This is a genomic window from Nocardia sp. NPDC004278 (genome assembly GCF_053602975.1).
The window spans coordinates 1-55,232 of sequence record NZ_JBSGEQ010000002.1 but is presented as its reverse complement, the minus strand read 5'-3'; the positions used below and the strand labels follow the sequence as shown (position 1 = coordinate 55,232).

At 65.4% G+C, this 55,232-nt stretch carries 58 protein-coding genes and 4 pseudogenes (1 of these 62 running past the window's edge); 27 read left to right on the top strand and 35 right to left on the bottom strand.

Going from position 1 to position 55,232, the window contains the following annotated elements; genetic code table 11:
* Positions 1–449 carry the end of an FAD-dependent monooxygenase gene (locus ACWEO2_RS02800; protein WP_452403768.1) on the top strand. The gene continues 1,075 nt to the left of window position 1, outside the view, so the window shows 449 of its 1,524 coding nt (coding positions 1,076–1,524); the start codon falls outside the window, past its left edge; its stop codon occupies positions 447–449.
* A gap of 75 nt (positions 450–524) precedes the next feature.
* Here ACWEO2_RS02800 and ACWEO2_RS02795 read toward each other — a convergent pair whose 3' ends face one another.
* Positions 525–935 (bottom strand): nitroreductase family deazaflavin-dependent oxidoreductase, encoded by a 411-nt coding sequence (locus ACWEO2_RS02795; protein ID WP_452403767.1) that lies wholly within the window; start codon positions 933–935, stop codon positions 525–527.
* 140 nt (positions 936–1,075) lie between these two features.
* Between ACWEO2_RS02795 and ACWEO2_RS02790 the strand changes: the two genes are divergently transcribed.
* Complete coding sequence (locus ACWEO2_RS02790; RefSeq protein ID WP_452403766.1) at positions 1,076–1,843, top strand: trans-aconitate 2-methyltransferase; 768 nt, start codon at positions 1,076–1,078, stop codon at positions 1,841–1,843.
* Positions 1,844–2,110: 267 nt separating this feature from the next.
* On the opposite strand, the gene ACWEO2_RS02785 is transcribed toward ACWEO2_RS02790, so the two are convergent.
* Positions 2,111–2,548, bottom strand: coding sequence for a nuclear transport factor 2 family protein (locus tag ACWEO2_RS02785; RefSeq protein ID WP_452403765.1), 438 nt, complete (start codon positions 2,546–2,548; stop codon positions 2,111–2,113).
* 72 nt (positions 2,549–2,620) lie between these two features.
* On the opposite strand from ACWEO2_RS02785, the gene ACWEO2_RS02780 reads away from it, so the two are divergent.
* Positions 2,621–3,337, top strand: coding sequence for an NADPH-dependent F420 reductase (locus ACWEO2_RS02780; protein ID WP_452403764.1), 717 nt, complete (start codon positions 2,621–2,623; stop codon positions 3,335–3,337).
* Between the two features lie 26 nt (positions 3,338–3,363).
* Here the strand turns inward: ACWEO2_RS02780 and murQ are convergent, their stop codons facing one another.
* The 5 genes from murQ to ACWEO2_RS02755 all read right to left on the bottom strand — a co-directional run bounded on the left by murQ (position 3,364) and on the right by ACWEO2_RS02755 (position 8,816).
* The gene (gene murQ / locus ACWEO2_RS02775; RefSeq protein WP_452403763.1) at positions 3,364–4,257 is read right to left on the bottom strand and encodes an N-acetylmuramic acid 6-phosphate etherase; all 894 of its coding nucleotides are present in this window, start codon (positions 4,255–4,257) and stop codon (positions 3,364–3,366) included.
* Positions 4,258–4,279: 22 nt separating this feature from the next.
* Positions 4,280–5,143 carry a MurR/RpiR family transcriptional regulator gene (locus ACWEO2_RS02770; RefSeq protein WP_452403762.1) on the bottom strand — a complete coding sequence of 288 codons (864 nt, stop codon included), beginning with the start codon at positions 5,141–5,143 and terminating at the stop codon, positions 4,280–4,282.
* A complete protein-coding gene (locus ACWEO2_RS02765) occupies positions 5,130–6,299 on the bottom strand; it encodes an anhydro-N-acetylmuramic acid kinase (RefSeq protein WP_452403761.1) in 1,170 nt (389 codons plus the stop codon). The genes ACWEO2_RS02770 and ACWEO2_RS02765 overlap by 14 nt, the downstream gene beginning before the upstream one ends.
* The gene (locus ACWEO2_RS02760; RefSeq protein WP_452403760.1) at positions 6,299–7,828 is read right to left on the bottom strand and encodes a sodium:solute symporter; all 1,530 of its coding nucleotides are present in this window, start codon (positions 7,826–7,828) and stop codon (positions 6,299–6,301) included. The genes ACWEO2_RS02765 and ACWEO2_RS02760 overlap by 1 nt, the downstream gene beginning before the upstream one ends.
* Before the next feature lie 73 nt (positions 7,829–7,901).
* Positions 7,902–8,816, bottom strand: coding sequence for an N-acetylglucosamine kinase (locus ACWEO2_RS02755; protein ID WP_452403759.1), 915 nt, complete (start codon positions 8,814–8,816; stop codon positions 7,902–7,904).
* A 124-nt stretch (positions 8,817–8,940) separates the two neighbouring features.
* On the opposite strand from ACWEO2_RS02755, the gene ACWEO2_RS02750 reads away from it, so the two are divergent.
* A complete protein-coding gene (locus tag ACWEO2_RS02750) occupies positions 8,941–9,456 on the top strand; it encodes a DnaJ family domain-containing protein (protein ID WP_452403758.1) in 516 nt (171 codons plus the stop codon).
* A gap of 52 nt (positions 9,457–9,508) precedes the next feature.
* Here ACWEO2_RS02750 and ACWEO2_RS02745 read toward each other — a convergent pair whose 3' ends face one another.
* Positions 9,509–9,802: a chorismate mutase gene (locus ACWEO2_RS02745; protein ID WP_452403757.1), complete on the bottom strand. Its 294-nt coding sequence runs from the start codon at positions 9,800–9,802 to the stop codon at positions 9,509–9,511.
* Positions 9,803–9,823: 21 nt separating this feature from the next.
* Positions 9,824–10,483, bottom strand: a complete 660-nt coding sequence (locus ACWEO2_RS02740; RefSeq protein ID WP_452403756.1) for an RraA family protein — start codon at positions 10,481–10,483, stop codon at positions 9,824–9,826.
* A gap of 339 nt (positions 10,484–10,822) precedes the next feature.
* Here ACWEO2_RS02740 and ACWEO2_RS02735 point away from each other — a divergent pair, with 339 nt between their 5' ends.
* The 7 genes from ACWEO2_RS02735 (at position 10,823) to ACWEO2_RS02705 (ending at position 17,031) form a co-directional block, all read left to right on the top strand.
* Complete coding sequence (locus tag ACWEO2_RS02735) at positions 10,823–11,428, top strand: TetR/AcrR family transcriptional regulator (protein ID WP_452403755.1); 606 nt, start codon at positions 10,823–10,825, stop codon at positions 11,426–11,428.
* Positions 11,429–11,454: 26 nt separating this feature from the next.
* Positions 11,455–11,832 carry a TIGR03668 family PPOX class F420-dependent oxidoreductase gene (locus tag ACWEO2_RS02730; protein WP_452403754.1) on the top strand — a complete coding sequence of 126 codons (378 nt, stop codon included), beginning with the start codon at positions 11,455–11,457 and terminating at the stop codon, positions 11,830–11,832.
* 88 nt (positions 11,833–11,920) lie between these two features.
* Entirely contained in the window at positions 11,921–12,751 is an 831-nt protein-coding gene (locus ACWEO2_RS02725) for a mycofactocin-coupled SDR family oxidoreductase (protein ID WP_452403753.1), read from the top strand.
* 293 nt (positions 12,752–13,044) lie between these two features.
* On the top strand, positions 13,045–13,434 hold the full coding sequence (locus ACWEO2_RS02720; RefSeq protein ID WP_452403752.1) for a hypothetical protein: 390 nt from the start codon (positions 13,045–13,047) through the stop codon (positions 13,432–13,434).
* 81 nt (positions 13,435–13,515) lie between these two features.
* On the top strand, positions 13,516–13,965 hold the full coding sequence (locus tag ACWEO2_RS02715) for a helix-turn-helix transcriptional regulator (protein WP_354961111.1): 450 nt from the start codon (positions 13,516–13,518) through the stop codon (positions 13,963–13,965).
* A 5-nt stretch (positions 13,966–13,970) separates the two neighbouring features.
* The gene (locus ACWEO2_RS02710) at positions 13,971–14,381 is read left to right on the top strand and encodes a VOC family protein (RefSeq protein ID WP_452403751.1); all 411 of its coding nucleotides are present in this window, start codon (positions 13,971–13,973) and stop codon (positions 14,379–14,381) included.
* Between the two features lie 265 nt (positions 14,382–14,646).
* Complete coding sequence (locus ACWEO2_RS02705; RefSeq protein ID WP_452404138.1) at positions 14,647–17,031, top strand: ATP-binding cassette domain-containing protein; 2,385 nt, start codon at positions 14,647–14,649, stop codon at positions 17,029–17,031.
* A gap of 16 nt (positions 17,032–17,047) precedes the next feature.
* On the opposite strand, the gene iolB is transcribed toward ACWEO2_RS02705, so the two are convergent.
* Genes iolB through iolC form a run of 3 tightly spaced genes read right to left on the bottom strand, consistent with a single transcriptional unit; the run spans position 17,048 to position 19,808 of the window.
* Positions 17,048–17,929: a 5-deoxy-glucuronate isomerase gene (iolB, locus tag ACWEO2_RS02700; RefSeq protein WP_452403750.1), complete on the bottom strand. Its 882-nt coding sequence runs from the start codon at positions 17,927–17,929 to the stop codon at positions 17,048–17,050.
* A gap of 5 nt (positions 17,930–17,934) precedes the next feature.
* The gene (locus ACWEO2_RS02695; RefSeq protein ID WP_354952293.1) at positions 17,935–18,810 is read right to left on the bottom strand and encodes a Cgl0159 family (beta/alpha)8-fold protein; all 876 of its coding nucleotides are present in this window, start codon (positions 18,808–18,810) and stop codon (positions 17,935–17,937) included.
* Entirely contained in the window at positions 18,807–19,808 is a 1,002-nt protein-coding gene (gene iolC, locus ACWEO2_RS02690) for a 5-dehydro-2-deoxygluconokinase (RefSeq protein ID WP_452403749.1), read from the bottom strand. Before iolC ends, ACWEO2_RS02695 begins: the two co-directional genes overlap by 4 nt.
* 155 nt (positions 19,809–19,963) lie before the next feature.
* Here iolC and ACWEO2_RS02685 point away from each other — a divergent pair, with 155 nt between their 5' ends.
* The gene (locus ACWEO2_RS02685) at positions 19,964–20,701 is read left to right on the top strand and encodes a GntR family transcriptional regulator (RefSeq protein ID WP_452403748.1); all 738 of its coding nucleotides are present in this window, start codon (positions 19,964–19,966) and stop codon (positions 20,699–20,701) included.
* 247 nt (positions 20,702–20,948) lie between these two features.
* On the opposite strand, the gene ACWEO2_RS02680 is transcribed toward ACWEO2_RS02685, so the two are convergent.
* Both ACWEO2_RS02680 and ACWEO2_RS02675 read right to left on the bottom strand, forming a co-directional pair.
* Entirely contained in the window at positions 20,949–21,668 is a 720-nt protein-coding gene (locus ACWEO2_RS02680; RefSeq protein WP_452403747.1) for a cation transporter, read from the bottom strand.
* Positions 21,668–21,997, bottom strand: coding sequence for an ArsR/SmtB family transcription factor (locus tag ACWEO2_RS02675; RefSeq protein WP_355184222.1), 330 nt, complete (start codon positions 21,995–21,997; stop codon positions 21,668–21,670). Before ACWEO2_RS02675 ends, ACWEO2_RS02680 begins: the two co-directional genes overlap by 1 nt.
* A 170-nt stretch (positions 21,998–22,167) precedes the next feature.
* On the opposite strand from ACWEO2_RS02675, the pseudogene ACWEO2_RS02670 reads away from it, so the two are divergent.
* Positions 22,168–22,478 (top strand): annotated as a pseudogene (locus ACWEO2_RS02670) (Tn3 family transposase); the annotation flags it as partial.
* A gap of 247 nt (positions 22,479–22,725) precedes the next feature.
* On the opposite strand, the gene ACWEO2_RS02665 reads toward ACWEO2_RS02670, so the two are convergent.
* Genes ACWEO2_RS02665 through ACWEO2_RS02655 form a run of 3 tightly spaced genes read right to left on the bottom strand, consistent with a single transcriptional unit; the run spans position 22,726 to position 24,264 of the window.
* Entirely contained in the window at positions 22,726–23,463 is a 738-nt protein-coding gene (locus tag ACWEO2_RS02665) for an alpha/beta fold hydrolase (protein WP_452403746.1), read from the bottom strand.
* A gap of 23 nt (positions 23,464–23,486) precedes the next feature.
* The gene (locus ACWEO2_RS02660) at positions 23,487–24,032 is read right to left on the bottom strand and encodes a dihydrofolate reductase family protein (RefSeq protein ID WP_452403745.1); all 546 of its coding nucleotides are present in this window, start codon (positions 24,030–24,032) and stop codon (positions 23,487–23,489) included.
* A gap of 4 nt (positions 24,033–24,036) precedes the next feature.
* The gene (locus ACWEO2_RS02655; protein WP_452403744.1) at positions 24,037–24,264 is read right to left on the bottom strand and encodes a hypothetical protein; all 228 of its coding nucleotides are present in this window, start codon (positions 24,262–24,264) and stop codon (positions 24,037–24,039) included.
* 196 nt (positions 24,265–24,460) lie between these two features.
* Between ACWEO2_RS02655 and ACWEO2_RS02650 the strand changes: the two genes are divergently transcribed.
* Positions 24,461–25,468 carry a sigma-70 family RNA polymerase sigma factor gene (locus ACWEO2_RS02650; protein WP_452403743.1) on the top strand — a complete coding sequence of 336 codons (1,008 nt, stop codon included), beginning with the start codon at positions 24,461–24,463 and terminating at the stop codon, positions 25,466–25,468.
* A gap of 1 nt (position 25,469) precedes the next feature.
* Here ACWEO2_RS02650 and ACWEO2_RS02645 read toward each other — a convergent pair whose 3' ends face one another.
* A complete protein-coding gene (locus tag ACWEO2_RS02645; protein ID WP_452403742.1) occupies positions 25,470–25,742 on the bottom strand; it encodes a hypothetical protein in 273 nt (90 codons plus the stop codon).
* A gap of 87 nt (positions 25,743–25,829) precedes the next feature.
* On the opposite strand from ACWEO2_RS02645, the pseudogene ACWEO2_RS02640 reads away from it, so the two are divergent.
* Positions 25,830–25,919 (top strand): annotated as a pseudogene (locus ACWEO2_RS02640) (acyl-CoA dehydrogenase family protein); the annotation flags it as partial.
* Positions 25,920–25,929: 10 nt separating this feature from the next.
* Here the strand turns inward: ACWEO2_RS02640 and ACWEO2_RS02635 are convergent.
* Positions 25,930–27,570 (bottom strand): GMC oxidoreductase, encoded by a 1,641-nt coding sequence (locus tag ACWEO2_RS02635; RefSeq protein WP_452403741.1) that lies wholly within the window; start codon positions 27,568–27,570, stop codon positions 25,930–25,932.
* Between the two features lie 275 nt (positions 27,571–27,845).
* Positions 27,846–28,586 carry a helix-turn-helix domain-containing protein gene (locus ACWEO2_RS02630; protein ID WP_452403740.1) on the bottom strand — a complete coding sequence of 247 codons (741 nt, stop codon included), beginning with the start codon at positions 28,584–28,586 and terminating at the stop codon, positions 27,846–27,848.
* On the opposite strand from ACWEO2_RS02630, the pseudogene ACWEO2_RS02625 reads away from it, so the two are divergent.
* Positions 28,506–29,381, top strand: a pseudogene (locus ACWEO2_RS02625) (alpha/beta hydrolase); the annotation flags it as partial. The gene ACWEO2_RS02630 and the pseudogene ACWEO2_RS02625 overlap by 81 nt on opposite strands.
* A 287-nt stretch (positions 29,382–29,668) precedes the next feature.
* On the opposite strand, the gene ACWEO2_RS02620 reads toward ACWEO2_RS02625, so the two are convergent.
* From ACWEO2_RS02620 to ACWEO2_RS02605, 4 genes are all read right to left on the bottom strand, one after another.
* The gene (locus tag ACWEO2_RS02620) at positions 29,669–30,031 is read right to left on the bottom strand and encodes an MmcQ/YjbR family DNA-binding protein (protein ID WP_452403739.1); all 363 of its coding nucleotides are present in this window, start codon (positions 30,029–30,031) and stop codon (positions 29,669–29,671) included.
* 218 nt (positions 30,032–30,249) lie between these two features.
* Entirely contained in the window at positions 30,250–31,608 is a 1,359-nt protein-coding gene (locus tag ACWEO2_RS02615; RefSeq protein ID WP_452403738.1) for a serine-threonine protein kinase, read from the bottom strand.
* A 25-nt stretch (positions 31,609–31,633) separates the two neighbouring features.
* Positions 31,634–33,466 carry a S8 family peptidase gene (locus tag ACWEO2_RS02610; RefSeq protein ID WP_452403737.1) on the bottom strand — a complete coding sequence of 611 codons (1,833 nt, stop codon included), beginning with the start codon at positions 33,464–33,466 and terminating at the stop codon, positions 31,634–31,636.
* Between the two features lie 158 nt (positions 33,467–33,624).
* On the bottom strand, positions 33,625–34,560 hold the full coding sequence (locus ACWEO2_RS02605; protein ID WP_452403736.1) for an RNA polymerase sigma-70 factor: 936 nt from the start codon (positions 34,558–34,560) through the stop codon (positions 33,625–33,627).
* Positions 34,561–34,731: 171 nt separating this feature from the next.
* Between ACWEO2_RS02605 and ACWEO2_RS02600 the strand changes: the two genes are divergently transcribed.
* Entirely contained in the window at positions 34,732–35,811 is a 1,080-nt protein-coding gene (locus ACWEO2_RS02600) for an NAD(P)/FAD-dependent oxidoreductase (protein WP_452403735.1), read from the top strand.
* A gap of 92 nt (positions 35,812–35,903) precedes the next feature.
* On the opposite strand, the gene ACWEO2_RS02595 is transcribed toward ACWEO2_RS02600, so the two are convergent.
* Both ACWEO2_RS02595 and ACWEO2_RS02590 read right to left on the bottom strand, forming a co-directional pair.
* Complete coding sequence (locus ACWEO2_RS02595; protein WP_452403734.1) at positions 35,904–37,301, bottom strand: MFS transporter; 1,398 nt, start codon at positions 37,299–37,301, stop codon at positions 35,904–35,906.
* Positions 37,302–37,433: 132 nt separating this feature from the next.
* A complete protein-coding gene (locus ACWEO2_RS02590) occupies positions 37,434–38,303 on the bottom strand; it encodes a hypothetical protein (protein ID WP_452403733.1) in 870 nt (289 codons plus the stop codon).
* Positions 38,304–38,709: 406 nt separating this feature from the next.
* Here ACWEO2_RS02590 and lpqS point away from each other — a divergent pair, with 406 nt between their 5' ends.
* The 5 genes from lpqS (at position 38,710) to ACWEO2_RS02565 (ending at position 43,210) form a co-directional block, all read left to right on the top strand.
* Entirely contained in the window at positions 38,710–39,132 is a 423-nt protein-coding gene (gene lpqS, locus ACWEO2_RS02585; RefSeq protein WP_452403732.1) for a putative copper homeostasis (lipo)protein LpqS, read from the top strand.
* Positions 39,133–39,233: 101 nt separating this feature from the next.
* Positions 39,234–40,358 (top strand): PLP-dependent cysteine synthase family protein, encoded by a 1,125-nt coding sequence (locus ACWEO2_RS02580; RefSeq protein WP_452403731.1) that lies wholly within the window; start codon positions 39,234–39,236, stop codon positions 40,356–40,358.
* Positions 40,355–41,731, top strand: coding sequence for an MFS transporter (locus ACWEO2_RS02575; RefSeq protein WP_452403730.1), 1,377 nt, complete (start codon positions 40,355–40,357; stop codon positions 41,729–41,731). Before ACWEO2_RS02580 ends, ACWEO2_RS02575 begins: the two co-directional genes overlap by 4 nt.
* 201 nt (positions 41,732–41,932) lie before the next feature.
* Complete coding sequence (locus ACWEO2_RS02570; RefSeq protein ID WP_452403729.1) at positions 41,933–42,118, top strand: hypothetical protein; 186 nt, start codon at positions 41,933–41,935, stop codon at positions 42,116–42,118.
* Between the two features lie 210 nt (positions 42,119–42,328).
* Positions 42,329–43,210 (top strand): MHYT domain-containing protein, encoded by an 882-nt coding sequence (locus ACWEO2_RS02565; protein WP_452403728.1) that lies wholly within the window; start codon positions 42,329–42,331, stop codon positions 43,208–43,210.
* Positions 43,211–43,650: 440 nt separating this feature from the next.
* On the opposite strand, the gene ACWEO2_RS02560 is transcribed toward ACWEO2_RS02565, so the two are convergent.
* Positions 43,651–44,238 (bottom strand): TetR/AcrR family transcriptional regulator, encoded by a 588-nt coding sequence (locus ACWEO2_RS02560; RefSeq protein ID WP_452403727.1) that lies wholly within the window; start codon positions 44,236–44,238, stop codon positions 43,651–43,653.
* A 115-nt stretch (positions 44,239–44,353) separates the two neighbouring features.
* Here ACWEO2_RS02560 and ACWEO2_RS02555 point away from each other — a divergent pair, with 115 nt between their 5' ends.
* From ACWEO2_RS02555 to ACWEO2_RS02545, 3 genes are all read left to right on the top strand, one after another.
* Positions 44,354–45,433, top strand: a complete 1,080-nt coding sequence (locus ACWEO2_RS02555; protein ID WP_452403726.1) for a Gfo/Idh/MocA family protein — start codon at positions 44,354–44,356, stop codon at positions 45,431–45,433.
* 326 nt (positions 45,434–45,759) lie between these two features.
* Positions 45,760–46,071, top strand: a complete 312-nt coding sequence (locus ACWEO2_RS02550) for a hypothetical protein (protein WP_452403725.1) — start codon at positions 45,760–45,762, stop codon at positions 46,069–46,071.
* 312 nt (positions 46,072–46,383) lie between these two features.
* Entirely contained in the window at positions 46,384–47,037 is a 654-nt protein-coding gene (locus tag ACWEO2_RS02545) for a cyclase family protein (protein WP_452403724.1), read from the top strand.
* Here the strand turns inward: ACWEO2_RS02545 and frdD are convergent.
* From frdD to ACWEO2_RS02520, 5 genes are read right to left on the bottom strand one after another with little or no spacing between them, the layout of a single operon-like run.
* A complete protein-coding gene (frdD, locus tag ACWEO2_RS02540; RefSeq protein WP_355184279.1) occupies positions 47,034–47,396 on the bottom strand; it encodes a fumarate reductase subunit FrdD in 363 nt (120 codons plus the stop codon). The two genes, ACWEO2_RS02545 and frdD, sit on opposite strands and share 4 nt — an antisense overlap.
* Positions 47,393–47,785, bottom strand: a complete 393-nt coding sequence (locus ACWEO2_RS02535) for a fumarate reductase subunit C (RefSeq protein WP_452403723.1) — start codon at positions 47,783–47,785, stop codon at positions 47,393–47,395. Before ACWEO2_RS02535 ends, frdD begins: the two co-directional genes overlap by 4 nt.
* A complete protein-coding gene (locus tag ACWEO2_RS02530; RefSeq protein WP_452403722.1) occupies positions 47,782–48,525 on the bottom strand; it encodes a succinate dehydrogenase/fumarate reductase iron-sulfur subunit in 744 nt (247 codons plus the stop codon). Before ACWEO2_RS02530 ends, ACWEO2_RS02535 begins: the two co-directional genes overlap by 4 nt.
* Before the next feature lie 5 nt (positions 48,526–48,530).
* The gene (gene frdA / locus ACWEO2_RS02525) at positions 48,531–50,273 is read right to left on the bottom strand and encodes a fumarate reductase (quinol) flavoprotein subunit (protein ID WP_452403721.1); all 1,743 of its coding nucleotides are present in this window, start codon (positions 50,271–50,273) and stop codon (positions 48,531–48,533) included.
* A 19-nt stretch (positions 50,274–50,292) separates the two neighbouring features.
* On the bottom strand, positions 50,293–50,526 hold the full coding sequence (locus ACWEO2_RS02520; protein WP_355184283.1) for a hypothetical protein: 234 nt from the start codon (positions 50,524–50,526) through the stop codon (positions 50,293–50,295).
* Between the two features lie 335 nt (positions 50,527–50,861).
* On the opposite strand from ACWEO2_RS02520, the gene ACWEO2_RS02515 reads away from it, so the two are divergent.
* Positions 50,862–52,187, top strand: coding sequence for a hypothetical protein (locus tag ACWEO2_RS02515; RefSeq protein ID WP_452403720.1), 1,326 nt, complete (start codon positions 50,862–50,864; stop codon positions 52,185–52,187).
* Positions 52,188–52,199: 12 nt separating this feature from the next.
* Here ACWEO2_RS02515 and ACWEO2_RS02510 read toward each other — a convergent pair whose 3' ends face one another.
* From ACWEO2_RS02510 to ACWEO2_RS02500, 3 genes are all read right to left on the bottom strand, one after another.
* Complete coding sequence (locus ACWEO2_RS02510; protein WP_452403719.1) at positions 52,200–53,087, bottom strand: DUF302 domain-containing protein; 888 nt, start codon at positions 53,085–53,087, stop codon at positions 52,200–52,202.
* A gap of 16 nt (positions 53,088–53,103) precedes the next feature.
* The gene (locus ACWEO2_RS02505; RefSeq protein WP_452403718.1) at positions 53,104–53,631 is read right to left on the bottom strand and encodes a flavodoxin domain-containing protein; all 528 of its coding nucleotides are present in this window, start codon (positions 53,629–53,631) and stop codon (positions 53,104–53,106) included.
* A gap of 246 nt (positions 53,632–53,877) precedes the next feature.
* Entirely contained in the window at positions 53,878–54,870 is a 993-nt protein-coding gene (locus ACWEO2_RS02500; protein ID WP_452403717.1) for an Acg family FMN-binding oxidoreductase, read from the bottom strand.
* A gap of 249 nt (positions 54,871–55,119) precedes the next feature.
* Between ACWEO2_RS02500 and ACWEO2_RS02495 the strand changes: the two are divergent.
* Positions 55,120–55,232 (top strand): annotated as a pseudogene (locus ACWEO2_RS02495) (acyl-ACP desaturase); the annotation flags it as partial.

The window sequence follows — 55,232 nt, the reverse complement described above, 5'->3', positions numbered from 1 at the left end:
GGACCCGCGCCCAGATCCCGCTGATGCGACTCGACCAGCGCAGCAGGGCATTACGCGGTGTGATGACCGATCTGCTCGCGACCCGCGACGGCGCGACCGCCATCTTCAAGAAGATCTCCGGTGTACTGCACCGCTACGACCTCGGCACCGGACACGACCTGATCGGCGCGGTCACACCGGATATCGAACTCTCCGACGGCAGTCGGCTCGGCGCGCACTGCACCGACGGGCGCGCGATCCTGTTGGACCTCACCGATTCCCAGGAACTCCGGGCGATCGCCGCACCATGGTCCGATGCGGTACGCACCGTCACGGCGAAACCCGTTGCACCACGGGAGCTTTCCGCGCTATTGATCCGCCCGGACGGCTATGTGGCCTGGGCCGCGGACTCCGGCGTGCACGCCGGGCTGCTCGAGGCGCTGCGCCGGTGGTTCGGCGACAAATCCTGATCGGCCGGATATGTGGTGCCTCATCGAGATCGGCACGGTTGAGCCGCGGCCCCAGGTGACCGCGGCTCAACCGAGTCAGGCCTGCTGGCGATACACCGCGACGACCGGAATCACCCGGGACGTGTTGGCCTGGTATTCGCCGAAACCCGGCATGATCTCGACCATTCGCGCATATAGTTCGTCGCGTTCGGTACCGGTCACCACCTCGGCCTTCGCCGGGTAGCCCTCGGTGCCGATCTCCACGGTGAACTCCGGATTCGCACGCAGATTGTGGTACCAGGCCGGATGCTTGTCCGCGCCGCCATTCGAGGCGATGAGCACGATGCGCTCGCCGTCCGGGAGGTAGACCAGCGGGCTGGTGACCTGGCGGCCGGACTTGGCGCCCGTCGTCGTGATCAGCACCATCCGGGCACCTTCGAACATGCCACCGACCTTGCCCTCGTTCGCGCGGAACTCATTGATCACCTGCGCGTTGAAATCGTTCACTGCACTCCCATCGTTCACGGTGTCTCCCGCACCAACTCCGAGGACGGGTTGGGAATTCCAGCACACTCCTTGCCGGATGGACATTCGCAGGAATACAGTACGTACGTACGGCTTGGTTGAGTCGACGACTGGAGCTGCCGATGTGGGATCCCAAGAAGTATCTGGCCTTCGATGACCACCGCTCGCGCCCGTTCTTCGATCTGCTGGGTCGAATCGGGGCCGAGGATCCACGCCGTGTCGTCGATCTCGGCTGCGGTCCGGGACATCTCACCGCATCGCTGGCCGAACGCTGGCCGGGAGCGACTATCGAGGCCTGCGACTCCTCACCCGAAATGGTCTCCGCGGCATGCGGTCTCGGCATCGATGCGACGCTCGGCGCGGTCGAGGATTGGCGACCGGCCCCGGATACCGATGTCGTGATCACCAATGCCGTGCTGCAGTGGGTGCCGACGCATACGACCCTGCTGCCGCAATGGCTGAATGCACTGCCCGCGGGCGCCTGGCTCGCGTTGCAGGTGCCCGGCAACTTCGACGCGCCCTCCCATCGCGCGATTCGGGAACTCGCGACGCGCGACGAATGGCGCGACCGGCTCGCACCCGCGGGCATCCTGCAGCCGCGCGATGTGCTCGATCCCAGCGGATACGCGCACGTGCTCGCTCTCGCCGGAGCCGAGGTCGACGCCTGGGAGACGACCTATCTACAGCGACTGTCGGGGGAAGATCCGGTGCTGGAGTGGGTCACCGGAACCGCTTTGCGCCCGGTGCGCGATGCACTCGACGACGCGGGCTGGCAGGAGTTCATCGCACAGCTGGCGCCACTATTGCGTGCGGCCTACCCGCGCCAACCCGACGGCACCACCTGGCTGCCGTTCCGGCGGGTCTTTGCCGTTGCGCACAAGACCGACTGAGGCCATCGCGATCGTTATGGTCCGCGCAAAGGTATCCCGATAACGCGCAACTATGCTCTCCAGCTATATCTCGGTGGTGTTCTCGGGCAGCAATCCCTACTTCGGAAAGGTTCTGCGATGGTTCCCAGCGTTGCGCCCTGTGCCTGCGGTCCCGATTGCCGGTGCGGTTGCCAGGAGGGCGGCACGTGCTCATGCGGCGGCGACAAATGCCAACAGGACTGACCAAATAGAATCGAGGCTCCCGAATCCGGGAGCCTCGGTTCGTATTCAGGCAGTACCCGGCGCGACGAACATGAAGCTCTTCTCCTCGACACGCCGCTTGATCCACCACCGGCCATCGATACGTTCGTAGGTGTCGAGATACCAGAGCCCACACAGCATCAGGCTCTGCTGACCTTCACCGGTCGAGACCAGCATCGGGTTGTGACACATCGTGCGCCCGGTGGCGATGTCACCATCAACGGTGATCGACGAATTGCTGATCAGATGCTGGAACGCAAGGAAGTTCGGCATGACGGTCGCGAGAAATTTCTTCGTCGATTCGAGATCCCCCACCGCGCCGCCCATAGCCGAATAGTCGATATGCGCATCCGGAGTGAAGACATCATCGAGCAGATCCCACTGTTGGGTGTCGACCGCATGCGAGTACCGGACCATGAGGTCCTCGATCTCCAAACGGTCCGAAATCTCCTGCAGGGACAACATGGTGCCTCCGAATTGCCGACACAGCGTTCCGCCGGGCCGCGGAACTGTGAGTCAGGGTAGCGTCGAAAACGTTTGGCTCCGCGCAGTTCCAGCAATGCGTCGGGAGAATTTCGGTTACCGAGGAGTGGTATGAGAATAGGCATCATCGGTGCGGGCCGGATCGGCGGCGGTATCGCCCGCCAACTGGCCATGGCGGGGCACCAGATTCAACTGGCCTTCAGCCGGAATCCGGACACGCTCACGGCCTTGGCCGCCGACATCGGGCGCGACGTCACGGTCGGTGCACCCGCCGCGACGGTCGCGATCTCCGATGTCGTGGTGATCTCGGTGCCGTGGCCGGTGCTGCCGGAGGCGTTGGCGCAGGTGGGATCTCTCGCGGGCAAGATCGTCATCGACACCACGAATCAGTTCGGTGCACCGCAGCCACCGGAAGGTGTGACGGCGGCGCAGTTCAATGCCGAGCGGATGGCCGGCGCGCGCTACACCAAGTCGTTCAACACGCTGACCTCGAGCTTCCAGGCCGAGGCCGCCCACCGAGTCGGCGCTGACCGGGTGGTGCAGTGGCTCTGCGGTGACGACGCGGAAGCCAAGCTGATCGTAGCCGGGCTCATTGCCGACGCCGGGTTCGTGCCGGTGGATCTCGGTGCGACCGCGGCCGCCGCGGTTATGGAGGCCCCGCGCCGCGACGGTGCGGTATACGGCGAGGAGTACCGCGCCACCGAGGCCGATGCTGTGGTGACGGCGGTGGCGGACGGCAAGCCGATTCCGCCGACGCCCGAGTATCAGTGAACCTGCCGGTGGTCTAGGAGCAGTATCTAGCCGATGGCGTCGCGCACCCGTCCGTCCGCGTCGTGCAGAAGGCGCCGTGCCGCTGGTGCGTCTACTCCGGCCAGACGCATGACGATGGCGGTTTTGACTTGGCCGTCGGCTGCGTCCAAAAGTGCTGCGGCGGTGGCGGGATCGGCTTCGGTTGCTTCGGCGATGATGCGGCGGGCACGGTCGATGAGTTTGGCGTTGGTCGGCTTTACGTCCACCATCAGATTGCCGTAGACCTTGCCCGCTTGGACCATGGCGGCGGTGGAGAGCATATTGCACACCATCTTCTGTGCGGTGCCCGCTTTTAGCCGGGTGGAACCGGTCAAAACCTCAGGGCCCGTGTCGATTTCGATGCCGACGTCGGCGTGTGCGCTGGCCTCGGCATTGCGGTTGCACGAGATGGCGACCGTCGCGGCGCCGATCGAGCGGGCCTGTCGCAACGCGCCGATGGCGTAGGGAGTTCGTCCGCTCGCGGCCAGTGCCACGACCACATCGTCGCGGGTGAGCTCGATCGCGGACAGGTCGGCAGCGGCGCGGGTCGGATCGTCCTCGGCGCCCTCGACCGCGCGCAGGAATGCCTGCGGTCCGCCCGCGATGATCCCCAGCACCTCCCCGGGATCAGTGCCGAAGGTCGGCGGGCATTCCACCGCATCGAGTACGCCGAGACGGCCACTGGTGCCCGCGCCGACATAGATCAGTCGGCCGCCGCGCCGACGCGCTTCGACGATCAACTCGACCGCCCGTGCGATCTCCGCAAGCGCCTGCGCCACCGCCGAAGCCACACCGGCGTCCTCGGCGTTCATGGTGCGCAACAACTCGTCGATCGACATCGAGTCGAGTGTGGTGGTGCGCGGATTGACCGCTTCCGTTGTCAGCGAACCGATTTCGGTCACCGTGCCACCGATGTCACGAAATTCATTCGGCCTCCTTGGTTCGGCGATCGGCCACCGCCTCGTAGGTGCGACGCAGGGCTTTGGCGGCGGACGGTGTGCGTTGCAGGACTCCGACGTACAGTGCGTCGACGATCAGCAGCTGGCTCATGCGGCTGGCCATTGCCGCGGAACGGAATCCGTCTTCGCGCCCGGCAACCAGCACCGTGTGCCCGGCGGAATTCGCGAGTCCGGAATGCGTTCCGGCCGTCACTGCGACCGTGGTCACCCCCGCTTCGGCGGCTCGGCGCACCGCTTCGACGACCGCGGCGGTTTCGCCCGAATGCGAGAATGCGACGCTCACATCGCCCGCCTCCAGCAGGCTGGCCTGTACCAGCGCATCGTCTTCGGATGTGCATGCGGCGCACCACATTCCGATGCGGGTCAGCTTCTGTGCCATATCCATCGCGACGAGTCCGGAGGCGCCGATGCCGACGAGCAGCACGCGGCGCGCACCCACCAGTGCATCGACGACGGACTCCATCGTCGCCGGATCGGCGAGCTCCGCGGTCGCGACCATGCCCTCGGTTTCAAAGGCGGTGAGTTTGTGCAGCACCTTCGACAGTTCGTCATCGGCATCGATATCGGTGGCGAAGACCGGCGATCCCTCATCGCCACCGACCGCGGCCAAGGCGAGTCGCAGCTGCGGATAACCCTCGTAGCCCAGCGTTTTGGCCAGCCGCACCACCGCCGACGTGCTGGTCCCCGACCGCTCGGCGAGTTGGCTCACCGTCAGCTGAGCGGCAGCGCCCGGATCGTGCCGGATCACCTGCGCGACGCGCAGCGCGGTCGGTGTGAGCCGCGGCAGCGCCGCCAGCAGGCGAGTTCGTACGTCATCACCCTCGGGCATGGTTCACCCTGAGCCGTCGGGGCACGGTGGTGGGGGCGGCGGGCAGCGTGAACCCGGCCGCTCCCGGGGTGATCGACCCGAGTATGGCGGCGCGTCTGGCTCCGGTACAGGCGGGATGGCTGCCCGCGAGGCCGTGTGCGGTAAGGAAGCCGAGCACGGCGAATGCGGTGGCCTCCTTCGCGGCCGAGGAGAGTCCGAGTTCGTCGGAGGTGCACAGTTTCGCGTCGTCCAAGTGCGCGCCGAGCAGCGCCATCAAGGTGGGATTGCGCGTTCCGCCGCCCGAGACGATGACTTCGGTCGGGCGCAGCGGCGCGAGGGCGTCGGCGATGGTGCGTGCGGTCAGCTCGGTCACACTCGCGACAATATCGTCGGTGGATAAGGTACGGCCGTCCAACACGCGCTCCAGATAGGCGTGGTTGAACAGCTCCTTCCCGGTTGTCTTCGGTGCCGGTGCGCGGTAGTAGGGTTCCGCGAGAAGGGTTTCCAGCAACCGCGCGTCGACCTTCCCATGCGCGGCGCGCACACCATCGCGATCGAAATGCTCGGCACCGCCGGTGCCGCGTTCGACCGCGGCATCGATCAGCGCGTTCCCGGGTCCGGTGTCGAAGGCGACCGGCTGATCACCGGTGATGGTGACATTGGCGATCCCGCCGATATTCAATACCGCCGCACGCCCGGGGCGCCCGGCCAGCCACAGCACATCGAAGAGCCCGACGAGCGGCGCACCCTGCCCGCCCGCGGCGATATCGCGCGCGCGAAAGTCGCTGACAACCGGTACTCCGGTGCGTTCGGCGATCCAAGCGGGCTGACCGAGCTGCATGGTGCCACGGGTCGCGCCGTCGGACACCCAGTGGTAAACGGTCTGACCGTGCGATGCGATGAGATCGGCACTGCCGCCGAAGAATTCGTCCATCGCGGCGGCGGCCGCAGCGGCGAAGGCCCGACCGATCGCGGTATCCAATCGGCACACGGTCGCCATATCGACCGAACCCGGCGGCAAGGCGGCGATGAGTTTCGATCGCAACGAGTCGGGATATGGCCGGCTGAGCTGTCCGATGAGTTCGACGTGCAGGGTCTCGGCCCGCAGGACGATATCCGCGCCCACGGCATCGATCGCATCGTGCGACGTCCCCGACATCAACCCGATGACGCGCACTATGCCACCGCCGCAACAGGTTCCGGCTCTTGCGGCGTGGACGCGGGATGGAACAGACTCGCGATCGCCCCGACCACCAGGGTCACGAGCACACCGATCGGCACCAACCACTGCGCCGCGATACCCTTTTCGACCACCTTCCCCGCAACCGTGACATCGATCTTGACGACCCGCACCACGAACGTCATCACGATCACCGTGGCGATGAACGCCACGATCGCGTCGAACTGATTGGCGCGCGCCACCAGCCGCCCGAGCAGGAATGCGCCGAGCAGCGCACCGTAGGTGTATCCGGCGATGGTGAGTGCCGTCAGATACACATTGCCGGTCGTCGCGCTGAAACCCATCGCGAACAATGCCATCAGCACCGCCCACACCAGCGTCATCACCCGAGCGAGTCGCAGCAGCGTGTCATCGGCGAGCGTCCGGCGCGAAAAGCTGCGAACAATATCGGCGACCGTCGAATTCGCCATCGAATTCAGTGCCGAGGACAGCGAACCCATTGCCGCGCCGAGGATTCCGGCGACGAGCAACCCGGAGACCACCACCGGCAGACCGTGCAGAATGAAATTGGGGTACAGGCTGTCCGCGCTGGCCAGCCCGAGTTCCTTGGCCGTCTTTCCGCCGTTGTAGGACCACAGCAGCACACCGACCAGGGAGAATGCGGCGAACTGGATGGCAACGAAGATGCCCGAACCGATCATCGCCTTCTGACTGTCGCGCAGCGACCGCGTCGCCAGGATGCGTTGCACGATCAACTGATCGGAACCGTGTGAGGCCATCGCGAAGATCGCCCCGCCGATTATTGCCGTCGGGAGCGCGAATGTGCTGGTCAGTATGTGTGCGACACCGAAATCGGTATCGAAGACGCGGAACTTGCCCGCGTGCAATGCATCCGACCAGCCCGAGGCCCCGACGTGACCGGTGAGCACGCCGATCGCGACCAGCGCACCGGTGAGGTACAGGCCCATCTGCAGCGCATCGGTCCAGATCACCGCCTTGATGCCGCCCAGGTAGGTGTATATGACGGTGAGCAGCGTCAGCGCGATAATGATCGCGTCGTAGCCGAAGTCGAGCCCGAACTCGCTGAGCAGCAACTTGATCGGTATGGCGGAGGCGAACAGTCGCACGCCCTCGGCGAGCAGCCGAGTGAACACGAAGGTCACCGATGCCACACCCTGCAGATAGCGGCCGAAGCGCAGCTCGAGGTATTGATAGGCGCTGACGAACCCGCCGCGCTTGTACAGCGGGATCAGCACGATCGCCACGATTGTTCGCCCGATGATGTAACCGATGGCGAGCTCGACATTTCCGAAAGCCTGATCGGTGTACGCGCCGCCGGGAATCGAGATGACGGTGAGCACACTGGTTTCGGTGGCCACCACCGAGAAGCACACTGTCCACCACGGCATTCGGCCCTCGCCGACGAAATAGTCGCTGCTGGACTTCTGTTTACCGGACAGCCGCAGGCCGATCCACGCGACAGCGACGAGATAGATGACGATGACTGCGAGATTGAGTGCGTTCAACGCAGCTCCCCGGTGACGCGGTGGACGGAATGAAAATAAGTGTCAGTGGTCACGTGGAGTCTGTCAATGATTGTCAGAGAATTCGGGTGACCAGGGCTTCGAGCGCAGTCGTCCGGTCGAGGGCGAGCAGGGCCGCGCCGTCGATCGGATCACCGAGCGGGTCGCGGCGCTCGATCGCGTCGGCTATCTGCTGGTCGAGCGGGTCCAGCAGTGGTGCACCGAGTTTGGTGAGTCCGCCGGTGATCGCGTAGGGGACCGGCGGACGCATGCCGGATCGTTCGATGGCGGCGCGCACAGTGCGGCCGAGCGCGCGGGCAGCGGTCGCCATGATCGCCGCCGCGGTGTCGTCCATGGCCGCTGCGACGACGGGCGCGAAGCTGGCGGCAGCCAAGGCCGGATTATGGTGTTCACCAAGGTATTTCGGCAACGCGTCCAGATCGATGCCGTAATGTTCGCCGACCTTCTCGGCCAGGACGGTCTGCGGCCCCCTGCCATCGTGGGCGCGCAATGCGGCACGCAGACCTTCCATGCCGATCCAGCCGCCGCTGCCCTCGTCACCGAGTTGCGGCCCCCAGCCGTCGACCCTGGTGAACCGGCCCATCGCGTCGACCGCCGTCGCGACGGCTCCGGTTCCGATCGCCAGCACCACACCGGGCGATCCGCCGAGCGCCCCGGCGTGCGCGGTAACGGCATCGGAGGTGATCGCCACCGCGCCAGCGAACTCGGCAAGTCGCCGGGCCAGGAGGGCGGCCGCATCCGGGGCCGATGCGGCACCGGCAGCGCCGACCGAAAGCGTGAAAGTGGCCGGTTTCGGTGATATCTGGTCGATGACCGCGCGAATCGCTCGTTCCGCCTCGGCGATGCCAGCGGCGTGGGCGAGTCCCGGCGCGCCCGACGCTTCGGCATAACCCGTCTGGCTGCCATCGACACGCAGCGAACCGCGACAGCCGGTCTTGCCGAGATCGATCGCGAGGATATGGCTGGTCATGAGAAACATGCTTACCAGCAGACCCACGACGGCCGATTGGCCTAGTCGCTGCTCAACCAGCGATCCTTGGCGCGGCCGGACGTCCGTAGACTGGAGATATGGACGTTCCGTCGAAGCTATCGCCATGACCGAGCGCAAACCCCTCGGTGTCACCTTTGAATCGTGGATCGACAAACAGATCCGCGAGGCCACCGAACGCGGCGAATTCGAGAACCTCCGCGGCGCGGGCAAACCGATTCCGAGCTCCGTCGATGACGAGAACTGGTGGCTGAAGAGCTACCTGCGTGGCGAAGGAGTGCGTGCGGACGGCCTGCTGCCCCCATCCCTGATACTCCGGCGCGATATCGAGGAACTCCCGGAATTGGTGCGGAATATGGCTTCCGAGCGCGAGGTTCGCGAAACGATATCGGAGCTGAACCAGCGCATCGTGGACTGGCTTCGGATGCCGCACGGACCATATGTCCGGGTCGGACCGGTGAATTCCGAAGAGGCTGTCGCGCAGTGGCGCAGTGACCGAACCGCGGCGCGCCGAAGTAAGCAGCCGAAAACGACTACGCCGAGAGCTCATTCCGCGTCTTCAGCACCCGAACCCAGTTGGTGGCAACGGATTACGCGCCGCCGCTCGACCCGACAGGCCTGATACCCGAGCCAACGTTTGTACAGCGATCTACCGCGACGACCGAATGTCGAGATCAGCTCTGTCGCAGCGCGGCCTGCTCGGTGAGTTCGAGTTCGATGAAGGCATCGATCATGGCCCGCCAGACCGACTCCGCGACGGCGGGGGCCAAACCCGCCTCCGTCGCACGCTCGCGGGCCAGCGCCACCACCTGCGCCACCCGATCCGGCGCGCGGACGGCATGTTCATCGGTCTTGAACGCCGCCGCCGAACGCACCAGGCTCTGACGCTGCGCCAGGAAGCGGATCAACTCCGCGTCAACGGCATCGATGCGGGCACGGACCTCGGCGAGCGATTCGGGTGCGGACACAGCCGCCCATCCTACGGGCCGTCAGACCCGAAACCGCAGTGCGGAGGGTTCGCCGCGTTCGAGTGCGGCGGTGTGCTCGGCGACGTTCAGGCCGTCGCTGAGCGTCGACCCGGCGTCGAGCAGCGCGACAAGTTCGGCCTCGGCTTCCTTGACCGCTGCCGCCGCATCGAGCAATGCCTCGATCCGTTCGGGATCGACAACAATGACTCCTTCCGCATCGGCCAGAATCAGATCACCGGGAGCCACCTCGACGCCGCCGCAGCGCACCGGGATCTGCAGCTGGCCGAGTTGAGAAGTGCTGCCCGCCATCGGCGTAACGAATCGGCTGTACACCGGCAGCGCACAGCCGCGCACATAGGCGATATCGCGGTATCCGCCGTCGACGATGATGCCGCCGAGGCCGCGCACGAGCGCGCCGCGGGCGAACAATTCTCCGGCGAAGGCAATATCGGCCCCGCCGCCATCGACCACCAGGACATCGCCGGGTGCGGCCGTCTCGACGGCCCGCAGGACAGCTAGGAAGTCACCGCGACAGCGGACGGTGAAGGCGGGGCCGAAGATGCGCGGCTCGGCGGATCGCGGTCGAATCGCGCTGTCCAGCACCCGCGTCGACTTATCGGCGTCGCAGATGGCCGTGGTATCGACGGCGCGGAATTTGGTGACGAGCTGGTCGGTCGGCATCGGTGACGCCCCTTCGTGACTCGGATGGCGGGATCAGCTGGCATCGTACGGTCCGCCCGCCGATCGAGGTCAGCGACGCTTACGACCGGGCGACCAGATCGCAATCGGAACCGCGCCGACTAGAACCAGTACAGCGCGGCCATGGAGGCGACCACCAGTGCTACGGCCAGACAGGCCACCGTCGGCATTCACCACGGTGACCGGCGCAGGCGCAGCGCTTCCAGGATCTCGACCGTATCCATGGAGCGCTCTCTCACCGCACGCAAAACGCTACTATCGGTATCGCTACGCTACTAGCGGTAGCATATCGCTCCACGGTTGCGATAGACTTCGTTCGACATGGCCGAGCAGGAATCCGAAGATCCGCGAAAGATACGGTCCCGCAACCGATTACTGGACGCGGCGGCCGAACTGCTGCTGTCCGGCGGTATCGAAGCGGTCACCATCGATGCGGTGGTCCGCACCTCGAAGGTTGCCCGCACCACCCTCTATCGTCACTTCGACTGCAGCACCCAGTTGCTCGCCGCGACCTTCGACCGACTGCTGCCGCCGCCAGCCGAGGCGCCGACTACCGGACCGCTGCGTACCCGGCTCGTCGAATTGCTTTACTACCAGGCCAGAGTCATCAATGAGGCACCGGTACAACTCACCACCTTGGCCTGGCTTGCGCTGAGCCCCAAGGTGGCGGATCAGGGCTCCGCGCTGGCCGTTCTGCGTCATCGATTCATCGAGCAGCACCGCGCCCCATTCGAAGAGGTCCTCGGAAATTCGGAAACCGCAGCACAATTCGCCGACTACGACACCGAACTCGCGCTGCTGCAGCTCGTCGGCCCGATACTCCTCGCGAAACTCGCGGGTCTGGAACGCGACGATCGCGCCGATTGCACCCGCATCATCGATGACTTTCTGGCCGCCCGGCAGGCAGGACGGGTGCGATGCGACTGACCGCGAAGGTGGCGCGGGAGCGGTTCATGGCAGAACCGGTAGCCCGGCTCGCCACCGTGTCAGCGGACCTGCGTCCACACCTCGTGCCGATCGTATTCGCGGTCGCCGACGACATCATCTACACCGCGGTCGATGCGAAGCCCAAGACGACCACCGCGCTACGTCGCTTGGCGAATATCGCCGCGAACCCGTCGGTTGCCGTTCTCGCCGATCACTACAGCGACGATTGGACGCAACTGTGGTGGACCCGCGCGGACGGCATCGCCCGGATCGCCGACGACTCCGAAGCCCTACTGGCCCAACAGTTGCTCACCGCACGCTATCCGGTGTATCTGACCCAGCCGCCGCCCGGACCGGTCGTCGCCATCGATGTCGTCCGCTGGTCGGGATGGTCCGCAAGCTGACACGAGGTGCTGGGTTAACGGCCGATCACGGCACTACGCGTTGGGTGATCGTGTAACCATGGGACTGCCGAGTCGAGAGGGGACGCAGATGGGAAAGCTGGACGACAAAGTCGCGCTGATCACCGGCGGCGCACGCGGTCAAGGGCGTTCGCATGCGGTCACTTTGGCCGCCGCGGGCGCCGATATCGTGCTCTGCGATATTGCCGAGCCGATCGGCAGCGTGCCATATCCGCTGGGCTCCGAGGACGATCTCGCCGAGACCGTCAAACTGGTCGAGGAGACCGGACGGCGTTGTGTGGCGGTCAAGGCCGATGTGCGCAGCCGATCCGAGATGGACGCGGTCACCGAACGCGCCATCGCCGAATTCGGGCAGATCGATATCCTGCTCGCCAATGCGGGTATCGCCTCGGGTGCGCCCATCGCCGAGATGGACGAGCAGATGTGGCAGGACATGATCGATGTCAACCTGACCGGAGTTTTCCACAGCTTTCGTGCCGTGGTGCCGCATATGATCGAACGTCGCTCCGGCCGAATCGTTGCCACCTCGTCCATTGTCGGCCGCATGGGTGCGGCGAATTCCGGGCACTATGCGGCCGCGAAATGGGGCGTGATCGGTTTGGTGAAATCGCTTGCGCACGAACTAGTTCCGCACGGCATTACCGTCAACGCGGTGCTACCGGCCGGTGTGCGCACCGATATGATCATGAACCCGGCGATGTACTCCGCCATGGTGCCGGATATAGAGAATCCCACCCGCGAGGACGTGGAGGCCATGTTCGCCGCCGCACCTCCCAACGGCGATCTGATTGTGCCGCAGGAGGTTTCCGAAGTGATCCTGCTCCTGGTCGGCGCACACGGCCGTCACTTCAACGGCGAAGCCATCACCATCTCCGGCGGTATGAGCGCGGGCACCACCTGAGTCGGCCAGAAGCCGACGATGCTCAGGATCGCCAGGACGAAGGTGCGACGACGACGAGCACCCCGACAACTATCAGCGTTGCAACCGCATTCGCGATGCGCCTGCCTGGCGAGCTCGAATTGCGGCGCGAGAGCCGACGGACATCCGCCGTGAACTGACGCGCCCACGCCATATGACGAGCGTTCTCGCTGCGGTGAGCACGACTGTGCCGCTTGAAGACTCGGAGTTGCCGCAGTGTGGACACGCTGGTACAAAGTGCTGTCCCACAACAGCAGAAGAAAGGCAGTGATCGCATGCGCGGCGCAGTTCTCACGATGGCGGCGGTGATCGGCGTGATCGGCGGTGGCGTCGCGGTGACCGGGTCCGCGAACGCGGTTGGCGACGGTGATACCTGCGCGGTGCTGAGTACGGCGATCGATGATTTCGGCGCCAAGACCAATGCGATCGACACCTCCAACGGTGGCGGCCTGGCGGAGACGAAGCGGGTGTGGGCCGAGCTCACCACGAAGTTCGCCGCTGCCGAGGCCAATGCCGACGAAGGCCGGGTGCGGGCCGCGGTCGGCGGTGCGGTGGCGCAGTTGAATCGGCTGGCGGCGGTGGCGGACTCGGATCGGCAGAGCGTGATCAACGATCCGGCGTTCATGGGCGCCATGTCCGCCGTCGACACCGCTTGCGGTTTCTAGCGATTTCCCGTGCCTCCGGCAGTTGACTGCGTGCTGGCCAGCGCTCGACCGCCGGACTTTCGATATGGCACGATCTGGTAGGTGACCAGCAGACCCGCAACGGAGGATCACCTACGCGATCTCGCGCGGCTGCGTCGCGTCCGCGACCGAATCGACCGGGAGTACGCGCAGCCGCTGGACGTCGAGGCGCTCGCGCGCGACGCACATATGTCGGCCGGGCACCTCAGCCGCCAGTTCCGGCTCGCCTATGGCGAGCCGCCGTACGCCTATTTGATGACACGGCGCATCGAGCGGGCGATGGCGCTGTTGCGTCGTGGCGACCTGAGTGTCACCGAGGTCTGTTTCGCGGTCGGCTGCTCGTCGCTGGGAACCTTCAGCACTCGCTTCACCGAATTGGTCGGCGTGCCGCCGAGCGTCTATCGAGAGCAGCAGGCCCGCGCGACGGAGGGGATGCCGTCCTGCGTGGCGAAGCAGGTGACCAGACCGATCAGGAATCGAGAAGCGCAAGTTAACGCGTCGCAACTAGCGTGATCGCCATGAACATCACCATTCACCAGGCCTACCTCCCGCAGGACGATCCGGACGCCGCCCTGGCCTTCTATCGCGACACTCTCGGCTTCGAGGTCCGCGACGACGTTGGATACAACGGGATGCGCTGGATCACGGTCGGCCCCGTCGGCCAGCCCACGTCCATCGTCCTGCATCCGCCCGCCGCCGACCCCGGTATCACCGACGACGAGCGCCGCACCATTGCCGAGATGATGGCCAAGGGCACCTACGCCAGCATCAACCTGGCCACCGATGACCTCGACGGCGTTTTCGAGAAGCTGCAGGCCAGCGATAGCGCCGAGGTCGTTCAGGAGCCGACCGAGCAGCCGTACGGCATCCGCGACTGCGCCTTCCGCGACCCCGCGGGCAATATGGTCCGCATCAAGCAACTGCGCTGAGCTATCCGGCAGCTGCATCGGGCCTGTCGGCAACCCGCCGAGCAGCCCGGCAATCACCGCCCTGACCTGCGCGGATGGCTGGGCGAATGGACCGGGACAATGCCGGTGGCGGCCACCGCCCGCCACCGGCACAGCAAACAGCTGCCCACGCCCCACGCCGATGAAGAACAACCGAACGCCCTGCTCGAAGCTGGTTAGATCGAGCCAGGCGACTCCGCAGGAGCCCGCGCAGGCGGCCCGCGTAACAGATGGAGACACGATCAGCATGGCCAAGAAGACGGACACGCAATCGCCCGCACCCCGGGTTGCCGACAGCCACGATCTCATCCGCGTGATCGGCGCTCGCGTGAACAACCTCAAGGACATCAGCATCGAGATCCCCAAGCGCCGGTTGACGGTATTCACCGGCATCTCCGGTTCGGGCAAGAGTTCGCTGGTATTCGATACGGTCGCCGCCGAGTCCCAGCGGCTGATCAACGAGACCTACAGCAGCTTTGTGCAGGGTTTCATGCCGACGCTGGCGCGGCCGGAGGTCGACGTACTCGAAGGGCTGACGACCGCAATCATCGTCGACCAGCAGCGAATGGGTGCCGATCCGCGTTCCACCGTCGGCACCGCCACCGACGCCAATGCGATGTTGCGCATCCTGTTCAGCCGACTCGGGAAGCCGCACATCGGCTCCCCGCAGGCGTTCTCGTTCAACGTCGCCTCGATCAGTGGCGCGGGTGCGGTCACGGTGGAGCGCTCCGGGCAGACGGTGCGCGAGCGCCGCAGCTTCAGCATTACCGGCGGCATGTGCCCGCGCTGCGAGGGCAGGGGTTCGGTCAACGACATCGATCTGACCCAGCTCTACGACGACTCCAAGTCGCTCAACGAGGGTGCGCTGACGATCCCCGGCTACAGCATGGACGGCTGGTTCGGCCGGATTTTCACCGGCTGCGGCTTCTTCGACCCGGATAAGCCGATCAAGAAGTTCACCAAGCGAGAGCTCAACGATCTGCTCTACAAGGAGCCGACCAAGATCAAGGTCGAGGGCATCAACCTGACCTATGAGGGCCTGATCCCGCGGATCCGCAAGTCGATGCTGTCCAAGGATGTCGACGCGCTGCAGCCGCATATCCGCGCCTTCGTGGAGCGGGCGATCACCTTCACCATCTGTCCGGAGTGCGACGGCACCCGGCTCAGCGACCAAGCTCGGTCATCGAAGATCAAGGGCAAGAGCATCGCTGATGCCTGCGCGATGCAGATCAGCGATCTCGCCGAATGGGTCAGCGGCCTGAAGGAGCCGTCGGTGGCGCCGCTACTCGCCGCGCTGCGGCACACCCTCGACTCATTCGTGGAGATCGGGCTGGGCTACCTCTCGCTCAACCGGCCGTCGGGCACGCTATCGGGCGGTGAGGCACAGCGCGTCAAGATGATTCGCCATCTCGGCTCCGCACTCACCGACGTCACCTATGTCTTCGACGAACCGACCGTCGGCCTGCACCCCCATGACATCCAGCGCATGAACGACCTGCTGCTGCGGCTGCGGGACAAGGGCAACACGGTGCTCGTCGTGGAGCACAAACCGGAGACGATCGCCATCGCCGACCACGTTGTCGACCTCGGCCCCGGGGCCGGTGCGGGCGGCGGCACAGTCTGTTTCGAGGGCACCGTTGAGGGTTTGCGGACCAGCGGCACCACCACCGGCCGCCATTTCGACGACCGGGCCGCACTGAAGGATACGGTGCGAAAGCCCAACGGCGCGTTGCAGATTCGCGGTGCAACGACGAACAACCTGCGCAATGTCGACGTCGACATCCCGCTCGGAGTGCTCACCGTCATCACCGGCGTCGCGGGCTCCGGCAAGAGTTCACTCGTGCACCGTTCGATCCCCGCAGGCGAGGGTGTGGTATCGGTCGACCAGGGCGCGATCCGCGGCTCGCGGCGGAGCAACCCGGCGACCTACACCGGACTGCTCGAACCGATCCGCAAAGCGTTCGCGAAGGCCAATGGCGTGAAGCCGGCGCTGTTCAGCGCCAACTCCGAGGGCGCGTGTCCCAATTGCAATGGCGCCGGTGTCATCTACACCGACCTGGCGATGATGGCTGGCGTCGCCACCACCTGCGAGGAGTGCGAGGGGAAGCGGTATCAGGCAGCGGTGCTGGACTACCACCTCGGCGGCCGCGATATCAGCGAGGTGCTGGCCATGCCGGTGACCGAGGCCGAGGAGTTCTTCGGTACCGGCGAGGCGCGGATTCCGGCGGCGCACAAGATCATTCAGGCACTTGCCGACGTCGGGCTCGGCTATCTCAGCCTCGGCCAGCCGCTCACCACACTGTCCGGCGGCGAGCGGCAGCGGCTCAAGCTGGCCACCCATATGACCGAGAAGGGCGGCGTCTACGTCCTCGATGAGCCGACAACCGGCCTGCACCTTGCCGACGTCGAACACCTGCTGGCCCTGCTCGACCGGCTCGTCGACTCCGGCAAGTCGGTCATCGTCATCGAACATCACCAGGCAGTCATGGCGCATGCCGACTGGATCATCGATCTCGGCCCCGGCGCGGGCCACGACGGCGGCAAGGTCGTCTTCGAGGGCACACCCGCGGACCTCGTCACCGAACGCTGCACCCTCACCGGCGAACACCTCGCGGCCTACGTCGGCGCGTAGCCGTCCGAAATCGGCCTCACTGTCGATTCCGCTTCGCGCCCATGGGAAGCCGCGGATCGATCGCCATATCCGTCCAGGTGCCGCGCAACCACGCCTGTGCCGGATCGTCACTGATCCGCCAGGCCCGTTCCGGTCCGGGACCGGCCATGATGTTCAGGTAGTACATGTGATAGCCGGGCGCGGCGATGGACGGGCCATGGTAACCGTGCGGAACCAGCACCACATCGCCGTCGCGGACCTCCTCGAGCACATCGATCGGCCGCTCCGGCGTTCCGTACACGCGGTGGTAGCCGAAGCCCGGCGAATCATCGGCGCCGCGGGCGAATTCGAAGTAGTAGATCTCCTCGAGCGGGGTCTCGGTATCGGTGAGCTCATCGTGTTTGTGCGCCGGATACGACGACCAGTTGCCGCCCGGGGTGATCACCTCGCAGGCGATGATCGAGTCGGCTTCGAAGGTGTCCGCGGTCGCGAAGTTGTGCACCTGACGGCTGCAGTTGCCCGCACCGCGCAACTCCACCGGCACATCGACGGCGGGGACATATCGGAACGGGAGCTGCCGTTGCGCGCGAGCGCCGCCGAGCGCGAACCGCCCGCCGTTGGCCGTGGTCACGGTGTAGGAGTTGTCCCGGCCGATGTAGGCGAAGTCGGTCGGGCCGTCGAAAACACTGTCGCGCCCGGCCAATTCGCACGACTGACCAGCACTGACCACGGTGCACGAACCGGACAGCGGCACAATGACGATCTCATCGGTGCGGCTGTGCGTGCGATGAGATTGTCCCGGCTCGAGTTCGATGACATGCAGGCTGCAGTGCTCCCAGCCCGCCGACTCCTGGGTGAGCTCCACCGTGTACGGCGCACGGCAGCTGCGGGCGGCGGGTATGTAGTGCTTGCTGTGCATGCCGATCACCGCACCAGCGATACGGCCGTATCGACGGCGCCCGCGACATCGCCGTCCCGTGGATACAACAGGGCGCGGCCCACGATCAGGCCCCGAACCCCCGGCAGCGCAAGGGCTTTCGCCCAATGGGCGTAGGTATCGTCCGGATCTGTCTGTGGGTCGCCGCCGAGCAGCAGGGTGGGCAGGGTGGTGGCCTCCATGACCCGCTCCATCTCCGCGACGACGGGCAGCTTCAGCCAGGTGTATGCCGATGTGGAGCCCAGTCCCTGAGCCAGGTGAACGCTTTTGATGACCGCATCCGGCGACAGGTCGTTGACCACCTTTGTCCCCGGCCCATCGGGCCGGTGCGATATGAACGGCTCGAGCAGCGCGGCCAGGCCGAGCGCGGCGAGCTCATCGATGGCGGCGGCGCTCGCGGTCATCATGGACAGGGTGCCCGGATCGGTGAGATCGAACCGATTGAGCATCTTGGCGCCATTGAGCCCGGCCGCGGCGGTCGCCCGCGCGGTATACCCGGTCATTCGGTCGTCGAGCTCGAAATCCGCGCCCGCGATACCACCTCGGTTCATCGAGCTGAATACGACCTTGTCTTCGAGCGCACCGAGCAGCAGCAGGTCCTCGATGATGTCCGCGGTGCCGAGCACACCGTCGACACCCGGCCGGGCCAATGCCGTGACCAACCGGTCCAGCAGCTCCATGCGGCTGTTCATGGCATAGGGGTTGCCCGCGGCCGCCAGTGCGCCGCGGGCGGGATGATCGGCGGCGATGATCATCAACCGGCCGTCGTCGCGCACCAGACCGCGGCGGGTCCTGGCATCGAATGCCCTGGCGACGGCGCCGGGATCGGCCGCACGCACCTCGGTCAGCTCGGCTACCTTCATGGCTTGGCCCTTCCGGTCGGTGACAGCTCGACAAGTGCGTCGATTTCCGCGCTGGTCGGCATGGCAGTGGAACATTCGAGCCGGGCGGCGACAATGGCCCCCGCGGCATTGGCGCGACGCAGGATGGTCTCCAGATCCCACCCGGCGAGCAGGCCGTGGCACAGACTGCCGCCGAAGGCATCTCCGGCACCGAGGCCATTGACCACCTCGACGGTTGCGGGCGGCACCACCACCGATTCGTGGCGGGTCTTGCCGAGCACACCATCCGGCCCCTGTTTGACGATGGCCAGTTCGACCCCCAGATCCAACAGCGCGTCGGCGGCCCGATGCGGGTCGGTCTCGTCGACGGCGATGCGGCACTCCTCGCGGTTGCCGACCGCCACCGTGACCTGTGTCAGGGATCGGCGCACCTGTTCGCGGGCCTGGCTCTCCGCGGCCCAGAACATCGGCCGGTAGTCCAGGTCCAGTACGGTCAGCGGGCGGCGTTCCCGGATCGACCAGGCCTCGAAATGTGCTGTGCGAGAGGGCTCTTGGCACAGTCCAGTGACGGTGGACCAGTACACACCGGCACCGCGGATGAGTTCGGGATCCACCTGTCCAGCGGTGATCTGCAAGTCTGGCGCGCTGGGCTCGCGGTAGAAGTACAGCGGGAAATCGTCGGGCGGGAAGATCTCGCAGAAGGTCACCGGCGTCGCGAAGCGGTCGGTGGTCTGCACGAGTGCATCCGAGACGCCGAGGCGGACCAGCTCGCGCCGCACGTACCGGCCGAAGGGATCGGCGCCGACACCGGACCACAGCGCGGTGCGCCGCCCCAGCCGCGCCGCCGCCACCGCGACATTGGCGGCACTGCCACCGAGGAACTTGCCGAAGGTGTCGACATCTTCCAGACCGACTCCGGATTGGAGCGGATAGATATCGACGCCGACCCGACCGGTCGACACGACCTCGAATTGAGCGTTCACAGGCTGACTCCAGGGTTGGTCCAACTCGACGGGCATTGCCGCCTGTCCAGACTGTGCGCCACGCCATACCGCCTTGTCAAGACTTTGTCAGGACATACTGACTTACAGACATATTGAACCGGTAAGGCGCGAAGTGCCTTACAGTGGATGAAACGGCGGCCACCAGCACCCGCCCGCCCCAAGGAGTCACGATGCCAGCGCCACTGGATGTCGCGATCGACCGCACGAGCCCGGTCCCGCTGTATTTCCAACTGGCACAAGGCATCGAGAACGCGATACTCAGCGGTCGACTCGCACCCGGTGACCGCATCGAGAACGAACTGGACCTGGCCAAACGGCTCAACGTGTCGCGGCCGACCACTCGGCAAGCGATCCAGGCGCTGGTCGATAAAGGGCTGTTGATGCGCAGGCGCGGGGTGGGAACCCAGGTGGTGCAGAATCAGGTGCATCGCCCGGTCGAATTGACCAGCCTCTACGACGACCTGCTCACCGCGGGGCAGGAGCCGACCACCGAATTGCTCGACTACCAACTCGGCGCTCCCGATATCGATATCGCCAAGGAACTCGGCGTGCCCGAGGATGCCCGCTTCGTGACCTTCCGCAGGCTGCGCCGGGCCGGAAGTGAACCGCTGGCCGTCATGACCAATTATGTACCTGCCGAATTCGCGCCCGCGCCCGACCAGCTCGAGCTGCACGGATTCTATGAATGCCTGCGGGCCAAGGGGATTCACATCGCACTCGCGCGTCAGCGAATCGGTGCACGCAGCGCCACCCGGGCCGAGGCCCAGCTACTGGAGGAGCGTACGAACGCGCCGGTGCTGACCATGCAGCGCGTCGCTTTCGACAGTTCCGGACGCCCGGTCGAAATGGGTCGGCACGTGTATCGCGCCTCGCGGCACTTCTTCGATACGACCGTACTGAGCCGCTGAAACGGTGCGAGTCGAAATCTCGCCAACCGGACAATTTGTCCGAACATATTGATATATATTGTCAGCCCTACGATCGAATCGGCTGCAGCGTAAAACGAGTACCGATCATCGATCCCGGGCCGCCGCGATCATGACGCAGCCTCACCGACACCCCGGATCAAGTGCACCGCGGGTCGTGAACATTCTCGCAGCGTACTGACGATCAAATGCGGCTCTGACCCCATGGGCTCAGGCCACCCTCGATGATTCAGGCGCAGCACTCGCATTCGTGCCCAGCAGCGGGGTCGCCCACTCCCAGGGCCATGGGGGATGGGCAGCAGGTATCGCCGCGCCAGGCATTGATACCTTCCTTGCCTGCGATAGCGGCGATCATCAGTGCCGCGATCGCATCGGCCCACGACCAGCCGAGCAGGCTGTTGATCGCCAATCCGATCAGCAGCACCGCCGACAGGTAAGTGCAGAGCAGAGTCTGCTTGGAGTCCGCAACCGCTGAGGCGGAACCGAGTTCGCGCCCGGCACGACGCTGCGCCCACGACAGCACCGGCATGATCGCCAGGCTCACCGCCGCCAGCCCGATGCCGACCGGCGAATGCCGAGCCTCGCCACCGACCCGCAGCAGAGACAGGATCGAATCGACGCTCACGTAGGCGGCCAGCGCGAAGAATGAGAACGCGATGACCCGCAGCGCGTCCTTCTCCCGCTCCGCTGGGTCACGCCCCGCGAACTGCCACGCCACGGCAACCGCCGATGAAACCTCGATCACCGAGTCCAGACCGAACCCGAGTAATGCCGCCGACGACACCCGGGCGCCCTCGGTCAGCGCGATGATCGCCTCGATCACGTTGTAGGAGATGGTCGCGGCGACGAACCATCGGATGCGCCGAGCCAGTACCGCCCGTCGTTCCCGAGACGGACCCGAGACGGTCACCGCCGAGGGCAGCGACGGAATTCCCAGCGACTGCGACATCAGCAGCACCCCTGCGCATCGGAGTCCGGGCAGCACGCCGGATCCACCGCCAGCACCAATCCGGTGAGGTCGTCGAGCGCGCGCGCAATGCGGGGATCGGCGAGCTCATAGCGCGACCGGCGACCCTCCGGAATCGCCACCACCAATCCGCAACCTCGCAGGCACGCAAGGTGATTCGACAGAATCTGGCGCGAGACCCCGATCCGGTCGGCCAGATCCGAGGGGTAGCTCGGGGCAGTCCGCAGGCTCAGCAAGATCTCGGTGCGCGTCGGGTCCGACAGGGCATGCCCGAAACGGGCCAACGCATCACGGTGCAGCACGGCTTCCACACCCAAGACAGTACATAAGAATCTGTATTCAGAAAATAGTGAACCATTGGAGCTGAACCTCGGCCGCTCACCGGGGGTCCCGGTAGTAATCGCGCGAAAAACAACGACAATGGCTTGTCCAGCACTGATGGTGTGTTTTCGGTTCGGGCTGCGGGTGTTGGCTCGGTTAGCGGATGCGGTGGCTGTCGACCGGGCCGGTGGAGCCCTCGGCGTCCGCGGTGAAGTGCCGAAGTGGACAAGCTGGGATTCCTGCGTGGCCTGGGCGCGGATCGCCTGGATGTGTCGGTGTTGCCGGCGGAGCGGCGGCGGGTTCCTGGCCACGATGGGGTGCCGCCTAAGCCTGCAGGCTCTGGAGCGGCGAAATCCGCAGCGCCGGTACCCGATCCTGCTGACGGTGCTGGCGCAGTCCGCGACCGATGTGCTCGATGAGGTGGTGCAGCTGTTCGACCAGGCGATCTCGGCGAAATTCAGCACCACGGACAGCGCAGGCCCATGGCGTAGACGATGTTTCCGTCCGCCGTGATGCTGGATGGCGACTGTGAACGGCCACAGCACCACGACCCAGTTCACACGGACGGCACGCCCACTCAGCCAGACGACGTGATTGGGAGCGAGATGCCCCGCCTCGATCAACACCCGAATCGCCCTGGCGAGTCGGGATTTCAATGCGGTGTGACGACCTGGTTGGGGCCGCCGTGATGAACAGGTGAACGGCCCCAACCAGGACGTTAATCTCGCCCGGCGTGAATGAGAGTTTCGGCGAGTTCTGCGGGGTGGGTGGTCATGGCGTAGTGAGCGCCCGGCGTCTGGAGTATCCGGCATAGTGGGCCGAGCCGTTGAGCCCTTTTCTCCCAGCCGTATTCTCCTGGGGGAAAGGAGATGTCGTTGACGGGGTTGATATAGCTGGTCTTGATCCTTCCCGAGCCGATCAGCTCGTAGAAGACTCGGAGGTCGAGTTTGTCGGTGAAGTAGGCGACCGGTACGGGAGTCATCGCGGCGAAGATTGTTTCGGCGTCGGCCCGGGCCATGTCGTTGCAGGCACGTTCCCGGATCAGGTCGAATGGCAGCAGGACCCCTTGGGTGGGGTCCAGCGTGCCGAAGATCGCGGTTTGCTCGGGTGGGAACTCGTCAGCCAGTGCGTGACCGTCCGCGACCGCGAGGGCACTCAGGAACACCAGCCGGGTGATCGATTCGGGGACATATTCGGCGGCTTTGGCGATGAAGCTGCCCGCGATCGAATGCCCGACAAGCACGATGTCGGACAGGTCGTGTTCGCGGAGGTACTCCACGAGTGAGGCGACCGCGTCGGCGTGGGTGAGATTCAACGGTGCTCCTGGACCGTGCCCGGCGAGGGTAGGTGTGTGCACCGAGTGTCCGTGGCTGCGCAGCTCGGCCGCGACGTGATCCCAGGTGGCTCCGGTCTGGAAGGCTCCATGCACCAGCACGAAAGTCGATGGGTTCGTCATTGTCGGATCGTTCCTTTCTTCGATCATTTCTCCACCTCGTAGGTGAGCTTCACGACCTTCGAGAAGGTCTTGACTGCGGCGAGTCTCAAGTCGGCGACCTGGCCGGCGCGGAAATAGAATTGGTCCCCGCTACCCCTGAGAAGCGGGTACATGGTGAGGTCGATAGCATCGACCAGCCCTTCCCGCAGGAGCGTCTCCCCGAGCCGACCGTGTCCCAGGATCAGCAGAGGTCCGCCGTCTTGCTCCTTCAACCGTGTCACCTCGGAGACCACGTCGCCTCGGACGATGGTCGGGTTGCCCCAGTCGGCGTTGTCCAGGGTGGAGCTGAACACGTATTTCGGCATCTCGGTGAGCCGTTCGCTCCACATCGGTTTGTGCGTGCCGCCGCCGTAGAGCGCGGCGAAATCCTCGTAGATGCGCCGGCCGAACAGCAACGCGTCGCACGCCTCCAGCAGGCCCAGGCCGTCACGGAGGTAGGCGTCGTCCTGGTGTTTGCCCACTCCCATACCCACAGGGTCGGAGGTGACGCCGTCCGCGGAGGTCAGAACGTATTCGATGATCTTTCGCATGGCTTCACTCCGTCCCGGCGGCGTCGAGGTCGCTCGCCTCGATCAGCGAGTAGCCCGCGAGCTTGGTGCCGGTCCCGCAGACACCGACAGTTGTCGATCCACGGGTGGGCAGGCCCTGATTGGTAAACCGGCCTTCCAGGTTGGCGAACCAAGCGCCCCAGGCAGCCAGCGATTCGGGCTGACCAGGTACGAAGGTGGCCGGCGTCCGGTAGGTGAAGACGAATGTGGCCATGATGCGTGCTCCTTGGTGTGGGATGTTTCGGCCCGCAGCGAGTTGACCGCTCGGTGCCCGGTTCCGGTGGCTCACCGCTCGGCGAACGGGTGTATAGACACCGATTTGCGCCGAGAATGGTCGCTGGGACGGCGACCAGTTCGCGGTGAGGTCGGTGTCTATACACCGACCGAGTGCCGATGACCTAGGAGGGAACGTGGCGAACGGTGAGGTGATGGCGCGGGCGCGGGCCGGTGACAGTGAAGCCTTCCGAGAGTTGACCGAGCCGTATCGGTGGGAATTACAGGTGCATTGCTATCGGATGCTCGGATCGTTCCAGGATGCCGAGGACGCGTTGCAGGACACTCTGCTTGCCGCCTGGCAGGGTTTGGCCGGATACACCGAACGTGCCTCGATCCGTACGTGGCTGTATCGGATCGCCACCACTCGGTGTCTTAACGCGCGTCGCTCGGCGAGCCGACGCCTGGTCACGGAGTGGGATGTGCCGAATGTCGAACCACCGAAACCGAGCCGACTCGGCGAGGTGGTGTGGCTGCAACCGTTTCCCGATGTGGTGCCGGGTCTATCGACCGACATTCCGCTCGGGCCGCAGGCCCGGGTCGAGCAGAGCGAGGCGATCTCGCTCGCGTTCGTGACCGCGCTTCAGGAGCTGCCGCCGCGTCAGGTCGCCGTGCTCGTCCTGCGTGATGTTCTCGGGTTCCGCGCAAACGAGGTCGCGGAGATGATGGAGACGTCCGTCGATGCGATCAACGGCGCACTGAAACGGGCGCGCGCGGGTTTGCGACATCACCGCCTGCTTGGCGAGGATCGGGAGCCGGCGCCGCGGGCCGGTTCTGCGGCAGAAGAGGCCGTCACCGCCCAATTTGTCCATGCGTTCCAGAACAACGATATCGACGCTTTGGTGGCGCTGCTCACCGATGACGTCTTCACATCGATGCCGCCGTTGCCGTTCGAGTACGAGGGCCGCGACGCCGTGGCCGGTTTCTGGTCCACGCTCTTCGACACCGGCCGCCGGATCCATCTGGTTCCGACACGCGCCAACGGTCAACCGGCGTTCGGCACCTACCTGCACGCGCCGAACGGCATCCGTCATGGCACCGGCCTCTTCGTCCTCACCCTCCGCGGCGATCGAATCCGCGCCATGACGCGCTTCGACAGCAGCGTCCTGCCGTGGTTCGGACTGCCACGTTCACTCCCGAGTTGATCTAGTGCTGTGGACGGGAGTGTTCCTCCCCGCCGGCGGCGGCGAGGATGACCTGGCCGGTCGCCGATCTTCTGGTGAAGACCATGGTCCAGTCGTACTGCTGGCGGGTCAAGAAGGTGGCAGCCAGTCCCGCCTGGTCCAGGTTGTGCTTGATCATCCCGATCGGACCACCGTCGAGCCGTCCCGCCTGCACACGGTCACGCAGGTCGTACATCTGCACCGACAGACATCCGCCAGCCTGCTCGACGTGCCCAGCCAGCTCACCAGCGAACACGATCCGGGCCTACCGCGGCGACCTGAACGCCTTCGCCGACCACTACGACGGTGACCTCACCGTGATGGGAGTGGAGCCGGTCCGGCGATCGCCAATATGTACACCGGCTCCCGCGCGAACCGCAGCTACGGCGGCACCAGCGAGATCATGAAGGAAATCATCTCCCGCTCGCTTTGAGACGACAGGGTCATGCCAGGTCGGAGGCGATGATCTTTTCGATATTCCGTTCCGCGAGGCCGGTAATGGTCAGGAAGGGATTGACGCCGGTGCTGCCGGGAATCAGCGAACCGTCGATGACGTACAGGCCGGAATATCCGTTGAGCCTGCCATAGTTATCGGTGGCCTGACCGAGCAGGCAGCCGCCGAGGGGGTGGTACACGAAGTCGTCGCCCCAGATCTTGTAGAGGCCGAACAGATCGGTCCGATAAATCGTGCCCGCCTTGGAATTGATGGCATCGAATACTCGTTTGGCAGCATCGATCGAGGGCTGGGTGTGAGACGCCTGCCAGGATAGGTCCACCCCGCCGCTGGACGAATTGTAGGTGAACCGAGCGCGGTTGGGGTTCTTGGTGATCGCCAGATAGAGATTGACGCCGTTCTCGGTATTCGTTGGGAATGGGGCGATTTCGGCGAACACCGGACCGTTGGCATCGGCCCAGTTGTCGACGCCCATACAAGGAATCGCGGATTGGAGCGCCCCGGTCAAATCCAGCCCGGCCCGGCCCACCATCACATTGCCATTGTTGCCCCAGCCCGCGCCGACCGAATCGGCCAGATTCGGCAGCTTGCCCAGTGCTTTCATGGTCACCAGCAGCTTGCTGGTACCGACGCTGCCCGCCGCGAAGAAGACCTTATCCGCCGTGACGGTCTTGGTCGCCACCGTATTGCCGAGCACATCCATCTGCGTAATGACCACCGTATAGCCGCTCGCGGCCGGTGCCACACTGGTGACCTTGTGCAGTGGGGAGATGCTCAGTTTGCCGGTTGCGGCGGCCACCGCCAGATAGGTCTTGTCCAGTGAGCGCTTTCCGAAGTTGTTGCCATAGATCACCTCACCGCCGAGCGCCGAGCGCGTGACGGTATTCGCCTGCTCCTTCTGCATATAACTGAAGTCGTAGACGTTCGGCACGAAGGTCGTCGCGTAGCCCGCATTGTTGGCGGTCTTTCGACTGACCCTCGCGTATTTGTAGCATTCGGCGGACTCGAACCACGCCGGGTCGACATTGTTGACCCCGAGTGCGGCCTGAGCCCGGGGAAAATAGGTGGAGTACATCGCCGACGCGTCGACCGATGGCAGAATCTGTTGGAAGTAATCCTGTTTCGGTAGCGGAGCCATACCGCCGTTGACCAGCGAGCCACCGCCCACCCCGCGGCCCTGATACACCCGCGTCGCCGCGAACTGCTCCGAGTCGAGTACACCGGCGTCGCTCGGGCTGATGTCTCGGTTGATATCCGCCCCGACGAAATGGTTGATCGGCTGATCGGTCCTGGTCCGGAACCAATACGACCGCTCGTCCGGATCGATCATGGTGCAGAAGACTTTTCCGTCCGACCCGGGCGTGGTCCAGTTCTGTCCCATCTCGATCATCGCGACCTGTTTGCCCGCCTGGCACAAGCGCAGTGCGGCGACCGCTCCGCCGTAGCCGCTTCCGATAATCAGATTCGGTACGTGATCCCCATTGCCGATGGGTGCCGCCGACGCCTTCGCGGTCCACGCGGCCGGACCGAGTGCCATTGCTCCGGCCGCAATTGCAGTGCCCGCCAAGAATTTCCGGCGGGTAATCCCTTGGCGAACGCCGGTGTTGGCCGAGGGGCGTCGGTCGTACATGAGCGAAAACCTTCCGATATGAGGCGCAGGAGAGCACCTCGAGTCGGCAGAATGTAACAGGTTCTAGTTCAGCCTCGAGGCGAATCGCATCGTTGATGTGTCACGATGCCGAGCGAGTTGTCACGACCCGCGCCGAAAGGCGCAATAGCGCTGGCCCACAAACCATTTCGCAGAGAACGCCGACCGTGCAGTGGTGTGTGCTGCCAGAACAACAGCTACCGCGCTGAGATCGCCACCCCGAACAGTCTCCAATTATCGAAACAACAAGGCGCAGATCAGGTTCCGAGATCGAAGCGGATACCGGAGCGCAGCGCCGCGGTGGCGGACAGTCCGAACATGTGGCGGAAGGTTTCACTGAAGTGGGACGGGGTGGCGAAACCGGCGTCGGTGGCGCAACGAGTGAGATCTCGGCCGGTCGCGGCGTCCCGGATCGTGTGCATGACGCGAGTCCATCGCTGATAACCGCGGAACGTGGTGCCGGACGGCTGGGTGAACAACCGGAGGAAATGGGTCGTGGACAGGCCCAGTTTTGCGGCGATGGTTTCGGCCCGGAATGTGCGATTCGGGTCCCGGCGGATCGCGGCGGCGACCGACTCGATCCGCTGATCGGCGGCCGGTGCCCGACCGGCGACGGCCCGAGCGAAGATTCGGTCCGGATCCACCTCCTCGCCACGGCACAGCTCGATCAGCTCCCGCTCCCGTCGGTGGCCGAGACCGTACGGCCCGGCGGTCGCCGTCATCTCCTCCGCGATGCCGGTGGCGGGCGCACCCGCAGGGTCAACGAACAGCAGCAGGATCCACTTCTCGGGGGCGACGACGCGGTGCACCGCGCGGGCGGGAGCGAACGAGCTGCCGGTCCGAATATCCCCGTGCGCGGCGGTCTCCAGGACGAACGACTCGTCCAAGCCGACGCTGAGCACAGCGACCGAGGGCGAATGCAGGTCCACGCCGAGTTCCGGCCCGATATAGCCCACATGACCCGGCCGCACCCCACACCAGCGGCGACTTTGCCGCACCGCATATTTCCGAAAGCGCACCCACGGTCACAACTGCCAGGGTATCGCCATGCCGCCCGCAAGACGGCGGTCGACCAGAGCACCACCACCAGCCGGAGGGCACATCATGCGAGGCAAAGTTCCACTGCGAGTTCGAATCCTGACCGCGCTATCGACCGCGAGCGTGCGGGCACAGACCTGCCGCTGATCGTCGCATTCCACGGCGGCGGATTCATCGGTGGCGCACCGGATCAGGACGATTGGCTGCTCGGTCACCTGGCGGTCAACTGCCCGGCCGTGGTCATCTCGGTCGACTACCGGTTGGCCTCCGAGCATCCGGTGCCCGCACCCATCGATGACGCCTACGAGTCCGTGTCCCACCTGCTCGAGCTCGCTCCCGTGTGGGGAGCCGATCCCACCCGGCTCGCCCTGCTGGGTGCCAGTGCGGGCGCCACGCTCGCGGCGCTCACCGCGATCAAGGCGAAGGAAATCGCGCTGCCGGTGCGCGCCCAGGTGCTGATCAACCCGCAGCTCGACTGGACCGGCCGTGTCTTCGAGTACCCCTCGTTCACCGAGAACTCGGACAGTCCGACCGCCACCCCGGCCAATTGCCGTGCCGTGCAACGCATTGCGCTGCCCGCATCATTCGACGCCCGCGCGATTTCACCGATCGAGTGCGACGACCTCGCGGGACTGGCTCCGGCCCTCATCCAGTCCGCGGGTCTGGACACGCTGGAAGATCAGGCTCCGGCCTATGCCGAACGCCTGCGACAGGCGGGCGTCGACGTGACGCTGACCCGTTACCCGGAAGCGGTGCACGCCTTCCTGAGCATGCCCGGCCTTGTCCCCGCGGCCCGTCCCGCACGTGCCGAGATCCTCGCCCACCTACGCAGCCACCTGCTGCAGCGCTCGGGCGCAGCGGCATCGGCTGCAGACCATCCAACGCGCCGATCGCATCGTCTTTCTGGACAACGGCCGAATCGTGGAGCAGGGCGGCCACGACGAACTGCTGCGCCGCAATGGCCGCTATGCCGCTTTCTGGAATATTTCGCTGGCACCGGCAGTGTGAATGCGCGCGCCCGGAATTCACGGGCGGCGCTCTCTCAGCCGTGGCGATGTAGAGCGATGGATGTGCTGGGATGGTCGTGCAGGAATTTCGGTACGACCATTCGCCAGGCGTCGACGATCAATTCGCGCATCTCGTATTCGTCGATCGCGCCCATCCAGCAGTCGACCCAGTTATAGCGCTGATCCGACAGCCGCGGCAGCCGGAACTTCTCCGGTTCGGCGGCGATGAGCGACGCCCGCTCGGCCTTGGGAAAGGCGAAGCCCATGACGGATTCGTCTCGGGAGAAGGCGATGTAGACGATCCGCCCGACGCGAAACTTGATGCGGTCCGCGACAACCGCCTCGTAGGAGCGCGGCAAGGTGAGCGCAAGTTCGCGCACATCCGTGACGGTGACCATATGCCGATGATGCCACCTGGCTCCGACACCGATGCCCGCAGCGCGGCTGACCGCAATATCGCCTGGTACTGACCTCGATCCCGGCCACCGTATCCAACGGTCGGCGCGCGGGAGGACCTACCGGTGATGCAGGTGATGAGGGTTGCTCACCATGGGATCCTCGTTTTGCCCGAGATACGCCCCGCCGCGGCGACGCTCGCCCCTCAATCGCTGCGGGGTTACGGTGTGTCGAGCCCCGCCGCCTTCACGGCAACCCAGGCGAGGCTTTCGTGCACGATGTCACTGTGCGCGCCGAACGGCGGTTTGCCGTTCACTACGGTGTCGGATGCGTCGATATTGATCAGCTCGCCAGCGGCGAACGGATAGCCGTCACCTACGCCCTGTAGCTCGACCTGGGCTGCGTCGAACGCTCCGACCGCTCCCATCGCTGTCCACGGATTGTCACCGTGCGCGCCCGCGGCGTTGTCTCCCGCGACCTTCGACGCAAGTGGGTAGAAATTGCCCAATGCTCCGTCGTGGCTGGAGAAGCAGACGGAAACGGGCCCGTCCACCCGGCTGGATCGTCCGGCCAGACCGCCACGGCGGTTCCGATCGAATGGCAGCGGATCGGCGAACGCAAAGCTCGAGAACGCACCCTGCAGCAGGGTGACAGATTTCACCGGGGACGGGACCAGACCGTCGGGCAGTCCGGTCAGGGCATACGACACGACCCGCGCGCCGAAGCTGTGGCCGATGAGATTCATGCGCAGAATCGGGAATTCCCGATTCAACTGTCCCAGAAGCGGTCCCAGGCCCTTCTCGCCGACGACACCGGCACGGTTCTTCATCTGCCAGTACGTCAGCGCCCGTAGCGCCTCCTTGGCTCCGTGTAGCACCTTCCCGAGCACGTCACCGATTCCGGCAGCGCCGCCCTGCGCCGAATCGAGGTCGACGCCCGATCTCATCAGCTCCATTGCGAAGTCCCGGAACACCTTCGACGCATCGTTATCCGCGCTGAGCATCGGAGGAAACCCGGCGTCCGCGTTGCCGTCCGGGCCTTCGCTGTCGGCATTTCCCGGGAACGTGGCGATGCTGAACTCGCGCATCTGTCCGAACAGCTCATCGATGGTGCCGCGGTCCGGCTCTTCGGATTCCAGCAGTTCCGCAATCCGATCGAGCTGTTGCGCACCGTCCGGAAAGGTCGCCTTCAACATCCGCAAGGTGTCGGCGTCGAGCGCAGGTGGTCGCGCGGGAACGGCTTCTCTGCGGTCCGCCGCCGCGGCGCCGGTGGGTGCCGCGGTGGGCGCGAAATCCCCGATCGGTTCGTCGCTCCAGCGCTCCGACGGCCACACCACGCCCACGTATCCGATCCGCCGCGTCGCGACGATCGGCAACGTGTCCAGCTTTCCGAACCACCGCTGGTACAGATCGACCGCCTTATTCCGGTCGTTGTTCCAGCCGTGCGAGAACACCATCAGGTCGGTGACCTCCCGCTGGCGCACGCCCGCGACGAGTTCGTCCGCGCCGACCTGATCGATATCGCCGTCCTTATCGAACGAAACGATCCAAAGTGGCTTATCGCCAACAAATTCCGGCATCTTTATCACTCCTTCGTCGCCGGGTTCAGACGTATTGCAGGGCTCGCATCAGGTCGACGAGTCCGCCGCCTTCGAGATAGCGATCGCGACCCAGCGGCGTCGCCGACTCGACGAAGATCCGCTTGACCGATTCGGGATCGCCGATGAATTCCCGCCGGACCGACAGGAACGCCGCGATGGCACCCGACACGTGTGGGGCGGCCATGCTGGTGCCGCTCTGCTCGATATACACGGCCGCGCCTTCCTCGCGTCTGCCCAATGATCGAAAGGCGTCCGCGCCGAGCTTGCCCGCGGCGGCGGAGGTGATGCGTTCGCCCGGAGCCACCAGATCCGGCTTCATCCGCCCGTCGCCGGTCGGCCCTCGTGACGAGAAGTAGGAGATGCCATAGGTATGTGGCGCGTCGCGGTGCGTCGAACCGACGGTGACCGCACGCTTGGCATTTCCCGGATCGTTGATCGTCATACCGGTGCTGAACCGGTTGGGTGCATTCTGGTCTTCGACGAAAAGGCTGACGTACGCCGAGTTACCGGCCGCGACGACGACGATGACGCCACTGCGGACGAGGTTGTCGACCGCGATGCACAGCGGGCTGCTCCCACACGCGTACCACGCCGGATCGAATCCGTAACCGAGACTGAGGTTTACGCCGTGGATACGAGGGGTGCTATCGCTGGCCGCGTTGACCTTGCGCACATAGGACAGAGCTTGGATCACCCGCCCGACCCGTGCCGTTTCGTTGCCCTTCGCGCCGAGTACCTTGAGACTCACCAGCCTTGCCCGCGGCGCGATCCCGGAAAGGCGCGCGGGCTCGACGACCGTGCGCCTACGCAGCTCGGCGCCGTCGGCGGTGTTGTACCGATTTTCGGTGACGACAACCTGCTTCGCCCAGCCACCGAGTCCGCCCGCGATGATTCCGGCGACATGGGTACCGTGCCCCTCCTCGTCGAGGAGAGCACCATCGCGAACAGGAGGCCCGTCTCCCGGGCAGGTGCGATGCAGATCGCGCACGGATCGATCGGTGAGGGTTGCATTGGCGAGGAAATGCGGATGGCTCTGGTCTATGCCCGAATCCACGACGGCCCAGACGATTCCCTCGCCGTAGGCATTGAACGATCGTTGGGCGGCTTCGGCTTTGATCGTCACGAAGGACTGGTCGATCTGACCGTGGATCTCGAAGTCCGGCCAGATGCGTTGCATTGCCCGGGCCAGCATGTCCCGCACCACGGCATCCGCGGATACCAGCCCCTCGATCTGGTCCGGGGTCAACCGTCCGGTTGCGTACTCGTCGGTGAGGCGATACGGCGCACCGGCAGCCGCGACAAGCTTCCAGAGCTCCTTGAGCCGGTTGAACGCGGCATTGAGGCCGCGGCCGTAGCGCGAGTTGAGCTCGATCATGACGGATATCGGATCGTCCGCCCCGGCTGGCATCGCGATACCCATCGCGGCCGATCGGGCGTGCTCGGATCTGCGTGTCTCGAGATGGGCGCGCAACGGTGGCGCGATCACGCCCGCGACCGGCAGCCTGCCCGGCGTGCCGGTTGCTGGCGTCTGTGCCTGCGCCGCAACATAGGCCGCTGCGCGGACGGCCGCATCGGGCGCCTCGCTCCGGCCGAGCGCAGTGAGTTCGATCGCCCCCTGCACGACGAGCTCGTCGTCACCCAGCTTGCGCACAGCATCGGAAACCGCCACCCACCACATCGGCTCGCCTGCCATCGAATCGCGCTCGCCCGCCTCGAACTTGGCGGCGAACCGCGCGGCGACCATCGTCAGCAATCTCTTCTGGTTCACCGTCTTGCCCGGGGGCACGGTGGCGAGGACCGACAGCACCCTGTCTTTCCAGACGTCGATGTCACCCATGGCTCCGGCTCCCGCACATCATGCTCGGATTGCGATCCGCACCATCAGTTTCCAGCCGCTATCGCTGCTGGTCACGGGTAGTTCACTACTCGATTTCACGATGCGGCCCGCGCTGTGGATGTGTGTTCATCGCGCGAAGGCGGGTCAGCGTTTCGGGCTCAACGGTGCAGTGCGGTTTCGCGTTCCATATGCGACAGCTTCTCCGGGTTGCGCACAGAGTAGATGCCGCTGATGAGTCCATCGTCGATGCGCACCGCCAGCACGCTGTCGAGTTCCCCGTTCAGCCGGATGATGAGTGCCGGGTAGCCATTGACCTGGGTCGGTTGCAGCGTCGCGGTGGCGCCGATCGTGTTCCAGTAGATGGCGAACAGTCGAGCCACCTGGTCGGCCCCGACGATGGGGCGTGGGAGGGCCTGTTTGATGCCGCCACCATCGTTGAGCGCAACCACGTCGGGCGCGAGGATCGCCAGCAGGCTCTGGATATCGCCGGTTTCGACCGCTCGCTGGAATGCCGCGAGTGCGTCTCGGGTCTCGGCCGAGGAAACGACTCCGCGCGGTCGGCGGGCGGCGACATGTGCCCGTGCGCGGTGGGCGATCTGGCGGACCGTGACCGGGGACTTGTCGATGGCCTCGGCGATCTCGTCGTAGGCCAGGTCGAATACTTCACGCAGCACGAACACCGCGCGCTCGGTCGGGGTGAGTGTCTCGAGTACGAGCAGCATCGCCATCGAAACGCTGTCGGCCAGCTCGATGTCCTCGGCTACGTCGGGGGCGGTGAGCAGCGGCTCGGGCAGCCAGGGGCCGACATAGGACTCCTTGCGCCGGTCGAGGGTGCGCAGTCGGCTCAGGGCCTGGCGGGTGGTGATGCGGACCAGGTAGGCGCGCTGATCCTGCACGGTGGTGAGGTCGACTCCGGCCCACCGGAGCCAGGTTTCCTGCAGCACGTCTTCGGCGTCGGCGGCCGAGCCGAGCATCTCGTAGGCGACGGTGAACAGCAGTCTGCGGTGTGCGAGGAACGCATCGGTGGCGGGGTCCGGTCGACCGCGCGGCAACGGCTCGGCCGGCTCAACCGTTCGCTCGCCGCCGTCGCTCATTGCCGACTCCCGCCTGTTGTCCGCTCTCGACTGTGCCACACACACCAGACGCCGGTTCCGACCGCTTTGTGACACCTCTGATCGGTGACAGATGTCACGGTGCTGCGACGTCACATAGGCGCGGTCGTCGACATCTTTATGTTCGTCCAGTTACGCAGACAGGAGGCCGACATGCAGGTGTTGATAGTGGGCAGCGGCTACTCGGGCACGCTCGTGGCGAACCGGGTCGCCAAGAAGGTGAAGGACGCCGAGATCACGGTGATCAACCCGCGCCCGGATTTCGTGGAGCGGGTACGGCTGCACCAGCAGATCGCGGGAACATACTCGGCGGCCACGCCCCTGGCAGAGGTGCTGCGGGAAGGCATCAAGGCACGGGTCGGCGCGGTCGACAAGATCGGCGACGGCGCCGTCGTCCTCACCAACGGTGAGCGAATCGACTTCGACTACGCCTTCCTGGCCGTGGGCAGCACCGTTGTGCCGATGCCGAGAACGGTCCCGGTGGGCACATGGGAAGGCGCGCAACAAGCTCGCGCGGCGCTGGCAGCCCTGCCCGCGGGCGGCCAGGTCACCGTCATCGGGGGTGGTCCGACGGGCATCGAGACGGCGGCCGAAATCGCCGAGGCCAGACCGGATGTGCGGGTGCGGCTCGTCGGTTCCTCAGTGGGCGGCGGCCTTTCCGATGGTGCGTATCGGCGGGTACGTTCCGGCTTGGCACGGCTCACGGTCGAGATCGTCGACGATGAGGTGGCCGAAATCGGTTCGGGTGCAGGGCAGTTCGACGGTGTTGTGCGGCTGCAGTCGGGTTCGGATCTGGCCTCCGATCTGACCCTGTGGGCGATCGTGTCAGGCGTCCCCGACCTCGCGGCGCGCAGTGGTCTCGCGGTCGATGCGCGCGGTCGTGCCGTTGTCGATGAGTTCCTGCGCAGCACCAGCGATGAGCGGATCTTCGCCGTCGGCGACTGCGCAGCGGTGCCCGGAGCGCGTTTCGCCTGTTATACCGCGCTGCCACAGGCCATTCACGCGGCCGACAATTTCGCTCGCCTGCGCAAAGGCCGCAAGCCCAAGCCGCACTCCCTACCGTATTTCAGCCGCGGCCTCTCGCTGGGCAGGAAGGACGCGGTAGCCCAGTTCACCCACGCCGACGATACGGTCCGGCGCATCTACGTCGCCGGACGGACCGCGGTCGCACTCAAGAAAATGGTCACCCATAGCGCGTTCTCCACCGCCCGCACGGGCGTTTCCAGCTTCTGATGAACAGCAGGGCCGCAGGTTGCGCTGATGCTGAAGCGGGCACCCGGTTTTCGGGTGCCCGCTTGGCATCTCACTTCGAGCAATGTCGATCGCTATGCTGCTGCGGCAGTTTCCAGCGCCCATTCCGCCCGTATCGGCCAGCGGCGGTGTTCGGCGTCGATGACGAACACGTGGGTGTGCCGGTAGTGGCGTTCGTCGACGCGGTCGGCATCGGTCAGCCGGGCCGGGTCGATGGTGCCGACTTCATGTAGGTGAGTCAGCTCCTGTGGGTCGTGGCGTGGCCACATCCGCAGCGTCACAGTGATTCCCGCGGCGGCGAATACCGCCAGCGTTGTCCAGGTAGTAGTGAAACCGGCGGCGGTGGTCAACCATCCCGCAATCGGATAGGTGATCAACCAGGCCAGATGCGACAGCGAGAACTGTGCCGCGAAGAGCGCTGGGCGATCGCCGGGTTGCGAGGAGCGCCGCAGGACCTGCCCGGTCGGCGTCAGCACCGCCGCGGTGCCCGCACCGATGAGCGCCCACACTCCGATCGCGGCGCCCCATCGCCAGTCGCCGCCGTCGGCGGTCGACAGTGCGATGGCCGAGCCGAGTCCGGTGATCAGCGTGGCCGCACCCGCCAGCATCACCGGCCGGGCGCCGATCCGATCGAGGACCCAGGGCAGCGAGAGCGCGACGATCATGGTGCCGAACCCATTGGCGGCCAATAGCATCGCTACTCCGGACTGGGTGCCGCCGAGGGTGTCGCGTACGTAGTTGACCGTATTGACCATGATCACCGATCCGGCGGCGGCAACAACGAGGTTCAATCCGAGCAGGCCGCGCAGCCGTGGCGTCGCGGCGAAGATGCGCACGCCCACCGTGATCCGTTCCCGGAATGAGCCCTGCGCGGCGGCGGTCGCGTCCGGAATGCGGGTGGTGATCACCAGGGCAGCCGAGATGACGAATCCGATTGCGGTGCCGACGAACAACCAGTGGAAGCTGATGACGGCCAGTGCGGCCGCGGCCAGCATCGGGCTCAGCAGGGTTTCCATGGTGGCGGCCAGTTGCGCCGCCGACAGCGCCCTGGTGTATTCGCGTTCGTCGGGCAGGATATCCGGGATGACCGCCTGGTATGTGGGGGTGAATGCGGCCGAGGCGGTTTGCAGCACCGCGATCAGCACGTAGATCTGCCACACCTGGTCGATGAACGGCAAAGCCAGCACCACGGCGGCTCGGATGACGTTGAGCGCCACCAGGAAAATCCTGCGGGGGAGTCGGTCCGCGTAGGCGGCCACGATCGGCGCGACTGTCACGTAGACGAGCATCTTGATGGTCAGCGCGGTGCCGAGGACAGCCGCCGCGTCCGCCCCGGCGAGTTCGTAGGCGAGCAGCCCGAGTGCGACGGTGGTCAGCCCGGTGCCGAACAGGGCCGACACCTGAGCGGTGAACAGTTTCAGATAGTCACGGTGGCCGAACAGTGTGGTGGCGAGCATGGGCATGGAACGCATCGGAAACCCTTCCTGGCAAATGAGTTGGGTGGATCGCGGATATTGCGACAGCAGCACTCGCACACGTCGGACTCCTCTCCGGAATAGGCGGTCATCAGATGGAAGATCCACCCGCTCAACAGACTTCGGCGATCAGGCAGTGGTGGACAGCGTGAAGGCGGCGGTCCGGACCACATCACCGTGCTTGAAATCCAGGAAAAGCCGGTAGGTTCCGGGGCCGGGCACGGCGGTATGGAACGTGACGTCCGGACCGGGCGCGGTCACCCCGTCACCGGGTTCACCATTCGGATGCACGTGGACGTAGGCCAGATCGCCCGCGCGCAGGATCACCAAGTGACCGAAGGCGGCCAGGTAGGGCTGCAGGTCGGTGACCGGTTCGCCATCCTTGCGGACGGTGAGGGTGAGCAGTCGGCCCGCATCCGGGACCAGTTCGCCGTCGAGGGTCACCTCGTATCCGTCCACGAGCGCGGTGCGCGTTGCCTCGGGGGCGGGGCGCGGTTCGTATGTCCCCGCAACGGCGAGGTCCGCGCCAAGAGTGATGGTCTTGCCGAGGGCCCGCGGAGCGATATCGGTGAAGACGCGATAGGCGCCCGCCTCCGGGAGATTCAAGCGCACGGCCCAGGTCCCATCTGCGGTGAGCTGGGGATGCACGTGCCAGAACCCGGTCAGCTCGCGCCGAGCCACGATCAGATGCAGGTCGCGGTCGTGGATGGCGGTGTAGTCGGTGACCGGCTTGCCATCCGGTCCGAGGATCCGGAACCGGAAGTCGATTTCACCCGTCCCGATGATCGGGTCCGCGAGTTGCAACTGGTAGCCGTCCTGGGTGATCTGAAGTCCGCCCGGGAGTCCGCCGCCATGTCCGGCGTGGTCGTGCTGCTCGGCATGCTCGGCGTGGGCGGCCGGAGCCGCGTGCCCGGTGTGGGCGATGTGGTTGTGGTGCCCGGCATGAGCGGTGTGGTCGCCGTGCGCGCCAGAGTGATCCGCATGAGTCTGGGTGGTCATTGCTTCGGCCTCTCGATCTTGTTCATTCGATACCGAGAAAGTTATACCCCCTAGGGGTATGCCGCAAGGCCGATAGATGTGATGCGCCGCACTGCGACTAAGTACGTACGGAGGTAGTAGGTTATTTCCAGTGGATGTCAAAGGTTTGTCGTAGCTGAACGCATGAGCCGAAAGTTTCTCGCGGCCAAGGGGATTGGAAGTTGAAAGAGGTTGTCGACGAGTCACGCCGGGGAGTACCGCGGTACGCGGACTCGCGCGCCATCGGAAGAATCTCGATAGCGGGCACCCGGGTGTCGATGACTTGCGGCATCGGGTGCCCGCTATCGGGTCGCCGATCCCACACACCCGCCGCCGCGACCCGCGCTACCGCCGTTTGCTACCCGACCGGCGCTATAGTCGGCTCACTGTGAACCTCATCGGGCGTTTGCGGCACGGTGGCACCGTAGTGGCGGTGCTCATCGCAGTGCTGCTCGCGGCGCCGATGGTCCACTGTGCCCAGACGAACGACCATGAGCACTCCGGCGTGCACAGCCAGATGGCGCCTGGGAACTTTCGCACCGCCGCCCTCGACGATTCCGCTCACGTGGTCATCGATGCCGCGCATGAATCCTGCGGCCTGCATCTCGCCCACTGCATCGTGAAATCGGCGCGGACGGGTGCGGCCGAGAACTTCGCGGCGCTGCGCCTGCTCGCCTTGATCGGGGTCGTCGCCATCGTTGCCGCAGCTAGTTGCTCGACGCTCGCTGGAGGCGTGCGCGGTCCGCCGGTATCCCCGCCCTCCGCTGCTGGTCGGGACATTCTCGAACGGTTCTGTATCGCCCGACGCTGATCGGTCAGCGCCAGGCCGACGTTGTGTGCCGTCGGCCGGTGTTCGCTGCCGTTCAACGTCCGCACCGCCGCGTGGCGGTCTCGATACAGGAAGCGACAGTCATGAACAAGATCGTGCTCGACCGGCCCGAGGTGCCCCCGGCGCTGATCCCGGCGCCGGGCGCCGCCCGACAGGCCCCCGCGCTGGTCGGCAACACTCCGGTGCTGTGGGTCGGCGCCCCGCTCGCACCCGCCGGTCGGGGGTTCTGGGCCAAGCTCGAAGGATTCAATCCCGGCGGCATGAAGGACCGCCCTGCGCTGCACATGGTGCGCCGGGCCGAAGCGCGCGGTGCGCTGGCAGCTGGCGCTCGAATCATTGAATCATCTAGCGGCACATTGGGTTTGGGTTTGGCGCTGGCCGGCATGGTGTACCGCCATCCGGTCACGGTGGTGACCGATCCGGGCTTGGAGCCCATCGTCGCCCAGATGCTGGCCGCCTATGGCGCGCGCGTCGATCTCGTCGCGCAGCCGCACCCGAACGGCGGTTGGCAACAGGCACGTCGGGATCGGGTCGCCGAGTTGCTGGCCGAGGAATCCGGAGCATGGTGCCCGGACCAGTACAACAACCCCGACAACGTCGACGGCTACGAATCGTTGGCGCTCGAACTGGTGGAACAGCTCGGGACAGTGGATGTTCTGGTGTGCGCGGTGGGCACCGGCGGGCATTCGGCCGGGGTCGCGCGGGTGCTGCGGCGGTTCAACCCCGACCTGAAGCTCATCGGCGTGGATACCGTGGCCTCCACAATCTTCGGCCAGCCGGCGGGACCACGGCTGATGCGAGGTCTCGGGTCGAGCATCTACCCGACCAATGTCGACTACCGCGCATTCGACGAAATCCATTGGGTCGCACCGTCGGAGGCGGTGTGGGCATGCCGCACGCTGGCCGTGACACACTATGCCACCGGCGGCTGGAGTGTCGGCGCGGTGGCGCTGGTTGCGGGCTGGGCGGCGCGCACCCACGACGCCGATGCCCGGATCGCGGCCGTATTTCCCGATGGCCCGCAACGCTATTTCGACACCGTCTACAGCGACACCTACTGCGCCGAGCACGGACTTCTCGATGCCGAGCCGCCGACCTACCCCGACACCATCACCCATCCGGCCGAACGAGTCGTGACCGCCTGGACCCGTTGCAGCACAGTTGTCGACCCGCGCGAACGGGCTTCGGATCAAGGGGCAACCCGGTGACGGTATTCGGAAACTTTCGCAGCTTCGACCTCCCGGCACGTTTGTTGATGGTCAACCAGTTCGGTATCAACCTCGGCTTCTACATGTTGATGCCCTACTTGGCCGGATATCTGGCGGGTCCGCTCGGCTTGGCGGCGTGGGCCGTCGGCCTGGTGCTGGGTGTGCGCAACTTCTCGCAGCAGGGCATGTTCCTGATCGGTGGCACGCTGGCCGACCGGCTCGGCTACAAACCGCTGATCGTGGCCGGATGTCTGCTGCGCACCGGCGGTTTCGCGCTGTTGGTCTTCGCGACGTCCCTGCCGGGTCTGCTGATCGCTTCGGCGGCAACAGGTTTCGCGGGCGCTCTGTTCAACCCGGCGGTGCGCGCCTACCTCGCGGCCGATACCGCGGAGCGGCGGGTGGAGGCGTTCGCCGTGTTCAATATCTTCTATCAAGCGGGCATCCTGGCCGGGCCACTGGTCGGGCTCGCACTGATGGCGGTCGATTTCCGGGTCACCGCGGGTACCGCCGCGCTCGTATTCGCGGCGCTGACGGTGGCGCAGTTGTGCGCGCTGCCGACCCGACGGGCGGAACTCGCCGACGAGAAGTCATCGGTTCTCGACGACTGGCGGACCGTGGTCGCGAACCGTCGGTTCCTCGCCTTCGCGGTCGCGATGATCGGCTCGTATGTGCTGTCGTTCCAGGTCTATCTGGCACTGCCGCTACAGGCGGAGTTCATCGCGGGCGCGCGAGCACAGATTCTGGTATCGGCACTGTTCGTGGTCTCCGGGGTGGTAGCGGTCGCCGGTCAGCTACGCGTCACCGCCTGGTTCCGCGAAAGATGGGGGACAGGACGCAGCCTGGTCGTCGGGATGGGCATACTCGCCGTGTCATTCCTACCCCTGGTGATCATCCCGGGGCCCTGGCGCTTCGGTGTCGGCGCGGCCGTGGCGGCATTGCTCGTGTCGGCGGCATTGCTGGCGGTCGGCACCGCCGCGGTATTCCCATTCGAGATGGACACCGTCGTATCCCTGGCCAACGGGAAACTCGTGGCAACCCACTACGGGTTCTACAACACAGTGGTCGGCGTCGGCATTCTGGCGGGCAATTTGGCAACCGGCGCCGTAGTCGGTGCCGCCCGCGCCGCCGGAGTCGACTGGGCAGTGTGGTTGGGGCTCATCATGATCGGCCTGATCGCCGCATTCGCATTGCACCGGCTCGACCGAGCCCAGCCCGCACACCCAGTTGCGCCGAGCGCCGCGTACTCGCGGCAATCCGGCGGGCGTCATCTGCCCGAGCAGCCGGAGAATGCGGGCCGAGCGCCGATCGGCCGAGCATCGAAAGACACCGGACGCCGAGCATCACCCGGACCGATACCAACGGGCCGTCGCTGATCGACTCCGACCATGGCCGGAGGATGCTGTCGGCCAAGTCGTGACACCGAGCGTGCCCGAGCCGGGGCCGTGGCTGCCCAGCAGTGCGATCTCGGCTCGGGCCACCGGAATCACTGCCACACCGCGGCGGCGAAGATCCTGCGCCCGGCTCTGGATTCTGCTGCGTGAACTTCTGATCGCGCTGCCCACCGGCGGTCTGACATGCAGACCGAACGCAGCGACGTCACCGCATCGCTCGACGCGGAGCAACTCCTCGCCGCATCGGCGGTCATGGTTCTCGCGACGAACCTCGGCCAGGAGAGGACACTCACCCGATTCGATGGGATGTATCGCACGGCTGCTGTTGTGCTGCTTGCAGGTTTCTCACAGATTGCTGTTTCAACCTAAGGAACTGTAAGGGTTGGCGAGGCATCGTGGACCCGAGCCTGGTTCAAGCGCACCGTTGTGACCACTGCGGGCTCGAAGTTGTCGGTATCGCAGGTATACGCCCACGCAACACCCGATCTGAAAAGTGAGCTTTGCAACACACGCTCCGTGCATTACGTTTGCGTTACGGTTTGCCGGTAAGAAGCCAGTTGATAGCTACGGAGCGTGTGCGTGCTGGAACTCGACCACTTCACCTACGGATGGGTGACCCCTGTCCTGGCCTATGTCATGTCCGTCATCGGATCGCTGCTCGGCCTGCGATGTGCGGTGCATGCCCGAACGGCACGCCGGCCAGGAGGCTGGCTCCTCGCCGCGGCCGTATCCCTAGGGGGTGCGGGCATCTGGGTTATGCACTTCACCGCGATGCTCGGTTTCTCCATCGATGGGGGAACCATTCGGTTCGATGTGCCGATGACGCTGCTGAGCGCCGTCGTGGCCATTGTGGTGGTGTGGATCGGACTGTCGGTCGCCGTGCGCTGGCGGCGGGAAGTGCTGGCTTTGCCGGTCGGCGGCACCGTCACCGGACTCGGTGTAGCCGCCATGCACTACCTGGGCATGTATGCGATGCACACCAACGTGACCATCGGGTACCGCCCCGCGCTCGTCGCGCTGTCGCTGGCGATCGCGGTGGTCGCGGCAACCGCCGCGCTGTGGTTCATGCTGCACGTGCACGGATTTCGTGCGACCGCGGGCGCGGCGTTGATCATGGGTGTCGCGGTATGCGGCATGCATTACACCGGAATGGCGGCAATGCATGCCGAGCATGCTGGCGGCCATGCGATGCCGGACGGTGCCGAGCCGCCGCAACTGCTGACCCCACTGATCATGACCGTCGTCGCGGTCGTCATGGTGCTGATCATCGTGGTCGGGCTGGCCGAACTCGACGAACGCAATTTGTCCGACGCGCAGGCCGCGGCCGAGCAGCCCGCATCCGCTCGACCCGAAGCCGCTCGGCTCAGGTCCGCGCGCTTCAAGTCCGGCACCCTGGCTACCAGCCCCGCCGACCTACCCAAGAGCGGCCGCGAGTGGCCGCGCCGAGAAATACTCGACTAGCATCGAGTCCCGCCTCGCATGTTGTCGATGGTGTTGCACCATCGCCTGATCGGCGAGCAGTGGCCGGGTAGTCACGACGGTTCCGAACCGCTTGGATCTCGGCGACTCCAGCGTGATGAGCGCCCGATATGCGGTTCGGCCGGAGCCGAAAACCAACGATTCGCTGGTCGGAGTCGCCGTAGTGTCGGCCGAAAATCGGGCGGATATGACTTAGCTTGCTGGTAGAGAACGGTTTTCGTGTTCGTGGTGCGGTCTCGGGTGGTTGGTGCTCGGCTTGGCTGCCGATGAGGGTTGATCGGCGTGCGCTGCTGGTCACCGATCCCGCGCTGGTCAGAATCCTGCGCTAAGCCTGAAAACGGTTTAGCCGGTTGCCCTGTGTGTTGAGTCGCGAGCGTTGCTGCGGCGGTCGGACAAGGTGATCCGAGCTCGTCACGGTGGGTCTATGTGCCTTCGTCCAAAAGGGCGCGCAGCGCTAGGTTGGCGACCTGCCGCAGCTCGTCACGGCTGCGCCCGGCCGCGGCCTGGACGGCGATGCCGTCCGAGATCGTGTGGACGAGTGCGGCCAGGTCAGCTGGTTCCTGGCGGGACGACAGGTCGGTGGCCTGCTCGAGCCGCCTGCGCAGTGCCGCCTCGCCGGCTTTGCGTACCGCGACGGCGTCCTGGCGGACAGTGCGCGAGTCGGGTCCACAGGCTTGAACGGTCTTGACGCACAGGCAGCCGTGGGGAGTGTTCTCGCCTGCGGTCAGGTCGACGGCCCCGTGGATCAGCCGCTCGACGACCTCGCGGCCGGTGGGCGCGTCCAGCGCGTCGGCGGCGTAGGCGCCGGGGCCGTCGAGGTAGCGGGCGAGAACCTTGCCGAACAGTTCCTCCTTGTTGCCGAAGGCGGCATAGAGGCTGGGCTTGTTGATGCCCATCGCGGCGGTCAGGTCGGCCAGCGAGGCGCCCTCGTAGCCGTGCCGCCAGAACACCTCCAGCGCGTGGTCGAGTGCGGTGTCTGCGTCGAATGCGCGTGGGCGTCCGCCAGGCATGCCGTCCTCCATGCTCTTTCCCCTGTTTTTTACCTATCGGTACATTACCTCTTGCGGACGAGTGTTGCGCCACCTAGTTTCTTACCGAAAGGTACAGAACTAAGGAGTGGCACACATGATCCGAGTCGGAGTTGTCGGGGCCAGCGGTTGGGCGGACAGCTCGCACCTGCCCGCGCTCACCGCTCTCGAGGAGTTCGAGGTGACCGCGGTCGCGACCACCAACCAGGCCAGTGCGGACCGGGCGGCGGCCGCCCACGGCGTACGGCACGCCTTCGCCGACGTGGGCGAACTCATCGCGCACCCTGAGGTCGACTTGGTCGTCGTGTCAGTGAAGGCTTCCGGGCATGCCGCCGTGATCAGGGCAGCGCTCGACGCCGGCAAGCACGTCGTGTCCGAGTGGCCGCTAGGCGTCGACGCCGACGAAGCAGGTGAGCTGACCGAGGCCGCCACCGCCGCCGGCGTCGTTCACGCGGTTGTCCTCCAGGGCCACCATTCCCCGAGCGCCCGTTTCGCCGCGGATCTGCTGGCCGACGGCCGGATCGGCACGCTCGAATCGGTCGCGCTAGTGGCCGAGGGCGCCCCCTGGGGAGGCAGTCGAATATGGCCGAACCTGGTGTTCGGCCTCGACCCTTCGGAGGGAACCAACATCCTGACCATCATGGCCGGTCACTTCCTGGCCGCACTCGAACGGGTCGCCGGCCCACTGACCGAAGTCTCTGCACGGCTGCCCCGCACACACGACCGCGTGCTCGTCGCCGGGACGCAGCGGATCGTGCCCAACGCTACGCCCAGCCACGTGCTGCTGCACGGACTGCTGACCAGCGGCGCCACCGCCTCTGCTGTCGTGCACGGCGGCAACGGGCCCGCACGGTACGGGTTCCGCCTCGAGCTCGTCGGCAGCGACGCAACGTTGACCGCCACCCCAGCCCAGCCCGGGACATTCATCCACTGGGGCGACTGGGACATCCGTATCGGCGACGAGGCCCTGGCCGTGCCCGACACCTACCGCACGGTCCCCGCCAGCATCCAGGACGGCCCACCGGCCAACATCGCAGCTCTCTACCAGGAGGTCGCTCGAGCCATCACCGAAGCCCGACAACCGCATCCCAGCTTCGAGACCGCCCTGCGCCACCACCGACTCCTCGCCGCCATCGAACAGTCCGCGGCCGATGGAACCGTCCGGTACATCTCCTAGCCGACATGTACCGCGACAGGGTTCCCAGCTGAGCCCAATCCGCAGGCGCGGGCGATGCCAACAGCCGCGGATCCGGCAAGAAATAGCAATAGCCACAACCATTTTCGTGATGCCCTGACTGCGCCCGGGGCTTCACTGCGTAAGCGCCGGAAGGCGGCGCGGATGGCCAGTACGGTGACCCGGATCCAGCGCAGGTCATCAGGCCTGTTCAGAGGCGCCGACGCGATCTGGCGTGCGCGAATCCACGAAAACATCTTCCCTTAACGACGTCCCATCGATTAACGTATCGCTATATAGCGGCACATTAATTGACGGGATGATAACTGATGGAGATCGCAACAAAGTTCTGGACGGTCCGTCGAGTGGTGATCGTGACGCTGATCAGCATCGCGCTGGTGACCGTGACGATCGCCTCACCTCACCTTTTCGCGGCCTCGGCCGGACCTCGGGATTCGCACGCCCCCGGGAACAGCCATGGCTATGGATCCGGATCGCGCCCGAATAGCACCGACCACAGTCAGAACAACAGCGGCTACGGATATGGAGTGCGCACCAATAGCGACAACCACGATCAGTACCGAGGCCGCAACGAAAACCCCTGCCAGTACACCCCCACGGGGACCTGCGGAGCGCGCTGACGACGAAAGCGGTAGATGCCGAGGCCGGGCTGTCGGAGTGCCATTCGGTTGCCGGTCGACGCCCGGCGGCGATCAGTGTCCGGACGTATTCGAGCAGCCGCGTGAGTAGGGCTTTGACCGATCCCCGCCGCCTGACATCACAGAGACGGATCGGGATGTGGTGCGGCAGACCGAGGGCGAGTCGGATTTCGTGTTCGCCGTAGCTGTCCCCGCCGTCGAAACAGTTTCGTCGCCGCACTCGGTCTCGCCGACGATCACACTGTCCGCGACTGCTGCCCGCGAACCGCAGTATCGACCGGTACCGTCCCTGGTATGAGCAGAGCGATTGTGGAGCTCTCCCATCGGATCGCGGACGGCATGCTCACCTACCCTGGCTTGCCCGAACCGCGAGTCACTACCGATATTTCGCGTGGGCAGTCGCCACTGATCGACATGACCTACGACATTGCGCGCGTGGATATGGTCGGCAATACCGGGACCCATATCGATGCGCCATACCAATTCCACGCCGATGGCGCCGATATCGCCGAGCTGCCGCTGGAACGGCTGTTCAACGTGCCGATCGTGATGATCCGCGCGGCGAAAATCCGTGCGGTTGGACCGGATATGCTCGGCGACCCGGCGCGGCTCTGGGGCAAGGCGGTGCTCGTGCACACCGGATGGTCGGCCCGGTGGGGTTCGTCCGCATACTGGGAGCCCGGCCATCCATTCCTGGTCGGCGAGGTCGCGGATGCGCTGGTCGCCGCCAATGTGGCGCTGGTGGGAATCGACTCGCTCGACATCGACGATATGTCCCTGCCGACGCGGCCGTGCCACCATGCGCTGCTCGGTGCGGGAATCCCGATCATCGAACATATGACGAACCTGGACGCGGTTCCCGACATCGGTGCCAGGCTCGTCGCGCTACCAGCGCCGGTACGCGGGATGGGCTCGTTTCCGCTGCGCGCTGTCGCCTGGACCGATTAAGACGGCACGCGCAGCAGGAGGTAAGCGGCAATTCCCGAGCCGATGACGGCTCCGCCGTAGCAGACCAGGATGATCAACCCACTGAACTGCTCGAGCCGCAAGCCGTGCTCCACCGTGTACCGGAAGCGGTGGGCCCAATGGAACAGAGCCAGCACACAGAGTCCGAAAAGTACCAGCCGGGTGACAGGATGACGCAACACCGCGAGCAGGTGTGCGTGGTCCGGCGCGGGAAGCCAGTCCAATGGGAAGGCGAGGCCGAACAGGAACAGCAGCACCGGTATGAGCAGCGCGGCGGCCATTCCGCCGATGCCGAACAGCAGCCACGCCAACGGTTCCAGGGACCTCTTTTTCGTCGTCATCGCAGCACCACCAACAACACGATCGCCGTCAGCAGGCCCCACAGCAGGTAGTTCAGCCCAACGATCACCCTCGGTGCGACGCGCCGGTTCCGTACCCGCAGCACCATCGCCTTGGGCGCGAGGCTGAACCAGGTGACCGTGTGCAGCAGCACGAACAGCAGAGCGATCGTGTTGAGTGCAACCACCCACCCAGTTGCGCTCCAACTGAGAAACCGCTGGTACTCCTCGTTTCCGGAACTGACCGCATGGATCAGAAGCAGGAGAAATACCACGAACCAGGCGACGAACACGCTGCTGAGTTCGCGCAGGGCGAAGATCAGATACGAGCGACGTCGCGCCCACCAGAACGTGGAGACCGGCTTTCGGTACAACCGGGGTGTCGTGGTCATCGTGCGCGCCAAGGCATGAGGAAATTCCGCAGCGATTGCGTGGCCGCGGTCAACTTGTAGCGTTGGATCGCACCTGCCGGGTCGACCCCTTTGGGGCAGGCGGTGGTGCACTCGCCGACGAAGGTGCACGACCAGACGCCCTCGGCGGAGGCCAGCACGTCGCGCCGATCTGCGGCGCCTTCATCGCGAGAGTCGAGGTTGTAGCGTTGGCCCAGCGCGATTGCCGCCGGACCGATGAATTCGGGCTCGAGCGCGAAGACCGGACAGGCCGAGTAGCAGAGCATGCAGTTGATGCACATGCTGTATTTCTTGTATTCGTCCATTTCGGACGGTGTTTGCAGGTACTCGCCGTCATCGAGCGGCCGATCTTCCTTCCTGATCAGCCATGGCTTGACCGCGGTCAGCTTGTGCATGAAGTCGCTGATCTCTATGACGAGATCCCGGATCACCGGGAAGTTGCGCAATGGCTCGACCCGCACCGGCCCCGGCGCGTAGTCGGTCAGGAATGTGGCGCAGCTCAGTTGTGGCTCGCCGTTGACGGTCATACCGCAGCTACCGCAGATCCCCATCCGGCACGACCACCGGTACGACACCGTGCCGTCGAGGTAGTCCTTGATGTAGTTGAGGCCGTCGAGCACCGTCCATTCCTTGCGCAGCGGAACCTCGTACAACTGCATTACCGGTTCGTCATCTCGATCCGGTCGATAGCGCGCGACCTGCAGGGTTATCCGGTCCGCCATCGCCATCACCTCCCATATACGCGTTCGCCCGGAGGCCAGCGAGTAATCGTTACCGGGAGGTACGAGACGCGACCCGAACCGTCCGGCTGTCGATGGACCAGCGAATGGGCCAGGAATCGCTGGTCGTTCCTGGCGGGGAAATCGGTCCGTTGGTGCGCACCCCGCGATTCCTCCCGTGCCAGCGCGCAGGCGACGATGCATTCGGCCACATCGAGCATGCAGGACAGTTCCAGCATCGCCACCAGCTCGGTGTTGAACGCTCGGCTGTGATCATCGAGGCGAGCGCGGCCGAATCGATCGCGAAGCTCGCGCACCTTGTCGGCAGCCTCGGCGAGGGAATCGCCGTCCCGGTAGATCCCGGCACTGGTCTCCAGCGTCTCCTGCATCTCGGTGCGGATGTGGGCGATGCGTTCGGATCCCTCGGCATGTCGGGCGATGCCTCGTTCCAGCCGGTCCTGTTCGGCGCGGCCGCGTGCCAGGACCGCCGATGTCCGGCGGGCGGTGGCCGAGCTCGCGTACTCGGCCGCGGCACGACCGGCTCGCGCACCGAAAACCAGCAACTCGGGCAGGGAATTCGAACCGAGCCGGTTGGCGCCATTGATACTGACGCAGGCGACCTCTCCGACGGCGTACAGGCCCTCCAGGGGTGTCGCGCCGTGGATGTCGGTATGGATGCCGCCCATCATGTAGTGCACGACCGGGCGTACCGGGATCAGTTCCCGCACCGGGTCGATGTTCTGGTACTTCGAGCACAGCTCGCGCACGAACGGCAGTTTCGTATCGATGAGATCGGCACCGAGGTGGCGCAGGTCGAGGTGGACGACGTGTCCGTACGGTGTGCCGATGGTCCGGCCCTTGTCGAGTTCGTGCACGAAAGCCTGTGACAGCCGGTCGCGTGGCCCGAGTTCCATGCTGCGCATCACCGGCACCGGTGATGGCGTCCCGAGGTCGTAATCCTGCAGGTAGCGGTAACCGTCCTTGTTGAGCAGCCAGCCGCCCTCCGCGCGCGCCGCCTCGGTGATCAAGATGCCCGTGAACGGAAGGCCGGTCGGGTGGTACTGGACGAACTCCATATCTTTGAGCGCCGCGCCTGCCCGGTAGGCCAATGCCATACCGTCGCCGGTGTTGATATTGGCGTTGGTGGTGAACGGATACACCCGGCCACAGCCACCGGTGCACACGATGACAGCGCTGGCGAGAATGGTTTCGACGCGTCCGGTGGCCAGTTCGATGGCTACGATGCCGCACACCTTGCCGTCGTCGATGAGCAATGTGGTGGCGAACCATTCGTCGTATCTGACGATGTCTCGATATGACAGTGCGGTCTGGAACAGGGTGTGCAACAAGTGGAAACCGGTCTTATCGGCTGCGAACCAGGTGCGGTTGTTCGTCATGCCGCCGAATGCCCGTACCGCAATGTGCCCGTCCGATCGGCGGCTCCATGGACAGCCCCAATGCTCCAGCTGCAGCAGCTCCCGCGGTGCTTCCTCGACGAAGGCCTCGACAGCGTCCTGGTCACAGAGCCAATCGCTGCCGGAGACCGTGTCGTATGCGTGTTCTTCCAAGCTGTCGCCTGGACCGGCGACAGCGGCGGCGCCACCCTCGGCGGAGACGGTGTGGCTGCGCATCGGATAGACCTTGGAAACGATCGCGATACTCAACCGCGGGTTGTGTTCGGCGATGGCGATGGCCGCACGCAGGCCCGCGCCGCCCCCGCCGACGATCACGACATCGTGAGAAGCGGTCATGGTGCACCACCATCGTGGGTCAGGCCTCGAAGTCGGCGCTGCGCTCGTCCATCAGGACCTTGCCGTCATGGCGGACCGTTTCGATCCGAACGCAGCCGTCGTGGTATTCGTGCCGAATCTTGCGGCAGCCACAGTCGTAATGCAGATCGTCGATAACCAGGCCCGCTTCGTCGTCTTCGCGGTGGCGAGCCCCGCCCCTCAGTTTCCCGCATGGGGCGCGTTCGGTGCTGAACTGCTCGGTGATGCTAAGCATCTCCACCTCCCGGCGAACCGGTGGCACACCCTACTGGCCGGTATAGATACATAAGCGTACGCGCATTGCACCGAGGCCGCAGGCGGCGTTCCAGCGCTGGCGGATATCGCCCCACCTGCACCGACGCGTTGTAGACGAACCGGTCCGGTGTCGGCCCGGACGGGCTCCGCAATTCAAGTAGTCACGTACTCGATACGCCGCGGCCGCATCGAGCAACCATGACTGCATGTTCAATCCGCGCCCCCGGCCGGGGTTCTCTCGATTGAGCGGCACCCGGCATCAACGCAGCTCCATCGGGTTCGTTCCCGAGGTAGATCGAGTTGAAAGGAAATGACATGACTTCCCCTTGGGCAGTGGTGCTGTGCCAATTCAGCGATACGACAACGCCGCCGCCGTTCTCCCGTCAGCGGTTCGAAGAGCTGTTAACCAATTCAGGTGCGGGCAAGTTCAACATGGTGGACTTCTTCCGCGACATGTCGCATGGCTCGCTTGATCTGACGGCGACAAGACTCTTGGGCTGGTACAGCCTGAAGCAGAAGTTCTCCGACTTTCCCCCAGCACACCGTGATGACGTCATAGCGTGGGGCCGCCAGGCCGCCTTGGACGCACACGAGGATCTGGCACCGTATGGGAACCGGATCCTTGTGATCACGCACCCGGCAACCGACCTCTTCGGGGGTGGGAGTGGCGCTGTCTCCGGTGACGGCAGAGACTCTTCCGGAATGTCCTCACTGTCGCCGAGTCTCCTCGGGCAGGAGATGGGCCATGTTTACGGGCTCAACCACTCCTGGTTCGGCAGTACAGAATACGGGGATCGGTGGGACATCATGAGCACCCGCAATTCCTCCATGGCGGCGCATCCATTCTTCACCGACCTGGATGTCAGCGGTCGGCCGATTTTCCGCGTCGGTCCCGGGCTGAACGCCGCCAACATGTTTGGCAGAGGCTGGCTCGATATGTTGCGAGTGTGGCAGGCAACACGTGAGGAATACGCCACGGTTGTCGAGCTGCGACCGCTGCACCGGCGTGACCTACCGGGTTATCTCTGCGCCCGCGTCGGCCCATACTTCTTCGAATTCCGTGTCGATGAGGGCTGGGACGCTGGCATCCAGGCTCCCGCTGTGCTGGTGCACGAGTTCGACTTCAATCGGTCGAATCTCCTCACCGCCACGAACGGCAACGACTATCTGCAGAAAGGCGACCAGTTCGTGCGTGGCAACGCGCACGAGCCAACCAGTCAGACGGGGCTTGTGCAGGTCAAAGTTGTCGATATCGACAGGGCATCTCGGGTGGCAACACTGGAAGTTACCCAGCGGCCGGACAGCCGACCGGTTGCCGGTCCGGGCAGGGTCGTCGTCGGCGTGGACGATGACGGCGGCGGACTGATCGTGATCGGCGGAAAGGTCGTGAAGATCCCGCCCCGTTCGCCGGTGTACGCAGTCGTCGAAGAGCTGGCTCAGCTGCAGCAGGCTGGCTCGCTCGTCGATGCAGCGGCGCGTGACGTCGTGCATCGCAACTCGATTCGTGCCGTCGCGTCGCTTATGAACGACGAACTGTCGAGGATGGAATCGCCGTGTGTTCCGTTCAGCACGCGAGAGGTGCTGACCGAAGCGCAGATCTCAGCATCCTTGGCCCGCTCAGCGGAGTCGGTGGACAGCTGATCACAACGAGGGCTATTTCGCTTCCGGCAAACGCTTTTCGACGGTTTCGAGGGCAGCTGATAGGCGTTCGCGCGCCTCTCGGGCGACCGCGTGCAGTTCGGGCTGGTCGGTGTGGTGCAGCAGCTCGCCGCACAGCAGCAATACCGGGTCGGCCGCCTCGACGAGTGTGGTGTCGTCGTCCGTGCGCACCACGACATTGCAGGGCAACAACAGACCGACTCGGGGATCGGCGGCCAGCGCGCGTTGCGCGAGGACCGGGTTGCAGGCGCCGAGAATCAGATACTCGTCCATCCGGATGTCGAGCTTCGCTCGCAGCGTGGCGCGCATGTCTATCTCGGTCATGATGCCGAAGCCCTGCTCGGCCAATGCCTTTCGAAGCTCCGAGACGGTAGCGGCGAATAGTGCGGGCACCCGGATGGCGAGGGCGGCTGCGACCGGCCTGCGGATCTCGGTCACGAGATCACCGGGTCGTACCGCCGCCTCCGGTGCGATCAGATACACCTCGGTCGGCGGTCCGACCGGCTGATAGTTGGAGGCGCGGATCCATTCGTCGAGCGCACGGTAGGCGTCGCCGATGCGTTGATAGTCGCCGCGATGTCTGGTGCTGGCGAATAATCTCGGCTGGAGACGGCGCAGGCTGACTTGTTCAGCAATGTCATCGAGTGCGCCGTCGGCCACCGGGAGGCTGAAGTCCACATCCGTGGTCATACCTGGTCCGAGCATGCCCAGATACGTCGTCGAGGGGGCTCCGGCCGGGGCCAGGCCGGTGCGCTCGGCCAACTCATAGAGGGCCCGCATGCCCGCGCGGACATCGTCGCCAGCCTGGTCGGCGCGCACGGTGCGGCGCAGTTCGAGCATGGCAGTGGTATTCGATTCGACGACCGTGACCCGGTACGACATTGCGCCTCCGCCGATCTCAGGACCGGTGCGCGCTACGGTCGAGTTCAGTGTGGGCCAAGCGATCGGCCCAGGCCCGCGCGCGTTCCAACTCGCCTGCGGTGAGCGGGCCGAGGGTACCGTCGACGAAGAAGTCCTGTGGTGCGTCGGCCAACTCATATCCCAAGCGTCGCAACCGTTTTCCGGCACCTCGCGCGGCCGATCCCGGCAGCCAGGACGGTTTCGCCGCCTTGGTTCCGAAGGCCGCGGCCCGGGAGCCCGGTGGCACCGGCAGCGCCGCGTCCAGCCATTCCCGCACACCGATGTCGACTGCGACCGGCGCCTCGGTCCGTGTCGCCGCGTCACGCCGTGTTCGGGCCCTACTCATCCCGAAGGCATGTGTGGGACCGCCGACCACCAGCAGATCCACCATCGGCTCCGGGCGCTGGGCGGCGGCCACCACATCCAGCACCTCGACCTCACCGTATTGGCTCAATCCCGCTGCGATTGCCTTGGCAATGGCTGCGGTGTTGCCGAACATCGATTCGTAGACGACCCGGGCCCGCATTTCGCTCTCCTCTGCCTTCTACCTGCGGAAATTCCTTCGCCCCCGACGCTACGTCCGCGCAGGGCACGCGCATAGTGCCCAACTGACGCACGCCGAGGGACTTTCGGCCATCCCGCACGGACCGCGCCATGCTGGCGCGTGTTCGCCGGTTCGGCTGCAGGCGGGCCGGCCCCAAACCCGGCGTCCGGCAGTTGATTCCGACCTCCGCGCATTCCTCATGGCGACGAGCCGGATGAGAATTGGCGCTCAGACCACGCGGATCTCCAGTACCTCGTCGAGCGGGCGCCGTGGCGTCGGAGTGGGGTCGGTGTCTTCTGGTGCGGTGCCGATACGGACCACGACCTGCGGTAGATCCGGCTGGGGGATCAGATCGGTGATCACTGATCGGCTGGTGGCGAGTTCGGTGATGTGGGTCAGTGCACAGGTCGCCAGGCCGCGTGCGGTGCATTCGAGGAGCAACTCCGACAGCGCCTCGCCGGTATGCAGCCACTGCGCGGGTGTCTCACCGAGGGTGCTCAGCACCACCAGCCGGGCCTCGTCCTCGAGATCGCTGCGGCGCACCGAATACGGCGCGGATGGGAAGGGGCGCCCGACATCGACCCTGGCCGCCTCGGCATCCGATACGAGCGCAGCCACCGGGACACCTTCCCGAGTGTCCGAATGCCCTGTCCACCAATGTAATTCGGTTTGATACGGCATATCGTAGCGGCGCAGCGCGGCGGCGTGCTCGGTGGCCGCGGCCAGCCGCGGCCGGTTGCTCTCGGCAATCTCGTCGACCGACACATGGTGTGGCCGCGCCAGTTCGCGCACCGTGGCGAGCACATCGAGCCAGCCGGGCGGCGCCAGCATCGGCAACCGGTCGGTGCGGCGTCGGCGGATGGCGCGGATCCTGGCGGCGGTCGTATTCAGCGCGCCGGGCCACGGCCGGAACTCGAGGGTGGCCAAGTGCCCGGGCACATTCGGATCCGGGAATCGGGTGGCCTCGGCGAACCAACCCATCGACATGAAGGCCAGGCGCGCGTGGTCGAGCACGGCACCGCAGCTGATCACCAGTTGTCTGCCGAGCGGGTCGGCTGAACGCAACAGCCTGTCGGTATCGCTGTGCAACTGCAGCCGCGCACCGTCGAACACCCAGCGCCATGGCTGAGTGTTGTGCACCGATGGGGCCCGACAGGCGAGCATCAGCGCCAATCGCACGTCCCCCGGATCGGGTGTGCTCGCATGGTCGCTTGCGTTCATGCTTCGAGTGTCGACGCCGACAACAGCGACCGCGACAGGCATTGCGCACCGGATCCAGGGTCCATGGTCACAATCGGCGCGAGGCGGCTCGCGCCGTGGTGTCGAATGCGGTTCTCGCGGCTCCGAAAGTTGGGGTATTCGGTCCTGGGTTGCTGGGGTCCTTCGCCCCTGGGCGGTATCGGGGTGTGGTGGTGGCATGGGGAGCCGATGTCGGTGGATTGATCGAGAAGGAAAGGTAGGCAACACCAATTGACGCGTGAGCTGACTCAACGCGAGATACTGGCCGAGTTGGAGCCGATGGCCGAGCAGTGTGTGCACCGGCACCTGTCGATGTCCAAGGATTGGCATCCCCACGACTACGT

Bases quoted from the DNA above. Each gene is read 5' to 3' on its own strand.
- ACWEO2_RS02680 (WP_452403747.1), bottom strand. From the start codon at position 21,668: ATGTCGCAGTCGCTGGGAATTCCGTCGCTGCCCTCGGCGGTGACCGTC.
- ACWEO2_RS02590 (WP_452403733.1), bottom strand. From the start codon at position 38,303: ATGACCACCCAGACTCATGCGGATCACTCTGGCGCGCACGGCGACCAC.
- ACWEO2_RS02695 (WP_354952293.1), bottom strand. From the start codon at position 18,810: ATGAAGGTAGCCGAGCTGACCGAGGTGCGTGCGGCCGATCCCGGCGCC.
- ACWEO2_RS02580 (WP_452403731.1), top strand. From the start codon at position 39,234: ATGAACAAGATCGTGCTCGACCGGCCCGAGGTGCCCCCGGCGCTGATC.
- ACWEO2_RS02555 (WP_452403726.1), top strand. From the start codon at position 44,354: ATGATCCGAGTCGGAGTTGTCGGGGCCAGCGGTTGGGCGGACAGCTCG.
- frdA (WP_452403721.1), bottom strand. From the start codon at position 50,273: ATGACCGCTTCTCACGATGTCGTGATCGTCGGCGGGGGCGGCGCGGGC.
- iolC (WP_452403749.1), bottom strand. From the start codon at position 19,808: ATGCCCGTCGAGTTGGACCAACCCTGGAGTCAGCCTGTGAACGCTCAA.
- ACWEO2_RS02735 (WP_452403755.1), top strand. From the start codon at position 10,823: ATGGCCGAGCAGGAATCCGAAGATCCGCGAAAGATACGGTCCCGCAAC.
- ACWEO2_RS02685 (WP_452403748.1), top strand. From the start codon at position 19,964: ATGCCAGCGCCACTGGATGTCGCGATCGACCGCACGAGCCCGGTCCCG.
- ACWEO2_RS02725 (WP_452403753.1), top strand. From the start codon at position 11,921: ATGGGAAAGCTGGACGACAAAGTCGCGCTGATCACCGGCGGCGCACGC.
- ACWEO2_RS02635 (WP_452403741.1), bottom strand. From the start codon at position 27,570: ATGTACGACCGACGCCCCTCGGCCAACACCGGCGTTCGCCAAGGGATT.
- ACWEO2_RS02505 (WP_452403718.1), bottom strand. From the start codon at position 53,631: ATGCGGGCCCGGGTCGTCTACGAATCGATGTTCGGCAACACCGCAGCC.
- ACWEO2_RS02600 (WP_452403735.1), top strand. From the start codon at position 34,732: ATGCAGGTGTTGATAGTGGGCAGCGGCTACTCGGGCACGCTCGTGGCG.
- ACWEO2_RS02510 (WP_452403719.1), bottom strand. From the start codon at position 53,087: ATGTCGTACCGGGTCACGGTCGTCGAATCGAATACCACTGCCATGCTC.
- ACWEO2_RS02605 (WP_452403736.1), bottom strand. From the start codon at position 34,560: ATGAGCGACGGCGGCGAGCGAACGGTTGAGCCGGCCGAGCCGTTGCCG.
- ACWEO2_RS02660 (WP_452403745.1), bottom strand. From the start codon at position 24,032: ATGCGAAAGATCATCGAATACGTTCTGACCTCCGCGGACGGCGTCACC.
- ACWEO2_RS02750 (WP_452403758.1), top strand. From the start codon at position 8,941: ATGACCGAGCGCAAACCCCTCGGTGTCACCTTTGAATCGTGGATCGAC.
- ACWEO2_RS02500 (WP_452403717.1), bottom strand. From the start codon at position 54,870: ATGAACGCAAGCGACCATGCGAGCACACCCGATCCGGGGGACGTGCGA.
- ACWEO2_RS02615 (WP_452403738.1), bottom strand. From the start codon at position 31,608: ATGCCGGAATTTGTTGGCGATAAGCCACTTTGGATCGTTTCGTTCGAT.
- ACWEO2_RS02620 (WP_452403739.1), bottom strand. From the start codon at position 30,031: ATGGTCACCGTCACGGATGTGCGCGAACTTGCGCTCACCTTGCCGCGC.
- ACWEO2_RS02520 (WP_355184283.1), bottom strand. From the start codon at position 50,526: ATGCTTAGCATCACCGAGCAGTTCAGCACCGAACGCGCCCCATGCGGG.
- ACWEO2_RS02655 (WP_452403744.1), bottom strand. From the start codon at position 24,264: ATGGCCACATTCGTCTTCACCTACCGGACGCCGGCCACCTTCGTACCT.
- ACWEO2_RS02770 (WP_452403762.1), bottom strand. From the start codon at position 5,143: ATGCCCGAGGGTGATGACGTACGAACTCGCCTGCTGGCGGCGCTGCCG.
- ACWEO2_RS02730 (WP_452403754.1), top strand. From the start codon at position 11,455: ATGGCAGAACCGGTAGCCCGGCTCGCCACCGTGTCAGCGGACCTGCGT.
- ACWEO2_RS02515 (WP_452403720.1), top strand. From the start codon at position 50,862: ATGACTTCCCCTTGGGCAGTGGTGCTGTGCCAATTCAGCGATACGACA.
- ACWEO2_RS02705 (WP_452404138.1), top strand. From the start codon at position 14,647: ATGGCCAAGAAGACGGACACGCAATCGCCCGCACCCCGGGTTGCCGAC.
- frdD (WP_355184279.1), bottom strand. From the start codon at position 47,396: ATGACGACGAAAAAGAGGTCCCTGGAACCGTTGGCGTGGCTGCTGTTC.
- ACWEO2_RS02755 (WP_452403759.1), bottom strand. From the start codon at position 8,816: ATGACCAGCCATATCCTCGCGATCGATCTCGGCAAGACCGGCTGTCGC.
- ACWEO2_RS02785 (WP_452403765.1), bottom strand. From the start codon at position 2,548: ATGTTGTCCCTGCAGGAGATTTCGGACCGTTTGGAGATCGAGGACCTC.
- ACWEO2_RS02530 (WP_452403722.1), bottom strand. From the start codon at position 48,525: ATGGCGGACCGGATAACCCTGCAGGTCGCGCGCTATCGACCGGATCGA.
- ACWEO2_RS02665 (WP_452403746.1), bottom strand. From the start codon at position 23,463: ATGACGAACCCATCGACTTTCGTGCTGGTGCATGGAGCCTTCCAGACC.
- ACWEO2_RS02550 (WP_452403725.1), top strand. From the start codon at position 45,760: ATGGAGATCGCAACAAAGTTCTGGACGGTCCGTCGAGTGGTGATCGTG.
- ACWEO2_RS02545 (WP_452403724.1), top strand. From the start codon at position 46,384: ATGAGCAGAGCGATTGTGGAGCTCTCCCATCGGATCGCGGACGGCATG.
- iolB (WP_452403750.1), bottom strand. From the start codon at position 17,929: ATGCACAGCAAGCACTACATACCCGCCGCCCGCAGCTGCCGTGCGCCG.
- ACWEO2_RS02535 (WP_452403723.1), bottom strand. From the start codon at position 47,785: ATGACCACGACACCCCGGTTGTACCGAAAGCCGGTCTCCACGTTCTGG.
- ACWEO2_RS02740 (WP_452403756.1), bottom strand. From the start codon at position 10,483: ATGCCGACCGACCAGCTCGTCACCAAATTCCGCGCCGTCGATACCACG.
- ACWEO2_RS02710 (WP_452403751.1), top strand. From the start codon at position 13,971: ATGAACATCACCATTCACCAGGCCTACCTCCCGCAGGACGATCCGGAC.
- ACWEO2_RS02560 (WP_452403727.1), bottom strand. From the start codon at position 44,238: ATGCCTGGCGGACGCCCACGCGCATTCGACGCAGACACCGCACTCGAC.
- ACWEO2_RS02610 (WP_452403737.1), bottom strand. From the start codon at position 33,466: ATGGGTGACATCGACGTCTGGAAAGACAGGGTGCTGTCGGTCCTCGCC.
- ACWEO2_RS02720 (WP_452403752.1), top strand. From the start codon at position 13,045: ATGCGCGGCGCAGTTCTCACGATGGCGGCGGTGATCGGCGTGATCGGC.
- ACWEO2_RS02570 (WP_452403729.1), top strand. From the start codon at position 41,933: ATGCAGACCGAACGCAGCGACGTCACCGCATCGCTCGACGCGGAGCAA.
- ACWEO2_RS02595 (WP_452403734.1), bottom strand. From the start codon at position 37,301: ATGCGTTCCATGCCCATGCTCGCCACCACACTGTTCGGCCACCGTGAC.
- ACWEO2_RS02790 (WP_452403766.1), top strand. From the start codon at position 1,076: ATGTGGGATCCCAAGAAGTATCTGGCCTTCGATGACCACCGCTCGCGC.